This window comes from Pseudomonas sp. FA117, from assembly GCF_057370475.1.
This window is the reverse complement of record NZ_CM170675.1, coordinates 392,490-450,160: the sequence shown is the minus strand read 5'-3', so window position 1 is coordinate 450,160 and position 57,671 is coordinate 392,490. Positions and strand designations below refer to the sequence as shown.

Genomic DNA, 57,671 nt, shown 5'->3' with positions numbered 1-57,671 from the left:
CGGCCAGGTCGGCTTCGGCACCGGTGGCTGGGATTCGGACTTTCCCAATTCGATGCTGGAAATCTTCCGCGTGGTGATGACCAACTGCGACGACCATCAGCACCTGGTGGTCGGCGGAGTCGAGCAGGTGCCCCAGGGCATCTGGCGGCATGTTCCGAGCAGCGCCGTGCACTGGCCTTCGGGCACCAGCCTGCGTTCGCTGCATGGCGGTGCACCGCGGGCCGGGGTCAAGCGCATCGCCCGCGCCAGCGACGGGCGCCTGGCAGTGACCGACAACTACGGCGACACCCGCCACTACGCCGCCGTGCTGACCACCTGCCAGAGCTGGCTGCTGACCACTCAGATCGACTGCGAGGAGTCGCTGTTCTCGCAGAAGATGTGGATGGCCCTGGACCGCACCCGCTACATGCAGTCGTCCAAGACTTTCGTCATGGTCGACCGCCCATTCTGGAAGGACAAGGATCCGCAGACCGGCCGCGACCTGCTGAGCATGACCCTCACCGATCGCCTGACCCGCGGCACCTACCTGTTCGACAACGGCGACGACAAGCCGGGGGTGATCTGCCTGTCCTACGCCTGGATGAGCGACGCCCTGAAGATGCTCCCGCACCCGACCGAAAAACGCGTGCAGCTTGCCCTGGATGCGCTGAAGAAGATCTACCCGAAAACCGATATCGCCGGGCATATCATCGGTGACCCGATCACCATATCCTGGGAGGCCGACCCTTACTTCCTCGGCGCCTTCAAAGGTGCCCTGCCCGGCCACTATCGCTACAACCAGCGCATGTACGCACACTTCATGCAGCAGGACCTGCCCGACGAACAGCGGGGCATGTTCATCGCCGGAGACGACGTATCCTGGACCCCGGCCTGGGTGGAAGGCGCAGTACAGACTTCGCTGAATGCGGTGTGGGGTATCATGAATCACTTCGGCGGCAAGACCCACGCAGACAACCCCGGGCCCGGCGACGTGTTCCACGAGATCGGCCCGATCGCCCTGCCCGACTGAACCGAGGAGGCGCCCATGCGCATCGCCCTGTTCCAGGGCACGCCCAAACCACTGGACGTGCCCGGCAATCTCGAACGCCTGGCCCATCAGGCGCAGCTGGCCGCCGCGCGCGGCGCGCAACTGCTGGTGTGCCCGGAGATGTACCTGAGCGGCTACAACATCGGTGCCGATGCGGTGCAGCGCCTGGCCGAACCTGAAGATGGCCCCTCGGCCATGGCAGTGGTGGAAATCGCCCAGGCGCAGCGCATCGCCATCGTCTACGGCTACCCGGAGCTCGCCGAAGACGGCTCGATCCACAACAGCGTGCAACTGATCGATGCCCACGGCCGCAGCCTGTGCAACTACCGCAAGACCCACCTGTACGGCGAGCTGGACCGCTCGATGTTCAGCCCCGGTGCGGACCATTTCCCGGTGGTCGAGCTCGAGGGCTGGAAGCTGGGGTTGCTGATCTGCTACGACATCGAATTCCCCGAGAACGCCCGGCGCCTGGCACTGGCCGGCGCCGAGCTGATCCTGGTGCCGACGGCGAACATGACGCCCTATGACTTCGTCTGCCAGGTCACCGTGCGCTCGCGGGCACAGGAGAACCAGTGCTACCTGGTGTACGCCAACTACTGCGGATCGGAAGGCGAGATCCAGTATTGCGGACAGAGCAGCATCGTCGGCCCGGACGGCAGCCTGCTGGCGATGGCCGGGCGCGAGGAGTGCCAGTTGCTGGCGGAGCTCGAACGCGAGCGGGTGCTGAAAGGACGCGAGGCATTTCCCTATCTGGCCGACCTGCGGCGGGACCTTCACCGCATCCGCGATTAAGCCCGCGCCGATGCTTGAGGCCGTTCAGTGGCTTGCAGGAGCAACGGCGTTGCCCGCACAAATGCGCTAGCATCCGCCCATGACCGACGCTATCCGCACCCTCACCCTGGCCAACGGCCTGCAACTGACCCTGCGCCACGCACCGCGCCTGAAGCGCGCCGCCGCAGCGCTGCGGGTCCATGCCGGCAGCCATGACGCACCGGCCAGGTGGCCGGGCCTTGCGCACTTTCTCGAGCACCTGTTCTTCCTCGGCACTGCACGCTTCCCGCTGGAGGATGGCCTGATGCGCCATGTCCAGGCGCTGGGCGGCCAGGTCAATGCCACGACCCGCGAGCGCATCACCGACTTCTTCTTCGAAGTACCGCCCTCGGCCTTGGGCAGCGCACTGGAGCGCCTGTGCCAGATGCTCGCCGAGCCGGACCTGAGCCTTGAGCGCCAGCAGCGCGAGCGCGAGGTGATCCATGCCGAATTCATCGCCTGGTCACGCAACGCCGAAGCGCAGCGCCAGCATGCATTGCTGCAACAGGTGTCGCCACGTCATCCGTCCAGCGGGTTCCACGCAGGCAACCGCTACAGCCTGGCCCTGCAAGACCCAGCCTTCCAGCACGCACTGTGCGACTTCCATGCGCGCTTCTACCAAGGCGGCCAGGTGCGCCTGAGCCTGTGCGGCCCGCAACCGCTGGAGCAGCTCGAGGCTGTGGGCCGGCAGTTCGCCAACTTGCTCGCCTGCGGCCGGTTGCAGACGCAAACGCCGCCTCCAGTCCTGCTCGATCGCTCCCTGGAGAATCTCGACGTCATCCGAGGCCGCCTGGACCTGCTATTCGCCCATGAACACCTGCCGCCCGACGCCGACCAGGCGCTGGAACTGCTGCTTTCCTGCCTGGGCGACAGCCGTCCGGGCGGCTGGCTCGATGCCCTGCGGCAACGGGGCTGGTTGCACGACTTCCAAAGCGACACGCTATATACCTTCGCTGGCCAGCTGCTTTGGCATCTGCGCCTGCAGTTGCACGAGGACGCTCCTGCAGATGAGGTTCGCGCCTTGCTGCACGGTTGGCTGGGGGCGTTGCGCCAGCAGGACCTCACGGCACTGAACGAAGAATTCGCACGCTTGCAGTCGCGCCGTGAACAGGCAGCCAGTGCGCTGGAGCTGGCTCGCCGGGACAGCGCCGACAAACCGTTCCGACCGCTCGACCAGCCAGCGCTCGACGCCTTCGAGGTCTTGCTCGATGGGCTGCCATGCAACGCTCACGGTCACTGGCAGCAACCGCCTGCAGAACCGCTGCTGCTGGCCGTTGCACCAGGGGCAAGGGCGCCGTTGCCCGACGATCTCGACGTCGTGGACATACTCCCGGTCGAGCGCGGTTTCGCGACCCTGTACCTGCGCTGGCACATTGCATCACCACTGCGTGAGCGCTTCCACCAGGTGTTGTCGCAAGCCCTGCAGCCACTCATCGAACGCGCCCGCCGCGCCGCGTTGCAACTGGATTTCGCCCTGCACGGCGAGCACTGGCAACTGCGCTGTGCCGGAACACCAACCGCAGTGGCAAGCGCCGTTGGCCTGGCCCTGGAGCACATGCGCCATCCCCCCTCGCATCTACTTCGCGCCCCCGCTGGCGCCGAGCCCCCCTTGATTCCCATCAGGGCGCTGCTCAAGGCCTTGCCCGGCCACGTCCACAACGCCCTGGTTCAACCGCAACCAGCTTGCCTGCTGGAGCAATCGATGCTCGATCAGCTCTGGGCCAACGCCCCTCGACAAGGCCTCCTCATCGGCTTCGACGCCCAGACGCAAGCAGCGCTCGGCGCGGTGCTGGAGACTGCGCCGGGGCGCCCGGGCGGCCCACGAAAAGCGCCGCCAGGCACGCCTGGCCGTCGCTGGGTGCAACAGCGTACGGACGGCAGCGAACATGCCCTGCTGTTGTTCTGCCCGCTTCCAGCCCATGCCGAAGGCGCTGGCAGGCTGTTGGCGCAAGCCCTGCAAGGGCCCGTGTACCAGCGTCTGCGGGTCGAGCTGCAGTTGGGTTATGCGGTGTTCAGCGCCTATCGGCAGATGCAGGGCCAGGGCGGCATCTTGTTCGGCGTGCAGTCGCCGCAGGCGACACCCGCACAGATTCTCGAACACCTGCAGCACCTGCTGGGCGAAGGCGTCACGCTCGATACCTCGGCCCGGCAGGCCCTTGCAGCGCAGTTCGAGGAACCTGCGATGGGCAACGAAGAGGTCGCCGAGTGGGCCTGGCAGACATATCTGGCTACAGAGCCGACGGACCTTTCCCGTCTGCGCGGGTCTATTCTCAAGACGGATCAGCAAGCCTTGGATCACCTGCTGAAAAGTCTCCTGGATGCCGACCACGGCTGGCTGTGCCTTGCCAATGGCGAGGCGCCGGGCCAGGGATTGTTACCTGGGCTGCAATGGCGCTTTTCGAAGAATTAACCTTTCGGTACAAATTTTTCTTGTAAGATAGCGCAATCTCAGCCAATGGAACCTCCTGCCTCAGGCGGCACCAAAGTAGATAGCTGACATCAACCCAACCATCCGGAAGGAGCTCGACCATGACCACCTGGACCAAACCTGCCTACACCGACCTGCGCATCGGCTTCGAAGTCACCATGTACTTCGCCAACCGCTAAGCAGCACTGCACTGCAACGCCTCGGCCCGCCGGGGCGTTTTCGTTTCATGGACCAGGTCGTCCGGCAAGAGAGTAGCCATGTACATCCAGATTCTCGGTTCCGCCGCCGGTGGCGGCTTTCCCCAGTGGAACTGCAACTGTGCCAACTGCAAGGGTTTTCGTGACGGCAGCCTGCGTGCAACGGCGCGCACCCAGTCGTCCATCGCCCTGTCCGATGACGGCGAGCACTGGATCCTGTGCAACGCCTCACCCGACATCCGCGCCCAGCTCCAGGCCTTCGCGCCGATGCAGCCGGCCCGGGCCTTGCGTGATACCGGCATCGACGCGATCGTCCTGCTCGACAGCCAGATCGACCACACCACCGGCCTGCTCAGCCTGCGCGAAGGCTGCCCGCACCAGGTCTGGTGCACCGACATGGTCCACCAGGACCTGAGCACCGGCTTCCCGCTGTTCACCATGCTCAGCCACTGGAACGGTGGCCTGCAGTGGAACCGTATCGAACTGCAGGGCAGCTTCGTCATCCCCGCCTGCCCGAACCTGACGTTCACCCCCTTCCCCCTGCGCAGCGCCGCGCCGCCCTATTCGCCGCACCGGTTCGACCCGCACCCGGGGGACAACCTGGGCCTGCTGGTCGAAGACACCCGTACCGGCGGCAAGCTGTTCTACGCCCCGGGCCTGGGCCAGGTGGACGCCTCGCTGCTGCAGATGATGCACGGCGCCGACTGCCTGCTGGTCGACGGCACCCTGTGGGAAGACGATGAAATGCAGCGGCGTGGCGTCGGCACCCGCACCGGACGGGAAATGGGGCACCTGGCGCAGAACGGCCCAGGCGGCATGCTCGAGGTGCTCGACGGCTTCGCGCGCCAGCGCAAGGTGCTCATCCACATCAACAACACCAACCCGATCCTCGACGAAGACTCGCCGGAACGTGCCGAAGTCCAGCGCCGCGGCGTGGAAGTCGCCTACGATGGCATGAGCATCGAATTGTAAGGAGGCCCGATGAGCGACGCACTGCCGATGTCCCCTGCCGAATTCGAGCAGGCCCTGCGCGCCAAGGGCGCCTACTACCACATCCATCACCCCTATCACGTGGCGATGTATCAGGGCCGTGCCACCCGTGAGCAGATCCAGGGCTGGGTGGCCAACCGGTTCTACTACCAGGTGAACATCCCGATGAAGGATGCCGCGATCCTGGCCAACTGCCCGGACCGCGAAGTGCGCCGCGAGTGGATCCAGCGCCTGCTCGACCACGACGGCGCGCCCGACGAAGACGGCGGCATCGAGGCCTGGCTGCGCCTGGGCCAGGCCGTGGGCCTGGACCCGGACCAGTTGCGCTCGCAGGAACTGGTGCTGCCCGGCGTGCGCTTCGCCGTCGACGCCTACGTCAACTTCGCCCGCCGCGCATCCTGGCAGGAAGCGGCCAGCAGCTCGCTGACCGAACTGTTCGCCCCGCAGATCCACCAGTCGCGCCTGGACAGCTGGCCCCAGCACTACCCCTGGATCGACCCGGCCGGCTACGAATACTTCCGCACCCGCCTGGGCCAGGCCCGACGCGACGTGGAGCACGGCCTGGCGATCACCCTGCAGCACTACACCACGCGCGCCGGCCAGGAGCGTATGCTGGAAATCCTGCAGTTCAAGCTGGATATCCTCTGGAGCATGCTCGATGCCATGAGCATGGCCTATGAACTGAACCGCCCGCCCTACCACAGCGTCACAAGCGAACGGGTATGGCACAAGGGGATCGCACTATGAGTCTTGACCGCAACCTGGTGCCGAACTGGCGCCCAGGCTATCGCTTCCAGTACGAACCGGCCCAGAAGGGCCACGTGCTGCTGTACCCGGAAGGCATGATCAAGCTCAACGACAGCGCCGGCCTGATCGGCGGGCTGATCGACGGCCAGCGCGACGTCGCCGCGATCATTGCCGAGCTCGAGCAGCAGTTCCCCGGCATCGCCCAGGTAGCCGAGGATATCGAGCAATTCATGGAGGTGGCCCGTGCCGAACACTGGATCACCCTCGCCTGAGGTGCCGGTCGGCCTGCCGCTGTGGCTGCTGGCCGAGCTGACCTACCGCTGCCCGCTGCAGTGCCCCTACTGCTCCAATCCGCTCGACTTCGCCGAGCAAGGCAAGGAGCTGAGCACCGAACAGTGGTTCAAGGTGATGGCCGAAGCTCGTGAAATGGGTGCAGCGCAGATCGGCTTCTCCGGCGGCGAACCGCTGGTGCGCCAGGACCTCGCCGAGCTGATCGGCGAGGCCCGGCGCCTGGGCTACTACACCAACCTGATCACCTCCGGCATCGGCCTGACCGAGCAGAAGATCGCCGCGTTCAGGCAGGCCGGGCTGGACCATATCCAGATCAGCTTCCAGGCCAGCGACGAACAGGTGAACAACCTGCTGGCCGGCTCGAAGAAAGCCTTCGCGCAGAAGCTGGAGATGGCCCGCGCGGTCAAGGCCCACGGCTATCCGATGGTGCTGAACTTCGTCACCCACCGCCACAACATCGATCGCATCGACCGCATCATCGAGTTGTGCATCGCCCTGGAAGCCGACTTCGTCGAGCTCGCCACCTGCCAGTTCTACGGCTGGGCGCACCTCAACCGCCTGGGCCTGTTACCCACCCGCGAGCAGCTCGAACGCGCCGAGCGCATCACCAACGAATACCGCGACCGGCTCAAGGCCGCTGGCCACCCATGCAAGCTGATCTTCGTCACCCCCGACTACTATGAAGAGCGCCCCAAGGCCTGCATGAACGGCTGGGGCAGCCTGTTCCTCACCGTCACCCCCGATGGCACCGCCCTGCCCTGCCACGGCGCACGACAGTTGCCGGTGCAGTTCTCCAACGTGCGCGACCACGACCTGCGGCACATCTGGTACGACTCGTTCGGTTTCAACCGCTTTCGCGGCTACGACTGGATGCCCGAACCCTGCCGCTCGTGCGACGAGAAGGAAAAGGACTTCGGCGGCTGCCGCTGCCAGGCCTTCATGCTTACCGGCGATGCCAGCAAGGCCGACCCGGTGTGCGCCAAGTCGCCGGATCACGGCATCATCCTCAAGGCTCGCGAAGAGGCACAGAGCGCCCAGATGAACATCGAACAGATGACCTTCCGCAACGAGCGCAACTCCCGTGTCATCGCCCGCGGCTGAGTTCAGCGCCGCCCAGGCAGTGGCGGCCGGCACCGACTTCGCCGAACTCAAGGTCGGCGAACAGGGGCTGTTCTGGAACGAGTTCCGCCCCGCCGATGGCGCTTGCCGGATATGGCACTGGCACCATGCCCAGGCACGCTGCCTGACCCCGGACGGCTTCAGCGCGCGCAGCCGCGTGTACGAATACGGTGGCGGCAGTTTCTGCCTGGGCGCGGACGCCGTGTTCTTCGTCAACGAGAGTGACCAGCAGGTCTACCGGCAGGCGCTGGATGGCTCGCCGCCGCAGGCACTGAGCGCAGCCACCGATTGCCGCCATGGCGACCTGCAGTGGCATGACGGTCAGTTGCTGGCCGTGGAGGAGCGCCACGCCGAACAGGTCGAACACCGGCTGGTGGCGCTGACGCCCGGTTCGCGCCAGGTACTGGCCGCAGGCGCCGACTTCTACGCCGCACCGACCCTCAGCGCCGACGGCCAGCGCCTGGCCTGGATCGAATGGGACCGCCCGGCGCAGCCCTGGACCCTCACCCGCCTGATGTGCCGCGAGCGGCAGGCCGATGGCGACTGGGGCCCACCACGCTGCGTGGCGGGTCAGGACGAATCCCTGCAACAACCGCGCTTCGACGCTCGAGGCAGGTTGTACTGCCTGTCGGATCGCAACGGTTTCTGGCAACCCTGGGGCGAAATCGACGGCCGCTGGCAGGCCCTGCCCGCCGAGGCGGCGGACCACGCCGCAGCCCCCTGGCAACTGGGCGCCTGCACCTGGCTGCCCCTGGGCGGGCAGGACTACCTGGCAACCTGGTTCGACAACGGCTTCGGCAAGCTGGCAATGCGCAGCGCTGCCCAGGGGCTGCAGGCATTCGCCGAAGACTACACACGGTTTCGCAGCCTGGCGATGGACGCCGGCCACCTCTATGCCATCGCTGCCTCACCCACCCAGCCACCGGCGGTCCTGGCCATCGAACGTGATGGCAGGCGCTGCCAGGTCCTGGCCGGCGGTAGCCAGGTGCTCCCTGCCGGCCATATCAGTCGCCCGCAGGCCATCCACTACCCCAGCGGCGATGCCCTGGCCCATGGCTTCTTCTACCCGGCCAGGGGTGCCGACACCAACCCGCCCGTGGTGGTGTTCATCCACGGTGGCCCGACCTCGGCCTGTTACCCGGTGCTCGACCCGCGCATCCAGTACTGGACCCAGCGCGGCTTCGCCGTCGCCGACCTCAACTACCGCGGCAGCAGCGGCTACGGTCGCGCCTACCGCCAGGCCCTGCACCTGCGCTGGGGCGAGATCGACGTACAGGACGCCTGCGCCGCCGTCGCCTACCTCGCCGGCCAAGGCCTGGTCGACCCCGGCAAGGCGTTCATTCGCGGCGGCAGCGCCGGCGGCTACACCACCCTGTGCGCACTGGCCTTCCACGACGTGTTCCGCGCCGGCGCCAGCCTCTACGGTGTCAGCGACCCCGTTGCACTGGGCAAGGCCACCCACAAGTTCGAAGGCGACTACCTGGACTGGCTGATCGGTGACCCGCAGCAAGATGCCGAACGCTACCGGCAACGCACGCCGCTGCTGCACGCCCATCGGATCAAGGCCCCGGTGATCTTCTTCCAAGGCGAGCTGGATGCGGTGGTAGTACCGGAACAGACCCGTAGCATGCTGGAAGCGCTGAAGGCCAACGGCATCGAGGCCGTAGGGCATTTCTACGCGCAGGAGCGTCATGGTTTTCGCAAGGCGCAGAACCTTGCCCATGCGCTGGAAGCGGAGTGGCAGTTCTACTGCCGGGTACTGCAGGGTTGAAGGGGCCGCGTACGGCCCCCGCATGGCCTAGCGTTTGGCGATGATGTACACCGCGTGCACGATCCCGGGAATATAGCCCAGCAGGGTCAGCAGGATGTTCAGCCAGAACGCCCCGCCGAAGCCGACCTGGAGGAACACGCCCAGCGGCGGCAGGATGATGGCGATGATGATACGAATGAAGTCCATGTGAAGCTCTCCTGGGATGGTTCTCAACACAGACTAGTGCGCTTCGCGGGAGGTTCCACACTGACATCACGGTTGAAAAAAAACGCCCCGGGCCGAATGCAGCTGGCCAGGGGCGATGCGCAGGAACGCGAGACGGTTCGTTGAAATCCGATGAATCAGGCAGTCGCTTCGCGGCGGGCCTGCTGACGAGCATGCACGCAGGCAAATGCCCTGGAGAGCCGCAGCAGCATCTCGTCGATGTTGCCCCGGCTCACGGTCAGTGCCGGCGAGAAACGCAACACATCCGGTTGCGTGGCGTTGAGCAGCAGGCCTTCGTGCAACGCCGCATCCACCAGCTCATGGGCCAGCGCCTCACGTAGCTGCAACGCCCACAACAGCCCCTGGCCCCGCACCGCCACCTGGCCAAAGCGCCCCGCCAGACGACTGAGGCCATCGCGCAGGTGTCGGCCGCTGTCCTGAACCTGCTCGAGGAAACCCGGTGCCAGCACGGTATCCAGCACGGCCAGGCCCGCTGCGCTCATCAGCGCGTTGCCGTGGTGGCTGCCCTCCAGCTCACCTGGTGCGGCGCAACAGGCGCGGCCACGGGCCAGCAGCGCAGCCAGCGGCACACCGCCGCCCAGGCCCTTGCCCAGGGTGATGATGTCGGCGCGCACGCCGTAGGTCTGTTCGGCCAACAGCGCGCCACAGCGACCGATACCGGTCTGTACTTCATCGAGGATCAGCAGGATGCCCAGTTCACGGCAGAGCTTCTCGACACCCTGCAGGTATTCGCGTGTCGCCGGAATCACGCCGGCTTCGCCCTGGATCGGCTCAAGCATGATCGCCACGGTGCGCGAATCGACTTCGGCATGCAGCGCCGCCAGGTCGTTGAACGGTACCTTGCTGAAGCCTGGCAGCCCTGGTTCGCAGCGGTTGCAAGGCAGTGGGTCGGATGCCGACAGCGCGCCCAGGCTGCGGCCATGGCAGGCCTGGGTGGCGGTGATGATGTGGTGGGCGCCGCCACGGTGCAGTTGGCCCCACTTGCGCGCAAGCTTGATCGCGCCCTCGCAGGCCTCGGCGCCACTGTTGAGCAGGTAGGCCTGGTCGCTGCCGGTGCTCTGGCACAGGCGCGCGACCAGCGCCAGCAGCGGCGCACTGTGAAAGCCCGCACCCGGGTTGATCAGGGCCTGGGCCTGGCTGCCAAGCGCCTTGGCCAGCACCTCAGGGCTGTGCCCCAGGCTGTTGACCGCGCAGCCCTGGGTGAAGTCCAGGTAGGCATGCCCCTGGTCGTCCCACAACCATGACCCCTGACCCCGCACGAACACCTGCGCTGCGCGCTCGCGGCCCGGCATCAGCCATTGGCCAGACAACGGCGTGGCGCTCGGCAAGCTCTGCACGGGCTCGGCAACGGCGGCAGCCGGGCGACGCAGCTTGAACAGGTTCATGGTGGCTCCAGGGCAATCACGGGAACGGGCAAGGCGCCTCGGTCTGTGCCGCAGGTCGGTCATTCTGCCTTGCCTATCAAAAGTGTTTCTCATCCGGGGTAACAATGAACCGGGCTGATCGCTTCAGCCCACCGGAGTACGGCGATAGACTAGGCTTCCCGGCACCCTGCTGCCATTTCGATTTCCCAGCTTTTTCGATAAGTATTCCTTATGGATTTTCGCCAACTGCGCTATTTCGTCGCGGTCTATGAAGAAGGCCATGTAGGCCGCGCAGCCGAACGGCTGTCGCTGTCGCAGCCAGCGCTGTCGCAACAGATTCGCCAGCTCGAACACAGCCTCGACCTGAGCCTGTTCGAGCGCAGCAACAAGCGACTGCTGCCTACTCTCGCCGCCCACACCCTCTACAACCATGCCCTGCCTTTGCTCGATGGGCTGCAGCGTGCCCAGGAAGCCATGCTCGGCTTCAAGGGCCAGTCGCTGCGCACCTTGGCCATCGGCGTGTTGCAGACCGTGCGCCCGAGCCTGGTACCGCGGTTGCTGGAAAAGCTGCGCAAGGCCCAGCCGCACCTGGTGGTGCAGATTTACGAATTGTCAGGGCTGGAGATCGAACGGCGGCTGCTCAATGGCAGCCTGGATATTGGCATCAGCTACCTGCCACCGCGACAACCTGGGCTGCATGGCCTGCTGTTGTACGAAGATGAACTGCAGCTTGTCATCCCCAATACTCACCCGTTGAAGGACTTCAAGAAAGTCTCCATCAGACAAGCCGCCGAACTGCCGCTGTTGATGCTGGGCGAGGAGTTCCAGATCCGCCAGATCTGGAAGGCGCAACTGGCCAATCTCGGGCGCAGGCCACAGGTGCAGGCCGAGATGAACAACATGGGCGGCATTCTCGACAGCCTGGCCAACACCGCCCTGGCGACCATCCTGCCGGGGCGTGCCAAGGAGGCCGCCGAAGACGATCAGGAACTGCTCTGGAAGCCGCTCAGCGAGCCGCGGGTGCCTTTGAAGGTAGGCCTGGTGTTTCGCGACGCCCAGCGTCAGCAGGCGTCCGTGGAGTTGTTGCGTACGCTGCTCGAGGAAGAGAGCGATGCGCGCCAGATCGGCGTGGCAACCCGGGAAGGTCGCGGTTAAAAAACGCAGACAAAGAAAACCCCGCCTAAGCGGGGTTTTCCAGACTGTTTCCCTGACATCCCTATCGCCCCACCATCCTGGCAGGAAATCCTACGTGTCCCTGTTCTGTCCTTTGCGCTTCCTGCGCTCCGTCCATGTAAGAAAGATTAACCGTGGATCCAATCTTAGGAAAGAGGCGAAAAGTCACCACGATGCGTAGGAAAAAGCTTACAAGGCCGAGGTTTTCGAAACATCTCGTTCGATAGCGCCCGGCCCTGCGATCAGAACTGCTCCGCGTCCAGCAGGTACAGCGACTCGCTGCCGGCCTTGACCGAGGCCACCAGCGAGTCGAGGCGCGGCAGCAAGCGGGCGAAGTAGAAGCGCGCCGTGCCCAGCTTGGCGCCGTAGAAGGCTTCGTCGCCCTCGCCGGCCTGTGCTGCACGGGCCATCAATGCCCACATGTAGCCATAGGCTACGTAGCCGAACGCGTGCAGGTACTCGACCGAGGCGGCGCCAATTTCGTTGGGGTTGCCTTTGGCCTGCTCCAACACCCACTCGGTCAGGCCGTCGAGCTGATCCAGTGCAGCGCCCAGCGGTCGGCTGAACTCGTCGTCAGCATCGCCAATGAACTCACGGATCTCGTCAGCGAACAGGCGGTAGTACGCACCACCGCTGGCCACCACCTTGCGCCCCATCAGGTCCAGCGCCTGGATGCCGTTGGTGCCTTCGTAGATCTGGGTGATGCGCACATCGCGCACCAGCTGCTCCTGGCCCCATTCGCGAATGTAGCCATGACCGCCGAATACCTGCTGCCCGTGCACCGCGCACTCGAGACCCAGGTCGGTGAGGAACGCCTTGGCCACTGGCGTCAGCAGTGCCACCAGTTCTTCGCTGCGCTTGCGGGTGGTGGCGTCTTCGCTGTACTTGGCGCTGTCCAGTTGCATGGCCACGTAGGTGGAAAACGCCCGGCCACCCTCGATCAGGGCCTTCATGGTCAGCAGCATGCGGCGCACATCGGGGTGGACGATGATCGGGTCGGCGACCTTGTCCTTGGCCTGGGGGCCTGTGGGCGAGCGACTTTGCAGGCGGTCGCGGGCGTACTCGACGGCATTCTGGTAGGAGCGCTCGGCCGAGGCCAGGCCCTGGATACCGACGCCCAGGCGCTCGTAGTTCATCATGGTGAACATCGCCGCCAAGCCCTTGTTCGGCTCACCCACGATGTAGCCGACCGCCTCGTCGAAGTTCATCACGCAGGTGGCGGAGGCCTGGATGCCCATCTTGTGTTCGATCGAGCCGCAGTTCGCCGGGTTGCGCTCGCCCAGGCTGCCGTCGTCGTTGACCATGAACTTGGGCACCAGGAACAGCGAGATGCCTTTCGGGCCAGCCGGCGCATCGGGCAGCTTGGCCAGCACCAGGTGGATGATGTTCTCGGTCAGGTCGTGCTCGCCGCCGGTGATGAAGATCTTGGTGCCGCTGACCTTGTAGCTACCGTCGGCCTGCGGTTCGGCCTTGGTGCGGATGATCCCCAGGTCGGTGCCGGCATGGGGTTCGGTCAGGCACATGGAACCGGCCCACACCCCGGCGTACATGTTCGGCAGGTACTTTTTCTTCAGCGCCTCGCTGGCGTGGGCGTTGATCGACAGGCAGGCGCCAGCGGTGAGCATCGGGTACAGGCCGAAGGCCAGGCTCGAGGCGTTGACCATTTCCTCGACCTGCGCCGAAACCGCCTTTGGCATGCCCATGCCACCGAACAGCGGATCGCCGCCCACCCCTACCCAGCCGCCTTCGGCATAGGTTTTGTAGGCCTCGATGAAGCCTGCCGGGGTGCGCACCGCGCCGTTGTCCCAATGGCAGCCTTCTTCGTCGGCGGCGCGGCTCAGCGGCGCGATGCTCTTGCTGGTGACCTTGCCCGCCTCTTCCAGCACGGCCAGGGCAGTTTCGCCATCGACGACTTCAGCCAGACCCGGCAGCTGGGCCCAGAGATCGGCAACCTTGAAGACTTCATTAAGTACGAAGCGCATATCGCGCAGGGGCGCTTTATAGTCGGCCATGACAACCTCTCGCTAGCAGAGTCGGGGGCGGCCGCCACGGGCCGCACACTGGGTTGGAAGCAGTGTAACCGAACAACTTTTACGAGACATAGGGTCATCACGCGACCATATAGTCAACTATGGTCACGCCATGCGCACGGCCCCGCGCCGAGCAGTCTGCCCTTGCTGCATGACGCAGTTACGACCTGCGGCCTTGGCGCTGTAGAGCGCCTGGTCGGCGGATTTCAGCACCTCTTCGGGGTTGCGGTGCTCCGGCATGCGCTCGGCGACGCCGATGCTGATGGTCACCGACACCGTATTGCCAGCCGACCCCGCGCGCCGTTGGCGCCCGGTGGAATCATCCTGTGGCCGGCTGTTCTGATCACGCAGCTGAATGGCGTAGTTGGCGATCATCTCGCGCACGGCCTCCAGGTGCGGCAGGCACTCTTCGGCGGTCTGCCCGGCGAAGACCAGCGCGAACTCCTCGCCGCCGTAGCGGTAGGCACGTCCGCCCCCGGTGACCTTCGACAGGCGGCTGGCAACCAGGCGCAGCACCTGGTCGCCCACGTCATGACCATGGGTGTCGTTGAATTTCTTGAAATGGTCGACGTCGGTCATCGCGATCACGTAGCTGCGGCCCAGGCGCTGCATGCGTTCGTTCAGCGCGCGTCGGCCGGGAAGCCCGGTCAGTTCGTCGCGAAACGCCATCTGGTACGCCTCGTGGGAAACGGCAGCAGCGATCATCAGCATCACCTGGCTGCACATGATGTTCAGGGTGAACGGCAGGATGAACGTCTGCGGCAGCATCCAGAAGACGCCGATCAGGCCAACGACCTGCGCCGCATGCAACGGCCGCGGCTCGCGCAGGTATTGCACCACCAGCAGGATGAACACGCCCAGGAACAGCGGGTAGGCCAGCTGGATCAGGCTCATCCACTGGCCATGCAGCGAGGGCCAGCGGATTTCGGCCAGCCACGTCAGCAACGCCTGTGGGTAACTCTGCTCGAGCGCCAGGGCCACGCTGCCGACCGCGAACAGCACGGCGAAGCGGGCGAGCATGTCCTGGGCCAGGTGGGTACGCTCCTGCCAGGCGCCGAACAGGCCGAACAGCGCAGGCAGCAACAGGCACACCAGGTGGAAGACCACTGCCGCATCCTCGCGGACCCGGCCGTTGTCACGGTAATAGTCGGTCTGGGTATCGAGCAGGAAGTAGGCGATGTACACCGTGACCATCAGGAACAGTTCACGCTGACGGCGGTACACGGCGCAGTAGGCGCCGCCGAGCAGCAGCACCAGGGTGGGCAGGACGTTGAACAGGGACGTGAAGAACACGTTCAAGTCCCTGACGTAGGCCGCCGCAAGCCCCGACAGCAACAGCAGTATCGAAGGCAGGAAGTGACTCACGCGGACAGCGGATAGACGAAACAAGGGTAATCTCCGACCCGGCAGATCAATAATAGCATTGTGCCTTTAGTTCATCGGCAGCGCACATGAATAGATGAATACAACAGTAGGATTTAACGGCAGGCGGGCCGCGAGTCTTGAAATTTTCCGGTTACCGAATGCAACTGTGCCGGGCAAAAAAAAACCGCCTGCCGATAACGGCAGGCGGTTTTTCGTACAGCGTCAGGCTTTAGATCGACAGACCGAAGTCTTCTTCCTTCATCGCCATCAGGTTGTTGGCACCCGACAGGATTGCGGCCACGTGGGTACGGGTGCGCGGCAGGATACGCTGGAAGTAGAAGCGCGCAGTCTGCAGCTTGGCGGTGTAGAACGCTTGCTCCTCGGTGCCGGCCGCCAGCTTCTCGGCCGCCAGGCGGGCGATGTCGGCCCAGAAGTAGGCCAGGCACGCGTAGCCGGAATACATCAGGTAGTCGACCGACGCGGCGCCGACTTCCTCGCGGTCCTTCATCGCCGCCATGCCGATCTTCATGGTCAGCTCGCCCCATTCCTTGTTCAGGGCAGCCAGCGGCTCGACGAATTCCTTGGTGGCTTCGTTGCCTTCCTGGCCCTGGCAGAACTTGTGAACGATCTTGGTGAAGCCCTTGAGCGCTTCGCCCTGGGTCATCAGGACCTTGCGACCCAGCAGGTCGAGGGCTTGGATGCCGGTGGTGCCTTCGTACAGCATGGAGATGCGGCTGTCGCGCACGTTCTGCTCCATGCCCCACTCGGCGATGAAGCCGTGGCCACCGTAGATCTGTACGCCGTGGTTGGCGGCCTCGAAGCCGACTTCGGTCATGAACGCCTTGGCGATCGGAGTCAGGAAGGCCAGCAGGGCGTCGGCCTTCTTGCGCTCTTCCTCATCCTGGCTGTACTTGACGATGTCGACCTGCTTGGCGGTGAAGTAGACCATCGCGCGGTTGCCTTCGGCGAAGGCTTTCATGGTCAGCAGCATGCGACGCACGTCCGGGTGGACGATGATCGGGTCAGCGGCCTTGTCCGGGGCTTTCGGGCCGGTCAGCGAACGCATCTGCAGACGGTCGCGGGCGTACTTCAGGCCGCCCTGGAACGCCACTTCGGCGTGGGCCAGGCCTTGCAGCGCGGTGCCCAGGCGAGCGGTGTTCATGAAGGTGAACATGCAGTTCAGGCCTTTGTTGGCCGGGCCGATCAGGTAGCCGGTGGCAGCGTCGAAGTTCATCACGCAGGTGGCGTTGCCGTGGATGCCCATCTTGTGCTCGAGCGAGCCGCAGCTCACACCGTTGCGCTCACCCACGCCACCTTCGGCGTTCGGCAGGAACTTGGGCACGATGAACAGCGAGATACCCTTGGTGCCAGCCGGTGCATCGGGCAGGCGGGCCAGCACGATATGGACGATGTTGTCGGCCATGTCGTGTTCGCCGGCCGAGATGAAGATCTTGGTGCCGGAGACCTTGTAGCTGCCGTCGGCCTGTGGCTCGGCCTTGGTGCGCAGCATGCCCAGGTCGGTGCCGCAGTGCGGCTCGGTCAGGCACATGGTGCCGGTCCACTCGCCGGACACCAACTTGGTCAGGTAGGTCTCCTGCTGCTCGGGGGTGCCGTGCTCGGAGATGGTGTTCATCGCGCCGTGGGACAGACCTGGGTACATGCCCCAGGACCAGTTGGACTCACCGACCATTTCGCTCAGGGTCAGGCCCAGCGACTCGGGCAGGCCCTGGCCGCCGTGCTCGACGTCATGGGCCAGGCTCGGCCAGCCGCCTTCGACGAACTGCTTGTAGGCCTCCTTGAAACCGGTCGGGGTCTTCACGCCCGACTCACTCCAGGTGCAGCCTTCCAGGTCGCCAACGCGGTTCAGCGGGGCCAGGACCTGCTCGCAGAACTTGGCGCCTTCTTCGAGGATCGCATCGACCATGTCCGGGGTGGCGTCCTGGCAACCCGGCAGGCTCTGATAGTGCGCTTCGTAGCCCAGCAGCTCGTCACGGACGAAGCGAATATCACGCAAGGGGGCTTTGTATTCAGGCATGGCGATGAACCTCTGGGCTGAGTTCTTTGAGGGGACCGCGCACACCGTTCTACGCTTGGCGGCTTTCGGTCAAACAGTTGTTTGAAACTTACGTTTAGCTCGGATCAATGTCAAGAAGGGACGATAGTGCCAATTCGGTCACGAACGATGGCGTTCATGCCATCGCATCATTCATCGATCCAACGCGCCTGTGGGAGCGGGTTTACTCGCGAATCAATCCAGGCACGCCATGGCGTCTGGTTTCTTCGCGGGTAAACCCGCTCCCACAGGTGCTTGGCCGGAGATGGCCGAATCAGGCGTAGGTATCGATGAACCGACCGAGCATTTCGTCGGAGGCCTTGGCGACTTTGACGCCCAGTTCGACTTCATGCTTGCCCAGGGCAAGCTGCACGGTGCTGGTGGCCAGGTCTTGCTGCTGGCTGCGGTCGACACCACGCAGGCGCTCGGCCTGATAGCTGGTGGACTGGCTGGAGCCGGCACGATCGACACCATTGCTGGCGATCTGGCTGGCGGCCTGGTCGACGCGGTTCTGCCCGTTCTGGATGGCGCCGAGGCCTGCGTAGAAAGCAGAGCTGCCGGTGATTTCCATATCAGGACTCCACAAGACTGGATGAGGAAAGAGAACTCAATTAAAACAGCCCGAACGAAAAAATACCCGTTTAAATCCTTAATAGCCCAGTGCCAGCTAATAGAATCAGGGCATTTTTCGTAACTGGATGTTCATCAAGCCCTCAGTCGAGTAGTTCCAGATGCAGATACTCGGCCACAGCATCCGCCGCCGCTGGCTTGAGCCAGGGCACTCGCCCAAGGCAGGGCGCGGGCAGGCGCTCGGCCAGGCTTGCCAGGTTGTCTTCCAACCGCGAAGTCCGCGGGTCGACGACATTGGCCACCCACCCTGCCAGTTGCAGGCCGTCACGGGCGATGGCCTCGGCGCTGAGCAGCGCATGGTTGATGCAACCCAGGCAAACTCCCACCACCAGGATCACCGGCAGCTTCAATGCAACCGCCAGGTCGGACAGGTTGGCGTGATCGGACAACGGCACGCGCCAGCCGCCTGCGCCCTCGATCAAGGTGAAGTCGGCCTTGTGAGCAAGCACATCGTTCATGGCATCGCGCAGCGTCGGCACGCTCAGCGCCACGCCGGCCTCACGTGCGGCCACATGCGGGGCGATGGCCGGTTCGAAGGCGAAAGGATTGACCTCCTCATACGGCAGCTTGATCGTGCTTTGGTCGATCAGCGCCAGCGCATCGCTGTTGCGCAGCCCCTTGGCGCCGAGCGTGCAGCCGGACGCCACAGGCTTGGCCGCCAGGGTGCTGCGCCCAAGGTTGCGTGCAGCACGCAGCAGCCCGGCGGCGATGGTGGTCTTGCCGACATCGGTGTCGGTACCGGCGATGAAATAGGCCTTGCTCATGTCACACCCCTTCGCCCAACGGCTTGCGCAGCACCCCATAGACCACCTGGTAGGTGGCAGGCAGGCCTTCGGTGTCACGGAACTGCTCGTAGGCCTGCAGCAGCCCCTGCATGCGTGCCCGACCGGTCAGGCCCGAGGGCCTTCCGGGATTCAGGTTGTGCGCGCCGAGTGCCTTGAGTTCGTGGGTCAGGCTGCGCACGTCCGGGTAGTGCAATACATGGGCACGACGCTCCAGCCCGAGCAGCGCCAGGCCGCTGTCGGCACACAGACGCTGATAGTCCTCGAAGCGGCGGAAACGGTTGACGTGCACCAGCCCATCCACCGCCTGCCAGCTGGCACGCAACTCGTCCAGGGTACCGACGCACAGGCTGCTGAAGGCCAGCACGCCGCCCGGTCGCAGCACGCGCCGGGCCTCCGCCAGCACGCTGGCGAACTGCTCGCACCACTGCACCGCGAGGCTGGAGAACACCAGGTCGAAGGCATCGTCGCGCAGCGGCAGGCGCTCGGCGTCACCGGCCACATGATGATGCGCCCCGCCCTGCTGGCGGGCGTGTCCAAGCATACCCTCGGCGATGTCCACCGCGACGCCGTGGGCCGTGCCGAAACGCGCAGCCAGGTCCCGGCTGAAATGGCCAGTGCCGCTGCCCAGGTCGAGCCAGCGCGAAGGCTCCAGCGCGGCAGGCAAGCGGGCGAGCAAGGCATCGCCCACCGCGCGCTGCAGGGCGGCCACGCTGTCATAGCTGGCTGCGGCCCGGGAGAACGAAGCGGCCACCTGGCGCTTGTCCGGCAGGGCGCCGGGCAGGATCGGGCGGGAAAGGTCAGTCATCACCACTCTCATGCAGGAAACTCTTGATGCCCGCCGCCAGTTCCTGCGGGTATTCCAGCAGGAAGGCGTGGGAACTGTCTTCGACCAGGCCGACTTCAACGTCCGGCAACAACTCGCTGAGGGCCTTGGCCGCATCCGCCGGCACCAGCGCATCGCCGCCGGCGAACAGGTGAAGCTGGGGGCCGCCGTAGTGCTCGAGCGCAGCACGGGTATCGAGCCTGGCCAGCACTTGCAGACCGTTGGCCAGGTACAGCGGATCCGTGTCCGGCACACCCACTCCGAGCTGGCGCAGCAAGGTACGCGGCTGCTGGGCGCCGTCGCTGCACAGGCTGCGAAAGCGCTTGAGGGTCACTTGGGGGTGGCTGCGGCAACCGTCGAGAAAGGTGCCGAAGGTGTCTTGGGCCATACCGTGGGGCCAGTCGGACCGGGCCACGAAGCTGGGGTTGCTGGCCAGTGTCAGCAGGCCGCAGCAGTGGTCGCCGCGCTTGTGCGCCAGGGCGCTGGCGAGCATGCCGCCAAGTGACCAGCCGCCAAGCCAGACATCCGTCGGCAGCTTGCGGTCGAGGTGGTCGAGCCAGGCCTGGGGGTCGTCGCTGGCCAGCTCCGGCAGCGGCACGAGCTCGACCTGCAGGCGTGGGTCCTGGGCGCGCAGGCTGGCGGCCAGGGGTTCCAGTGAAGCGGTGCCCAGCCCCCAGCCGGGCAGGAGGATCAGTCGGTTACGCATCGGCGGACTCCAGCTGTGCATGACACTCGGCCAATGCATTCAACAATAGCTGGACCTGCGCCTCACTGTGCGCCGCGCTGAGGGTCACGCGCAGGCGGGCACCACCGACCGGCACCGTCGGAGGGCGGATCGCGGTGACCAGCAGCCCCCGCTCGCGCAGCCTCTTCGACAGTGTCAACGCCCGCGCCGAGTCGCCCACCAGAATCGGCTGGATCGCCGTGGGGCTGTCCATCAAGGCCAGGCCGATCCGCTGCGCGCCCTCGCGGAACTGACGGATCAGCGCGTTCAGGTGCTCGCGCCGCCAGTGCTCATCACGCAGCAGCTGCAGGCTCTTGAGCGTTGCGCAGGCCAAGGCCGGTGGCTGGCTGGTGGTGTAGATGTAGGGACGGGCGAACTGCACCAGTGCCTCGATCAACTCGTCGCTGCCAGCGACGAACGCGCCGGCCGTACCGCAGGCCTTGCCCAGCGTGCCGATCAATACCGGCACCGCATCCATGCCCAGCCCGAAGTGCTCGACGATACCGCCGCCCTTGGTGCCCAAGGTCCCGAAGCCATGGGCGTCGTCGACCATCAGCCATGCCCCCTTCGGGCGTGCCACTGCCGCCAGTGCCGGCAGATCGGCAAGGTCACCGTCCATGCTGAACACCCCGTCGGTGACCACCAGCGTGTCGCCGCTGGCTTTATCGAGGCGACTTGCCAGGCTGGACGGGTCGTTGTGCAGGTAGCGGCTGAAACGCGCACCGCTGAGCAACCCGCCATCGAGCAGGGAGGCATGGTTGAGGCGGTCTTGCAGGACGGTATCGCCCTGCCCCACCAACGCAGTGATGGCGCCGAGGTTGGCCATGTAGCCAGTGGTGAACAGCAGCGCACGCGGGCGCCCGGTCAGCTCGGCGATGGCTTCCTCGACCTCGTGGTGCGGCGTACTGTGCCCGACCACCAGGTGCGAAGCCCCGCCACCGACGCCCCAGCGCTCGGCACCGGCACGCCAGGCGGCGATCACTTCGGGGTGGTTGGCCAGCCCGAGGTAGTCGTTGCTGCAGAACGCCAGCAGGCGCTGCCCGTCGACCACCACCTCCGGGCCCTGCGGGCTTTGCAGCAGCGGGCGCCGCCGATACAGGTCCGCGGCACGCCGTTCGGCCAGGCGCGCCGCCAGATCGAAGGCCATGCTCAGGCCGAAGCGGCGTTGTAGAACATCTCGCTGCTGCGCTGCTCGACCAGCGCCTGCTCGATGGCCGCCTGGTGCACCTCGTCGGCATGCTCCTCGCGCGCCTCGGGCTGGATGCCAAGGCGTGCGAACAGCTGCATGTCCTTGTCGGCCTGCGGGTTGGCGGTGGTCAGCAGTTTTTCGCCGTAGAAGATCGAGTTGGCACCCGCCATGAAGGCCAGGGCCTGCATCTGCTCGTTCATCTGCTCCCGGCCCGCGGACAGACGCACGTGCGACTTGGGCATGAGGATCCGCGCCACTGCCAGCATGCGGATGAAATCGAACGGATCGACGTCTTCGGCGTTGGCCAGCGGCGTACCGGCAACCTTCACCAGCATGTTGATCGGCACCGATTCCGGGTGCTCTGGCAGGTTGGCCAACTGGATCAGCAGGCCTGCACGGTCGTCCAGCGACTCGCCCATGCCGAGGATGCCGCCGGAGCAGATCTTCATCCCGGCGTCGCGCACGTAGGCCAGGGTCTGCAGGCGCTCGCTGTAGGTGCGGGTGGTGATGATGCTGGTGTAGAAATCCGGGGAGGTATCGAGGTTGTGGTTGTAGTAGTCCAGCCCCGCCTGGGCGAGTGCCTGGGTCTGCTCCTGGTCGAGCTTGCCGAGGGTCATGCAGGTTTCCAGGCCCAGGGCCTTGACCCCTTTGACCATCTCCAGCACGTAGGGCATATCCTTGGCGGAGGGGTGTTTCCAGGCCGCGCCCATGCAGAAGCGGGTCGAACCGATGGCCTTGGCCCGGGCAGCCTCTTCCAGCACTTTCTGCACTTCCATCAGCTTCTGCTTTTCCAGCCCGGTGTTGTAGTGGCCGGACTGCGGACAATATTTGCAATCTTCCGGGCAGGCGCCGGTCTTGATCGACAGCAAGGTCGAAACCTGCACGCGGTTCGGGTCGAAATGCGCGCGGTGCACGGTCTGCGCCTGGAACAACAGGTCGTTGAACGGTTGCTGGAACAGCGCCCTGACCTCGGCCAGGGACCAGTCGTGACGTGTTGTTGCATTTGCGCTAGCGCTCATCGGCGTTTCCTTATCTAGGCTCTGACAGGCGCCGGGACAGGAAAGCCCGCCAGCGCATCACGGATAGCTCGCATAGTCACGGAAGGTCCATGCACTGTCAACCACGCCTGAAACAACTGGTTTACAACTGGTTAAATAGTAACCATGCCTGTTTATTCTGCGATGAACGGGGCGGGCAGCCTTATCCGCTGTGCCTGGCCTGCGAGCACGCCTTGCCATGGCTCGATGAGCAGTGCACCCGTTGCGCCCTGCCGATGCCCATGCATGGGTTGTGCTGCGCTCAATGCAGCCGCAGGCCTCCGCCTTTCGAGCAGGTAATTGCCCCCTGGCATTTCGGCTTTCCGCTGGACACCGCGATCAGCCGCTTCAAGCACCGTAGCCAGTGGCCGCTGGGCCGACTGTTGGCGCAGTTGCTGAGCCAGGCGTTGCAACATCGTTATGACGAGGGCCTGGCACGGCCTGACCAGTTGTTGCCTGTCCCCATGGCCAGGCGTCGACTGCGCCAGCGCGGTTTCAACCATGCGGCCATGCTTGCCCGCTGGCTGTCGCAGCCATTGCACATCCCCTGCAACGAGCAGGTGCTGCTGCGTCCGCGCGATACTGCAGCCCAGCAGACCCTCGATGCCAAGGCGCGCTGGCGCAACCTGCGCCAGGCTTTTGCCCTCGCACCGCAGGCCTGCGTGCAAGGGCGGCACATCGCCCTGGTCGACGACGTGCTGACCACCGGTGCCACCGCGCGTGCACTGGCCAACCTGCTGCGCAAGGCCGGCGCTGCCCGGGTCGATGTCTACTGCCTGGCTCGCACCCCCCGGCCAGGCAGGGTTGACTAGACTCGCCCTCGAAGGCAATTTCGCCGCATCACTCGCCCGGTAACCTGCCCCATGTCTTTGCCCGCCCTGCTTGCCCAGCACATCGTCCGCCGCCCGCAGCGCATCGCCCTGCTGCAGCACATCGCTGAACAAGGCTCGATCACCCGCGCCGCCAAGGCGGCCGGGATCAGCTACAAGAGCGCCTGGGATGCCATCGACGAGCTCAACAACCTCGCCACCCAGCCGCTGGTGGAGCGCAGTGCCGGTGGACGGGGCGGTGGCGGGGCCAGGCTGTCGGCCGAGGGCGAACGGGTGTTGCGCCTTTATCAGCGCATCCAGGCCTTGCAAAGCGAAATCCTCGAGTCCGCCGAACAACACAGCGACCTCGACCTGCTCGGCCGCCTGATGCTGCGCACCAGCGCGCGCAACCAGTTGCGCGGGCAGATCAGCGGGCTGCGTCGCGAAGGGCGCTACGACCGGGTCAGCCTGGAACTGGGGGGTGGATTGGAAATCGACGCGCTGATCACCCGCGACAGCACCGAGCGCCTCGATCTGGCGCTGGGCAGCACCGTCGTGGCGCTGCTCAAGGCCGGGTGGGTGAAACTGCTGGCTGACGGCGAGCAGCCGGACGCCGACAGCAATTGCCTGCAGGCGCGCGTGGACGAGGTGCTGGCCGACGAAGGCAGCGGCAGTGAAATGCGCCTTGAGCTGGGCAACGGCCAGACCCTGTGCGCCTTTGCCGAGCCACAATGGCTGCAACAGCAGGCCGTCGCTGCGGGCAGCAGGGTGCGGGTGCAGTTTCATCCTTCGTTCGTCTTGCTGGGAGTGCCGGTATAGCGGACAGGCATGAATGCGGGCTGCCACAGCAATGCGGCGAGCTTTGGCACCTGAAGCCGCCATGGAATGCGTTACCATGCCACGCCTGCATTCCCCCGCTGGAGCTCCCATGTCTCACCCCTTCGATAGCCTCACCCCCGACCTGGTCCTGGACGCCGTCGAAAGCCTGGGCTTTCTCAGCGATGCGCGGGTACTGGCGCTCAACAGCTACGAGAACCGCGTCTATCAGGTCGGTATCGAAGGTGAACAACCGCTGATCGCCAAGTTCTATCGTCCCGGGCGATGGAGCGATGCGGCGATTCTCGAAGAGCACAGCTTCAGCTTCGAGCTGGCCGAGCATGAAGTGCCGGTGGTGGCTCCCCTGCAGCATGAAGGCCAGAGCCTGTTCGAGCACCAGGGCTTTCGCTTCACCCTGTTCCCCCGTCGCGGCGGCCACGCGCCGGAGCCCGGCAACCTCGATCAGCTGTACCGCCTGGGGCAGTTGCTTGGACGCCTGCATGCCGTCGGCGCCACGCGCCCGTTTGCACATCGCGAGACGCTCGCTGTGGACAACTTCGGCCATGCCTCGCTCAAGACCCTGCTGGACGGCGACTTCGTGCCGCGCGAGCTGCTGCCGGCGTTCGAATCGGTAGCCCGCGACCTGCTCAAGCGGGTCGAGGATATCTACCAACGCACCCCCTTCGAGAAGATCCGCCTGCATGGCGACTGCCACGCCGGCAACCTGATGCACCGCGACGACATCTATCACGTCGTCGACCTCGACGACTGCCGCATGGGGCCTGCGGTGCAGGACCTATGGATGATGCTGGCCGGCAGCCGTGAAGAACGCCTGGCACAAGTGGCCGAACTGGTCGAAGGCTATAACGAGTTCCATGACTTCGACCCGCGCCAGCTGGCGCTGATCGAGCCGCTGCGCGCCTTGCGCCAGTTGCATCACAGCGCCTGGCTGGCGCGGCGCTGGGACGACCCGGCGTTCCCGCGCAGCTTCCCCTGGTTCGGCCAGCCGCGCTATTGGGGCGACCAGATCCTGGCCCTGCGCGAGCAGATGGCCGCGCTGGATGAAGCGCCCCTGAAATTGTTCTAGTTGCGTGGCGCCAGCTGTCTACAATAGGCGCCGCGATAGTCAGCTGCCAAAGCAAGGAATCTGCATGCACGCCGCAAACCCGCAGCGCGGGTACATCCTGGGCCTGAGCGCCTACATCATCTGGGGCCTGTTCCCCCTCTACTTCAAAGCCATCCAGAGCGTTCCTGCGGTCGAGATCATCGTCCACCGGGTGCTCTGGTCGGCGCTGTTCGGCTCGCTGCTGCTACTGGTGTGGAAACACCCGGGCTGGTGGCGGGAGTTGCGTGACAATCCCCGGCGCCTGGCCATCCTCGCGCTGAGCGGCGCACTGATCGCCGGCAACTGGCTGACCTACGTGTGGGCGGTGAACAACGGCCGCATGCTCGAAGCAAGCCTGGGCTACTACATCAACCCATTGGTGAACGTACTGCTGGGCATGCTCCTGCTCGGCGAGCGCCTGCGCCGCCTGCAATGGCTGGCGGTCGCCCTGGCGGCGGCGGGTGTGGCGCAGCAGGTGTGGCAGGTGGGCGGCCTGCCGTGGGTGTCGCTGGGGCTGGCGCTGTCGTTCGGCTTCTATGGCCTGATCCGCAAGCAGGCACCCGTGGCGGCGCTACCGGGGCTGGTGGTGGAAACCTGGATGCTGGTCCCCCTGGCGCTGGGCTGGTTGCTGCTGCATCCGGATGCCGGCAGCGCCAACCTCGAGTTCTTCGACAGCAGCGAAGCGCTGTGGCTGATCGCCGCCGGGCCGGTGACCCTGGTGCCGCTGGTGTGCTTCAACGCCGCCGCCCGCCACCTGCCCTACACCACCCTGGGCTTCCTGCAGTACCTGGCGCCCACCCTGGTGCTGCTGCAGGCCGTGCTGCTGTTCGGTGAACACCTGTCGCCCTCGACGCTGGTCGCGTTCATGTTCATCTGGGCGGGCCTGGCCATCTACAGCGTCGATGCCTGGTTGAGCTTGCGCAAGCGCGCCTGATCAAAAAACGCCCAACCTCCTGCAGGCCATGAAAGACATGGCCTGCAGAGAGATCTCCAAAGGTTATCCACAAGAGCGTCCCCGTAAAACCGGGATAACCCGTCAATCCTCGGGGCGCAGCTGCAACTCCACCATCAGGTCGTCGGCCAGGCTTTCCAGGCGCTCTTGCAAATCATCCAGCGACAAGGTCAGCGGCAACGCCAGCAGGGCATCGGCGTGGAACAACGGCTCGCTGCTCATCGGCGCCGGGCGCACTTCGGTGGTGAAACGCTCCAGGTTGACACCCAGTTCGGACAGCAGCCGGGTGATGTCACGAACGATGCCAGGGCGATCGTTACCCACCAGCTCCATGGCGATCGGCTTCCAGGTACAGGCAGGCTCGATACCGCTCTCGGCGATCAACACGCGAATGCCGTGGCTGCCCAGTCGCTGCAGCGACTCGACCAGTTCGTCGTAGTTTTCCGCCGGCACCGCCACCCGCAGGATCCCGGCGAACTGCCCGGCCATGCGCGACATGCGGCTTTCCAGCCAGTTGCCGCTGTGATCGGCGATGCACTGGGCGATGCGTTCGACCTGCCCGGCCTTGTCAGGGGCGATCACGGTGAGTACAAGATGATCCACGGGCCACTCCTCTAACTGCTCGTACAAGGGCATCGCATCAGTATAGGCAAGGCGCGGCAACCTGCCGCAGGGCGAGTCGCGCAACAAATCGTGTACTGTTTCAAGATTTATCTGGAACAATCCACTGGTTTTTTGCGAACATGAAGGCTCCCAGCGTGACCCCATGCGACCAACCGGTCGCACAACGACGCTTTTAGTCTGATGTTCACCCGCCTACTGCATCATGTAGTATGCCCCGGCGCGGACTACAAAGCGTCGTTTGGATGTCTGCCAAGGCGCCTGTGAAACTACGCGAATCGCCCGCCAGCCGGTCTGGCAGGCCGCACCCAGCCGCCCTCGGGCTATCGACGAGGGCATGTACTGGCCGCGTGTTTGGAGAAGCGCTACAGGCTTAATACAGAAGAGCGAAATAGCTGAGCAGAGTGAGGCAAGCAATGACTGGATACGTTCAAGTCGGTGGCCTTCAGGTCGCCAAGGTCCTGTACGACTTCGTCAACGACGAAGCCATCGCAGGGACCGGCATCGTCGCCGAGCAGTTCTGGGCCGGTGCAGAGAAGATCATCAACGACCTCGCTCCAAAGAACAAAGCCCTGCTCGCCAAGCGTGACGAGCTGCAAGCCAAGATCGATGCCTGGCACCAGGCACGCCAGGGTCAGGCCCACGACGCCGCGACCTACAAGGCATTTCTCCAGGAAATCGGCTACCTGCTGCCACAAGCCGACGATTTCCAGGCCACCACGCAAAACGTCGACGAAGAAATCGCCCACATGGCCGGCCCGCAGTTGGTCGTGCCGGTGATGAACGCGCGTTTCGCCCTGAACGCCGCCAACGCCCGCTGGGGTTCGCTGTATGACGCGCTGTATGGCACCGACGCCATCAGCGAAGAAGGCGGCGCCGAAAAAGGCCAGGGCTACAACAAGGTCCGTGGCGACAAGGTCATCGCCTTCGCCCGCGCCTTCCTCGATGAGGCCGCGCCCCTGGCTGCCGGCTCCCACGTCGACTCCACCGGCTACCGCATCGACGCCGGCAAGCTGGTCGTCGCCCTCAAGGGCGGCAGCAACAGCGGCCTGCGCGACGACGCCCAGCTGATCGGCTTCCATGGCGACGCCGCCGCGCCAACGGCCGTGCTGCTCAAGCACAACGGCCTGCACTTCGAGATCCAGGTCGACGCCAGCACCCCGGTCGGCAGCACCGACGCAGCCGGCGTGAAAGACATCCTGATGGAATCGGCACTGACCACCATCATGGACTGCGAAGACTCGGTCGCCGCCGTCGATGCCGACGACAAGGTCATCGTCTACCGCAACTGGCTGGGCCTGATGAAAGGCGACCTGGCCGAGAGCGTGACCAAGGGCGACAAGACCTTCACCCGCACCATGAACCCCGACCGCGAGTACGCAGCGCCCAACGGCGGCAGCGTCACCCTGCACGGCCGTTCGCTGCTGTTCGTGCGCAACGTCGGTCACCTGATGACCAACCCGGCGATCCTCGATGCCCAGGGCAACGAAGTCCCCGAAGGCATCCAGGACGGCCTGTTCACCAACCTGATCGCCCTGCACAACCTCAACGGCAACACCAGCCGCAAGAACACCCGCAGCGGCAGCGTGTACATCGTCAAGCCGAAGATGCACGGCCCCGAGGAAGTGGCGTTCGCCGCCGAGATCTTCAGCCGCGTCGAAGACTTGCTGGGCATGCCGCGCAACACCGTCAAGGTCGGCATCATGGACGAGGAGCGCCGTACCACGGTCAACCTCAAGGCCTGCATCAAGTCGGCGGCCGAGCGCGTGGTGTTCATCAACACCGGCTTCCTCGACCGCACCGGCGACGAGATCCACACCTCCATGGAAGCCGGCGCCATGGTGCGCAAAGGCGCCATGAAGAGCGAGAAGTGGATCGGCGCGTACGAGAACAACAACGTCGATATCGGCCTGGCCACCGGCCTGCAAGGCCGCGCGCAGATCGGCAAGGGCATGTGGGCCATGCCTGACCTGATGGCGGCGATGCTCGAGCAGAAGATCGCCCACCCGCTGTCCGGCGCCAACACCGCCTGGGTGCCTTCGCCAACCGCCGCGACCCTGCACGCCCTGCACTACCACAAGGTCGACGTACAGGCCCGGCAGCGCGAACTGGCGTCGCGCACCCCGGCCTCGGTGGACGACATCCTGACCATCCCGCTGGCAGCCGACACCAACTGGTCGGCCGACGAGATCCGCAACGAGCTGGACAACAACGCCCAGGGCATCCTCGGCTACGTGGTGCGCTGGATCGACCATGGCGTGGGTTGCTCGAAGGTGCCGGACATCAACAACGTCGGGCTGATGGAAGACCGCGCCACCCTGCGCATTTCCGCGCAGTTGCTGGCCAACTGGCTGCGTCATGGCATCGTCACCCAGGAGCAGGTGCTGGAAAGCCTCAAGCGCATGGCAGCGGTTGTCGACAAGCAGAACGCCAGCGACGCCCAGTACCGCCCGATGGCGCCGAACTTCGATGACAACATCGCGTTCCAGGCCGCGGTCGAGCTGGTCGTCGAAGGTGCCAGGCAACCGAACGGCTACACCGAGCCGGTGCTGCACCGCCGTCGTCGCGAGTTCAAGGCGCGTAACGGGCTGTAAGTTACCTCTGCGACAGGGGGCCGCCTCGCGGCCCAATCGCGGCACAAGGCCGCTCCCACAGGTACGGCGCAAGCTTCGAACCTTGCACTGTGCCTATGGGAGCGGCCTTGTGCCGCGATTGGGCTGCGAAGCAGCCCCAGTCCTGCACTACTCGATCTTCAATTCTTTTTTCACCAGCTCCAGCAGTTTCCCCAGATCCACCGGCTTGAGCAGAAAGTCCACCACTCCCAGGTGCATCACGTCCACCGCCTCCTTCACATCGGTGTCGCCCGACACCACGATGATCGACAACGCCGCCCGCTCCGACTCGCGAATCTGCCGGATAAGCTCCAGGCCGTCCTTGGGCGCCATGCGCAGGTCAGTGATCATCAGCGCGATGCGCGGTTCATAGTGCAGCTTGAACATCGCCTCCTGTGCGCCATCGGCCATCATGCAGTCGATGCCACGACTCTTCAGGTACAGGCACAGCGCCCCGCTGTTCACCGGGTTGTCGTCCACCACCAGTACCACGGGCCTTGGCGCCACTGGCGCGCTCACCACGGCCAACGCCTCGCGCTCGGCGTCACTCAGTATTTCGTCATGCTCAGCCATGGCCATCTCGTCAAAAAAATCCCGTACTGAGGTCTCAGACCTCGGAAAGCGTCGTAGCTGACCTGCCTTTCGTCGGATCCTTGACGGCAAACACCCACGACACAGGCCCCCTAGACTTACGTCCAATGGGCACCACAGAGCGGCCAGCCGACCATGGGGGCCGAGAACAACAAAGCCGACACCTATAGATAGATATATATAGTTCGGCGTAGCGATACGGTCAGCTTCATGAGCAAAAAGGACGCCTACACTCAGGCCGGCAGGACAGCGGTGCTGCAGAACATCCAGGGCACGTTGCAGTTCCTGCAGCGCTTCCCGCCGTTCAACCAGATGGAGCAAGGGCACCTTGCCTACCTAGTGGAACAGTGCCAGCTGCGCTTCTACGCCAGCGGCGAAAGCATCATCAAGCCCGCCGACGGGCCGGTGGAGCATTTCTATATCGTCAAACAGGGACGGGTGATGGGCGAACGCCAGCACGTTACCGGGCCTGGCGTGGAAACCACCTTCGAAATCACCAGCGGCGAATGCTTCCCCCTGGCTGCGCTGCTGGGCGAGCGGGCCACTCGTACCGAACACCTGGCCGGCGAAGACACCTTCTGCCTGCAACTGAACAAGGCCGCGTTCATCCGCGTGTTCTCGCTGTCCGGGGTGTTTCGCGACTTCGCCCTGCGCGGGGTGAGCAGCCTGCTCGACCAGGTCAACCAGCAAGTGCGCCAGCGTGCCGTGGAAACCCTGGGCACGCAGTATTCGCTCAATACGCCGCTGGGCGAGCTGGCCATGCGTCACCCCGTGGTCTGCCCGCCGGACATGCCGCTGCGTGAAGCCGTGCGGCTGATGCACGAACAGCAGGTCGGCAGCATCGTCATCGTCGACCAGCGGCGCTTCCCGGTCGGCATCTTCACCCTGCGCGACCTGCGCCAGGTGGTCGCCGATGCCAGCGCCGAGCTCAGTGCGCCGGTCGAACGGCACATGACCGCCGCACCCTTCTACCTGCCTCCGCAAGCCAGCGCCTTCGATGGCGCCATGGCAATGACCGAGCGGCATATCGCGCATGTCTGCCTGGTGGAAAACGGGCGGCTGTGCGGCGTGGTATCCGAGCGCGACCTGTTTTCCCTGCAGCGCGTCGACCTGGTGCACCTGGCGCGTACCATCCGCCACGCCCCGCGCCTGGAGGTGCTGGTGGCCTTGCGCGGCGAGATCGGCCAACTGGTCGAGCGCATGCTCGCCCATGGTGCTTCCTCGACGCAGATCACCCAGATCATCACCCTGCTCAACGACCACACCGTCTGCCGGGTGATCGAGCTGGCCCTGGCCGAACGCGGCGACCCCGGCGTGGCGTTCAGCTGGCTGTGCTTCGGCAGCGAGGGGCGCCGCGAACAGACCCTGCACACCGACCAGGACAATGGCATCCTCTTCGAGGCCCGCGACAGCGCCGAAGCCGACGCCATCCGCGCGCGCCTGCTGCCGCTGGCGCAGTACATCAACCACAACCTCGCCCAGTGCGGCTTCACCTTGTGCAAGGGCAACGTCATGGCCGGCAATCCCGAGCTGTGCCTGTCACGCGTGGAGTGGGCGCGACGTTTCGCAGGATTCATCCGCGAGGCGAGCCCGGAAAACCTGCTGGGCTCGAGCATCTATTTCGACCTGCGCGTGGTCTGGGGCGACGAGCAAGGCTGCGAGCAACTGCGCCAGGGCATCCTCGCCCAAGTCGCCGACAATCGCATCTTCCAGCGCATGATGGCCGATAACGCCCTGCGCCAGCGCCCACCGGTCGGGCGCCTGCGCGAGTTCGTCCTGACCCGCCAGGGCAACGACAAGGCCGCCACCCTCGACCTCAAGGTCCAGGGCCTGACGCCCTTCGTCGATGGCGCTCGCCTGCTGGCGCTGGCCAATGGCATCGCTGCCAACAACACCCTGGAACGCCTGCGTCAACTGGTGGCCAAGGGCGTCATCGACACCCTCGACGGCGCCGCCTTCGAGGAGGCGTACCACTTCATCCAGCAGACGCGCATGCAACAGCACCAGCGCCAGAGCCGCGACAACCTGGCCTATTCGAACCGCGTCGATCCGGACAGCCTCAACCATCTGGACCGGCGCATCCTGCGTGAATCGTTGCGCCAGGCCCAACGCCTGCAAAGCAACCTGGCGCAGCGGTACCAGCTGTGAAGCTGTTCGCCTGGCTGCGCCCCAGCGCTCCGGCGCTCGACGACGACCTGCGCCAGCGCCTGGCGCTGCTGCCAGGTCCGGCACCATGGGGTGTGCAATCGTTGCGCGAGCAGCGCTGGGTGGTGCTGGATCTTGAAACCAGCGGCCTCAACCTGAACCGCGACCAGGTGCTGTCGATCGGGGCCGTGGCCATCGAGGATGGCGGCATCGACCTGGGGCGCCAGTTCGAACGCACCTTGTACCGTCCCGCGCAGAAGACCAACCCCAGCGTGCTGATCCACGGCCTGGGGCCCAGTGCGCTGGCGGCGGGCAGCGATCCGGCCGAGGCGCTGGTCGACCTGCTGGAGTTCATCGGCGACAGCCCGGTGCTGGCGTTTCATGCGCCCTTCGACCAGGGCATGCTCGGGCGTGCGCTGAAGGATACGCTGGGCTATCGCCTGCAACACGCCTTCATCGACGTGGCGGAACTGGCACCGATGCTCAACCCCGACACCGTGCTGCGCGAAGCCGGCCTGGACGACTGGGTGGCGCGTTTCGGCCTTGAAGTCCAGGCACGTCATCATGCCAGTGCCGATGCACAGGTTACCGCCGAGCTGGCCCTGATCCTGTTCAGCCAGGCGCGGCGCCAGCAACTGGACAGCCCGCTGCAGCTGGAACAGCGGCTGAGGCAGTGGCGGCGGCGGGCGGTGCACAGTCATGGCATGTAGCTCGATGCTGGCACTTCGCAGGTGAACCCGCTCCCACAGGCATTCTGACCAGCGTCAATTGCATCCCCCACCTGTCCTCTGCCACAATCGCGAATCATTATCGTTACTTAACGCATTCTCCTGGGGATCGCCTTTGTCGTCTGCGCACAGCCCACATGCCGAGCTGGTCGGCAGCCTGTACCGCGACCACCGCAGCTGGCTGATGGCCTGGCTGCAGCGCAGTACTGCCTGCCGCCAGCGCGCCGAAGACCTGAGCCAGGACACTTTCGTCCGCCTGCTGGGCCGCGAACAGTTGATCGCGCCCCGCGAGCCCCGGGCGTTCCTCGTCGCCGTGGCCAAGGGCCTGCTGTTCGACCACTTCCGGCGCGCCGCCCTGGAACAGGCCTACCTCGCAGAGTTGTCGCTGCTGCCGGAAACCGAGCAGCCCTCGCCGGAAACCCAGCACCTGATCCTCGAAGACCTCAAGGCCATCGATCGCCTGCTGGGCAAACTGTCGAGCAAGGCGCGCACAGCGTTCCTGTACAACCGGCTCGACGGCATGGGCCACGCCGAGATCGCCGAACGTCTGGGAGTATCGGTGTCGCGGGTGCGCCAGTACATCGCCCAGGGCATGCGGCAGTGCTACGTGGCGTTGTACGGGCAGCCAACGTGAACGCGACACCCGTCTCGGCCAAGGTCCTGGAAGCGGCCATCGCCTGGAAACTGTGCCTGGAAGGCGGTGACGGCACTGCCGATGAGCGCAATGAATTCAAGCGCTGGCATGCGGCCAGCGAGGAGCATGCACGCGCCTGGTTCCAGCTCGGCATGCTCGACCAGCGCGTCGGCGCGGCCGCCGGCCCCGCCCGCCACGCTTTGCTGCAATCGCGGGCCGGCCTGCGGCGACGGGTCGGCAAGCTCGGCGGTGGGGTGCTCGGGATGCTCCTGCTCGGCGGCCTGCTGGCCTGGACCAGCGCGCCTTCGCTCGCGCCCAGCTACTGGCTGGCCGACCAGCGCACCGGCACCGGCGAGCTGCGTACCTTGCGCCTGGAAGACGGCACCCTGCTGAGCCTGGATACCCACACTGCGGTGGATATCGACTACCAGGGCGAGCAGCGGGTGATCGTGCTGCACCAGGGGGAAATCTCGGTAGAAACCGGTCACGACGATCCTCGCCCGCTGTGGGTGCGCACCGACGATGGCCGCCTGCGACCACTGGGCACCCGCTTCCTGGTCAGGCGCGAGAACGCCGGGACGCGCCTGGAGGTGCTGCAGGCGCAGGTCGCCGCCCTGCCGCGCAACAGTGGCAGCGAAGAAGTGCTGAACGAAGGCCAGCAGGTCCTGATGAATGCCGACGGCCTGGGGCTGGTCGGCCCGGTCAAGGCCGGCGCCGACGCCTGGACCCGCGGCATGCTGGTGGTGGACAACGTGCGCCTGGGCGACCTGGTAGCGGAGCTTGGCCGATATCGCAGTGGTCATCTGGCCGTGTCGAAAGAAGTTGCCGAGTTGCGCGTGAGCGGCAGCTTCCCGTTGACCGACACCGACCTGGCCTTGGCCTCGCTGGTGCCGGCGTTGCCGGTGAAGATCGAGCGGCGCACGGACTGGTGGGTGACGGTCAGCCCTCGCTGAATCGATTGCCAGAAAATTTTTCGCGAAAGCCCCTGTCACTTTTCCAGTCTCGCTCGGCAAGGAAGCAGTCAGCACTTATCCGTCGAGGAGCCACTGCATGTCCCGCGCTGTCGAGTCTTACCTGCGTCCCAGCCTGATGGCCCTGGCCATCGGCCTTGCCACCCCGCTGGCCAGCCCTGTGCTGTTCGCCGCCGAGCAATCGGCGGTGCGCAGCTACGACCTGCCCAGCGCACCGCTGGCCAGCACCCTGAACCGCATCGCCAGCGAGGCCGGCATCGCCCTGGCCCTGGACCCGAGCCTGGCCAGCGGCCGCACCTCGGCACCGGTACAGGGCTCCTTCAGCGGCGTGGGCGCGCTGCAAGCCGCACTGCGCGGCACCGGGCTGCAACTGCAGCAGGGCAGCGCCGGCAGCTACAGCCTGGTGGCCGTGCCGCAGGGCAGCCTGGCGCTGCCGGAAACCAGCGTGAACGCGTCCAGCGACAGCGAGAGCGCCTGGGGGCCGGTCGATGGCTACCTGGCCAAGCGCACCGCCGCCGGCACCAAGACCGACACCGCGCTGGTCGAGGCACCCCGCTCGATCTCCGTCGCCACCCGCCAGCAGATGAGCGACCGCGGCGTGCACAGCCTCGACGACGCCGTGAAGTACATGCCGGGCATCGTCTCGGCCAGTTTTGGCAGCGACACCCGCTACGACTGGATGCGCGTGCGCGGCTTCGAACCGACCCAGTTCCTCGACGGCCTGCCGCTGCCACGCGGCGTGTATGCCAACCCGAAGCCGGAAACCTGGAACCTGGACCGCCTCGCCCTGCTGCGCGGACCGGCCTCGTCGGTCTATGGCCAGACCCCGCCAGGCGGCCTGCTGGACATCGTCAGCCGCCGCCCGCAAGCCGAAGCTGCTCATGAAATCGAAGTGCAGTACGGCAGCGACAACCACCGCCAGATCAACTTCGCCAGCACCGGCAAGATCGACGAGCAAGGCCGCTTCCTCTACGGCGTCAGCGGCGTGATCCGCGACAGCGGCACGCAGATCGACCACATTCAGGACAAACGCTACAACATCGCCCCGAGCCTGACCTGGAACATCGACGAAGACACCAAGCTGACCTTCCTCAGCCAGTTCACCCGCGACGATACCGGTGTCACCAGCCAGTTCTACCCGATCCAGGGCACCAAGATCGACATGCCGTTCGGCAAGATCTCGCACCACAAGAACCTCGGCGACCCGGACTACGACTTCTACGACCGCACCTACTACGCGGTCGGCTACGCCTTCGAGCACCGCTTCAACGATGTCTGGCAGTTCCGTCAGAACCTGCGCTACACCAAGTCCGACCTGTCGTTCCAGACCGTTACCGTCAACAGCTACAACCCGACCTTCGGCATGATCGTCGACGACCAGGGCAACACCGGCCGTGGCACCACCAATGTCGACGAAGATATCAGCCAGTTCGCCGTCGACAACAACTTCCAGGGTGACTTCAGCACCGGCTCGATCAGCCATACCCTGCTGATCGGCCTGGATCACCAGCGCATGAACAACAACTACCTGGCCATCTTCGGCAGCGCGCCGCCGATCAACGTGAACAACCCGGCCTACGGCCTGCCCATCACCCGCCCGGACCGCTCCACGGCGTTCTACGACTACGACCAGAAAACCCGCCAGACCGGCCTCTACGTACAGGACCAGATGGCCCTCGACAACTGGCGCCTGACCCTGGGCGGGCGTGAAGACTGGGTGCACACCGGCACCAAGTTCTTCAACAAGGGCGATGCCACCAATACCCAGCGCGACAAGAAATTCAGCGGCAACGCGGCGATCAGCTACGTCTTCGATTCCGGCTTCGTGCCCTACCTGTCCTACGCCGAGTCGTTCCAGCCGAGCAGCAAGGCCGACATCGACCCGACCAACGGGCTCAAGCCGACCGAGGGCAAGCAATGGGAGCTGGGGATCAAGTACCAGCCGCCGGGCTCGAACACCCTGCTGACTGCAGCCGTGTATGACCTGACCCAGAAGAACGTCTCGGTCACCAACAACGTCGGCAACGTGACCGTCACCAGCCAGACGGGCGAGGTGAAGGTCCGTGGCCTGGAGCTCGAAGCCGTGGCCGATGTCACCGAGAACCTGAAGGTGATCGCGGCCTACACCCTGGCCAAGTCCGAAGTGCAGGATGGCCAGTTCAAGGGCAACCGCCTGCAGTTGATGCCCAACCAGCAGGCCTCGCTGTGGGCCGACTACACCTGGCACAGCGGTGTGCTCGACGGCTTCGGCATCGGTGGCGGTGCGCGCTATACCGGCAACACCTACGGCGACCAGGGCAACACCTACCTGGGCAAGGCCAAGGCCTACACCGTGTTCGACGCCTCGGTGCACTACGACCTGGGCCGCCTGGACAACAGCCTCAAAGGCGCGTCGGTGGCGGTCAACGCCACCAACCTGCTGAACAAGGACTACATTTCGACCTGCGACTCGTACTACTGCTATTACGGTGACCAGCGTAGCGTGGTGGTCAGCGCCAACTACAAGTTCTGAGTGACGCATTGCGGGGCAGGCCCGTTCCCACAGCGATGTGGGAGCGGGCCTGCCCCGCAATTGCGTCCTGAAAAACAGCACGAGCTGCAAAGGCTGCAACCCTGATGAAAAGCCAAACCATCCGCCGCTGGTCGGCGATCCACACCTGGACCAGCCTGATCTGCACGCTGTTCCTGCTGCTGCTGGCACTGACCGGCCTGCCGCTGATTTTCCACCACGAACTCGAACACCTGCTGGGCGACGCTCCCGAGCTGCGCGAGATGCCTGCCGATACGCCGCACCTGGACCTGCAGCAACTGGTGCTCAAGGCCGAGCAACACCGCCCGGGCGAGGTGATGCAGTACTTCGGCTTCGAGGACGACGAGCGCAACGGCGTGGTGGCGATCACCGCCGCCACCGCCGGCACCGAACCCAACTCGTCGCACACTTTCATGCTCGATGCCCGCACCGGTGAAGCCGTGGCCATGCCCGCGGCCAATGGCGGCTTCATGATGACCATGCTGCGCCTGCACGTGGACATGTTCGCCGGCCTGCCCGGCAAGCTGCTGCTGGCCTCGATGGGTGCCCTGTTCGTCGTCGCCATCGTCTCCGGCACGGTGCTCTATGCGCCGTTCATGCGCCGCCTGCAATTCGCCACGGTTCGCACCGACAAGTCGCGCCGCCTTCGCTGGCTCGACCTGCACAACCTGATCGGCATCGTCACCCTGACCTGGGCCCTGGTGGTCGGCGTCACCGGGGTGATCAGCGCGCTCTCCGACCTGGTCATCGCCGCCTGGCGCAACGACAGCCTGGCGGCCATGGTCGCGCCCTATCGCGACGCGCCTGCGCTCACCGAGCGCGCGCCGGCCACGCACCTGCTGCGCATCGCCGAGCAGGCGGCGCCCGGCATGCGTGCCGACTTCATCGCCTTTCCCGGCACGCGCTTTTCCAGCGAGCACCACTATGCGGTCTTCATGAAGGGCGCAACGCACCTGACCTCGCACCTGCTGACACCGGTGCTGATCGATGCACGCACACTCGAGGTCACGGCCATAGGCGAACGGCCTTGGTACATGGACGCCATGGGACTGTCGCAACCCCTGCACTTCGGCGACTACGGCGGGCGGCCGATGCAGATCCTCTGGGCGCTGCTCGACGTCCTGACCATCATCGTGCTCTGCAGCGGCCTCTACCTGTGGTGGGGCAAGCAGCGCAACAGCGCCAGGAGGCCGGCATGAGCCACAGGTCGCAGAGCACCCGGCGCATCTTCACCTGGCCACTGCTGACCGGGTTGCTGGGCGCGGCCGGGCTGTTCGCCGCCCTGCTCGGCGATGGCGCCTGGGATGCCCTGTCCTGGCTGGGATTGGGTATTCCGGCCGTGCTCGGGATTTACGGCCTTTGTCGCAGGTGAGGTAGACGGCTAACACGTCTGCCTGGGCAGTGGAGGCCAGACTCGGCAACCTAACCGTTGCGGAGTCGCCCCATGAGCCTTCAGCACTTCAAGTCCTTCGATGACCCACTGACAGCCCTGCTGGTCTCCTTGCCACAACCCGACAGCTCACAGCCTGGGCCGCTTGCACGCCAGCACTACTTCACCGCACTTGCCGAACACTGGTCCACCGGCACACCGCACAATCGCCAGACCCAACTGGTCGAGATCCTGCACGGCCAGCTGCTGGCGCAAATCGCATTGCGCACCGACGACCACACACTCGGTTCCAATCACGCAGCGTTGCTCGAGGTCTGTGTCAACAACCCCCTACCCTGGCAACGCCAGGACCTCGAGAACGACCAGCGGCCGCAAATCTACCGGCCGCTGCTGGACATCGGCTCACCGAATTGGCGGGCTTACCTGCCCGGCGCCTTCGTCATCGTCGAAGGCGGCCCTGAGGGCCGCATGCCTGACCCTCGGCAACCCAGCGATCATGCACTGCTGGTGACCTTGTCGCACGGCATCGAAGCCTTCGATGACCTTTGCGCGCTGCACACCGAATTGTGCGAGCGGCTGGACGACCCGCAGCAGAGCCGTGCCATGCTGCGCTACATGAGCACTGGCCAGGACCAGGACTACGCCCGCAACGCCGAACGCCTGCGTTACGAGTGGTTCAGCGAGGACCTGCTGCAAGCCCAGGCCCAGGCACTGATCGACGGTCAGCGCATCCGGCTGACGCAAGTCTGGGCACAAGCCACGCTATCCACCCCTATCGACTGGCCCGGGCTGGCAAAGAAGCTGGAAACGAGCGCCGACCTGCTGCCCTGGGCGGGCAGCCAGGTGGCTTTGCAGACCCGCTATGGAATGCTGCTGGAAAGAAACGCACCCGCCTGGCTCAGAAATGCTTCGGCGCAAGGCCTCACCCACATCATGCAGACCCTGCAGGAACTGGTGATTGCGGTCGACCGGGCGGCCGCTTCCGGCATCCTTGATCATGACCAGTTTCTCCAGGAACACAACCTGCGGGACTGGACCTGCGCGCAACTGCGTACGGCCATGCGCTATGACTACCAGTTCGACGCCGACCCGCTGGAGCTCTATGTCAGCGTGACCATGGCCCGCCAGAAGGGCCCTGTCTTGCATCCCGGCCTGACCAGTGGCTACATTCCTGCCGCCAGCCGCCCCCGGGTAGGCGACACGGTCGAACTGGTGCGCAAGACCTACCGTTTCGACGAGTTGGCCATGCTCAACATCGGCCTGCTCGATGTCGACTACTGGCTCACCGCACGGGTACACCGCCAGGATGGCCGCGCCGTCACCCAGATCACTCCGGCCCAGGTCAAGCAGATGGTCCGGGGCCTGAATGCAGGCGACAGCTACAGTCGCTATCTCAGGACCCACCTGCTCGAGTCACCGGCAGCGCAATGGCGCAAGGAGCGTCATGCACAGATCGGCAAGGCGCGCATGTTCGCCGAAGCCGCCAAGGCCCGCTATGCCGGTCACTATCTCGACGACCCGTTCGAGCGCGGCTACTTCAGGACCAAAGCGGTACTCGATCAACCCGACAGCGAACAGCGCCGCGCCAGCAACGACCCACGCCTGAGCGTACGGCAGTGGTTGATCGACGGCCATACCGTCCAGGGTGTAATCCTGATCACCCATGACCCCGCAGGCTCCGACCACCTGCTGGTGTACACCCCGGATGCTCCGGACCGGCGTGCCTGGCGTGAATACCGCAACGCCCGTCACCTGCTGAGGGTGCTGCGCGAAAAACCTGCGCTGCGTGACTATGTGAAAGATCGCGTCCCGCTCGCCAATCGCCAGGCAATCGAAAACTACCTTGTCGCAGGCGGGCTCGGGTCGCGGGTAGCGACGCCAGAGATCACCGGTGATTTCCTGCAGGCGCGCTACGACGCCGAGGTACAGGCCGCGCTCGCCGAGGTGGACGCCAGCACCAATACCAAACGGGAGTTGCTGGGAGAGTTCAGCCTTCATACGTTGTGGTTCATGCTCGATCTACTGAGCCTGGTCCTGCCGAACCGGGCACTGAGCGCCTTGTCGTTCGGTCGGGCACTGTTGTCGGTAATCGATACCGGCAAGGCCTATGACGAAAACGACCGCATCGGCACGCTCAAGCATCTGGTCGAGGCCTTCACCCACGTCAATGACGGCGCCAACAGCATCGGCGGCTCGACCGTGATGCGCCGAGCCATCCGCGGCCTGCCACCCGCCCCTCCGCTGGCATTGCCGCCAGCGACAAGGGCTCGCCCGGATATCAGCAGGCTGCACTACCGCGTCGATGGCATCCACAAGGAGGGCATCTATGAACAGCCTTCTGCGTATCCCGGACGCTCCCTCTACTTCATAAAGGACAGCGACGGCGAGAGCTACCAGGTGGCCTTCGACGGCTACCGCTGGCGGGCCGTCGACCCACGCAAGCCAGATGCCTATACCCAGGTGCCGGTCAAGCGTCGGGCCGACGGTCAATGGGTCGTCGACTCACCGGTGCTGTGGTATGACGGTCTGCCTGACCTGCAAGCGCTGTTCGACAGTTGTCGCCTGGCGCAGGCACCCACCGGAGTGGCGCAGGAGGATGCAGGCGTCTACCGCAGCGACCAGGGCCTGCACCTGCTGGCAGGCGGGCAGGCCTTGCCGCTGCGCGCGCACCTGCTCGAACACCACTACCACCTGCGCTTGAGCACAGCGTCGCAAGCCGGAGCAGGGGTCTGGGCCATCCTGCGTTGGCAGGACGGGCAATGGCGCATCCGCGTGCGCCAGGCCGGGCGCAGCAGCGACTGGCTGGCGTTGCCGCAGGCTTACTCGGTGAGCCTGGGCAGGCATTGATCCAGACGCTGGTGCAGAGCGCTGCCACTGGGCCAGTTGCGCAACAGCCGCGCACGATCGCGTGCATAGGCGGGGGCGAAACTGAGCTGGGTGGCATGCTGGGTCATGGCGTCGAGGTCGATCAGCGACCACTGGCCGTCCTGCCAGAACAGGTTGTGGCCTTTGAAGTCGCCATGGCTGATGCGTTCGGCAATCAGCTGCTGCATCAGCCCGACCAGCGCCTGCACCTGCTCCTGCGGCACCTCGCCGCTCTCGACATGAGGTGCGAAGCACGCCGTGAGGTCAGGGCCGTCGGCATACTCGGTGACCAGGTAGGCCGTGCTGCGCAGGCCCATGACCCGCTGCTCGAGCACCGCCAGCGGGCGCGGTGTGGCGATGTCGAGAAAGCCGAGACGGTGGCCTTCGATCCATGAGTGCCAGGCCCGACTCGGGCGCCAGAAGCGCTTGAACCAGTGGGCGGTGTTCTTGATGTTGTAGCGCTTGAGCACCAGCGTGCGACCACCGACCTCGATACGCGCGACGCTGGCGGCGCCGCCGGTCTTGTACAGGTGGCCCTGGTCGATCAGCGTATCGGCCTGCTCCAGCACCGGCAGCAGGGCCTCGACCTCCGTGCGGCGGATTGCACGCAAACCCGAAAGGCTGCGCTCGACGCTGAACAGCGTGCACTCTCGCCCGGCCTTGTCCAGGTAGTCTTTCAAGCGCCAGCTGCGCACCTTGTCGACCTGCTTCTGCAAGGCTTCGAGCGGCAAGGCATGCTCGCCGTTGGCCAGCAGGTAATGCACCAGAGCCTCTTCGATGAATGGCTCCAGGCGCTTGGGCAACTGGGCGAAGAACACCCCGAGGTTCTCCAGCACACGCTGGCGCGACAGTTGCTGGCCCGGGGTTTCAGCCTTGATCCCGGCACCGTCGATCAGGTACAGGCGACCGTCGTGGCGCAACAGGTTGTCCAGGTGCAGGTCTTCCTGCCACAGGCCCTTGGCGTGCATCTGCGCCACGGCGGTCAGTGCCTCGCCGAGCACCTGATGCTGCTCGTCGGCCAGCATCGGCAGGTGCTCGACCCTGGCCCAGGCATCCCCCAGGCCCTCGGCGTTTTCCAGGAATTCGAACAGCAGCCAGCCACCCTCGCCGTCCTTCAGGCCATCGGCCAGCAGGCGTGGCGTGGTCAGCCCCTGCGCCGCCATCAGGCGCACGCCTTCCAGTTCACGCTGGAAATGACGGGCCGCGTTATTGCCGACCAGCAGCTTGGCCAGCACCGGCGTGCCACGCCAGACACCGGCGCCCACGTAGCGTTGGCCAGGCAAGACGCGCAGCAGGCTGAGCAGTTGCAGTTCGGCACTGCCCGCGGCATCTTCGAGCGTCACGCTCAGCGGCAGGCTCGGGCTGCGCCCGGCGTTCTTGAGTTCGGACAGACGCATCAGCGGGCCTCTTTTTCACGACGGCGTTGCGTCAGGCGTTGCAACCAGGTGCCGACCCGCGCACTGTCGGCCGGCAGCGCCAGGTAGGCGGCGAGCAGGTTACGCACGTCGGCTTCGCTCCAGATCCGGGCGCGACGCAACAAGGGTTCGAGGTCCTTGAGTCGGTCGCGCATGCCGAACAGCAGCGGGCGGGTCTTTTCCAGGTCGATCAGCTGGGCCTGCCAGCCTTCGCGACGCTCGCGCAGGAAGATGTGCTTGGGATAGAAGCAGCCATGTACCTGGCCGGCGCCGTGCAGGGTACGCGCCAGCTCGCCACAGGCTGCCAGAATGCCCTGGCGTTGTGTCTCGGGCAGCTGCGGCCAGTGGCCGAGGAAGCTGTCCAGGTCGTTCCACTCGTCCAGCGCGCGGGTCATCAGGATCGCCCGGTGCTTGCCGCCCTGCTTGCGCTCGCCATAGAACACCGCCTGCAGCGCCGGGATGTTGAGCTTCTGGTAGCGGCTGATGTTGCGAAACTCGCGGGCGAAGGTCGGCTCGCCGAACGGCCGGTGCAGGGTGCGCGTGAGGTAGTCGCTCTGGCGCTTGAGGTAGTAACCCTTGCCCTCGAGCTCCAGGCGGAACACGCTGCTCCAGCCGCCACGCCCGGTATTCGGTTCGTCGACGGCGTCCAGTTGCAGCGCCCACAGCGCCTCGAAGTCGTTCAGGCCATGGCGTTGCAGCAGCGCCTGGTCGACGCTGGCCAGATAATCGGTCATTCCCTTCCCTCGAAGAAGCTCACCACCTGGCGAATCCGTCGCTTGTCGTGCGCATTGAGCCGCGCGTGCCCGCGATATTGCAGGTAGAAGCGCAGCCGCTGCGTGGCCGAGAGGTGATATTTGGCAACCTTGTCCAGGCACGCCAGGTCCTTGATGACACGGTGACGAAGCATGAAGCCACGCCAGAAATCGCCGGTCGGGCAGTCGATGAAGAAGACCGTCGCAGTGTCGTCCACCAGCAAGTTGCGCCATTTCAGGTCGTTGTGGGCGAAGTGATGATCGTGCATCACCCGCGTATGGCGCGCCAACTGACGGCTGACATGATCGACCCAGGCACGGTCGGCCAGGCGTGGGTCATTGCGTTCGGCCAGTGCCGAGAGGTCTTCGGTGCGCGGCAGTTCGCGGGTGATCATCGCCCCGCGCCCGAACGACAGGCCGTTACGCTCCAGCCCCCAGGCCACTACCTCGGCGGTGGGAATGTGCCACTTGGCGAACTGCTTGAGGTTCTGCCATTCGGCCTTGATCCGCGGCCGGCCGAGGAAGCGGCGCATGTGCTTGCCGGCACCGGTGTAGCGCTTGACGTAGTAGTTGACCCCGTCACGCTCGATGCGGATCACCTCGCTGAGCGGGTCACGGGTCAGGCGCTCGCCTTCGAGGGCGAACACCGCGTCGATACTGCCGAAATCCGCTGCCAGGCGCTGGTACTCCGGCGCCAGTGTCCAACCCGCCATCAGAGCGCATCCCCATAGCGTTGCTTGCGATCGTAGAGTTTCTGCGCCTTGCGTTCGAGCCAGGCGAGCAGTGCGGCTTCCTCGCCCAGTACCTGGCGCAGCGGGCGCTGGAAGTAGCCCTTGAGGAAGCGCAGCTTGTCGCGGCGCGTCAGGCCGATGTCCAGGGCCGAGAAGTACAGGGCTGCCAGGTCCTTGTCACGCCAGCGGCGGGTGATTTTCGCCCGGGTCTGCGCGCGGTGCAGGTCGATCACCGACAGTTTGAAGTCTTCCGGCGTCACTGGCCGGTCGGTGTGCAGCAGGAAGTGGCAGATGTAGCAATCGCGATGGTTGACCCCGGCGCGGTGCATGCCGCCGACCATCTTCGCCACCTCGGTGATCAGTGCACGCTTGAGGCGCGGCTCGGGCGGCTGCCTGGGCCAGTCGATGCTGAAGTCTTCCAGGCTGACGGTCGGCGCCAGTTCCTCGGTGACGATGAACGAATGCTGGGCCGCCGGGTTGCTGCCACGCTCGCCATAGGCAACGGCGGTCATGGTCGGCACGCCGACCTCCTGCAGGCGCTGAATGGCCTGCCATTCCTGACCGGCACCGAGCACCGGCAACTTGGCGCTGAACAGGTTCTTGAACACTTCGCCCCAGCCGATGCCGCGATGGATCTTGACGAAGTAGCCCTCGCCCTCGACCTCGGTGCGCAATGTGCGGCGCCCTTCGAGCTCGCGGTAAACCTCGCCCTGCAGGGATTCGACGGCGTCGAAGGGATCGCGCCCGGCCCACAGGCGCTTGAAAGGTTCGGCCAGCATCAGCTTCATGCGTGCTCCTGGCCGAGGATCACGTCGGCGGCGTGTTGCGGCATGCTGTAGAGGTCGGCGCTGTCGGCGAAGGCCAGGCCGTTGCGCGCCCAGTCGGCGCGGGCCTGCGGGTCTTCGAGCATGCGCTGCAGGTAGGTGTTGAGCTGGTCCTGCTCGAACGGGTCGTCGAGCACCAGGCCACTGTCCGCCTCGGCGATGTAATGGGCGTAGCCACAGACTTTCGACACCAGCACCGGCAAACCGGCGACCAACGCTTCGAGCAGCACGGTGCCGGTATTTTCGTTGTAGGCCGGGTGGATCAGCAGGTCGGCGCCGAGCAGGAAGCGCGGGATATCGCTGCGCCCCTTGAGGAATTGCACCTGCTCGCCCAGGCCGAGCGTGGCGCTCTGCAACTGGAACACTTTCGGGTCGTCCTGGCCGATGACCATCAGCCGGGTGCGCTTGCGCAGGCTCGAAGGCAACGCGGCAAGGGCCTTGAGGCTGCGGTCCACGCCCTTGGTCTTGAAGCCAGAGCCGATCTGCACCAGCAGCAGGTCGTCGTCGCCCAAGGCGAACTCCTGGCGAAACGCTGCACGGATCTCGGCCGCGTTGGACGGCGCCCGACGGTCCTGGGAGATGCCCGGCGGCAGCAGGTGAAAACGCTCGACAGGGGTATCGTAGTGCTTGATGAACAGCGGCTGCTGCACCTCGGAGATCATCAGGATCTCGGTGGCCGCATCACGGGCGAACACCGCGCGCTCGTACTCGGCAAAGTGCCGGTAGCGGCCCCAACGGCGGTACAGGCCACCGCGCAGGGTCTGGGCCTTGTCTTCGAAGCAGCCGTCGGCGGCATAGTAGACGTCCAGGCCAGGCATCTTGTTGAAGCCGATCAGGCGATCGACCGGGCGCTTGGCCAGGTCTGCGGCCATCCAGGCGCTGAGCTTTTCGTTGCGCCGGTGGTTGAACAACGCCTTGACCGGCGCCACCAGCACCTCGAAGCCCGGCGGAATGTCACCTTCCCAGATCAGCGTGTAGACACGGATCTGGTGTCCACGCTTCTGGCATTCGAGCGCAATGCGCATGAAATCGCGCTGCAGCCCGCCGAAGGGGAAATATTTGTAAAGCACGAAAGCCAGTTGCATCAACGAACATCCTCAGCCAGCAGCAGCGCGCTCAAGCGGCCCGCCACATGCTCGGGATTCAGGCGAGTGAAGCACAGCGGCCACTCGCGTTTGAGATCGAACCTGCGCAGATCCTCGGCGCTCGGTTTGTAGGTGCACTTCTTCTGCAGGCAGGGCGCACAGGGGAAGTTGCTGGCCTGGTGAATCTGGGCGCGTCCGTAGGCGCCGGTCAGGCCGGGGTTGGTCGGGCCGAACAGCGAGATGGTCGGCACGTCCAGCGCTGCGGCCAGGTGGCCGAGGCCGGTGTCCACCGCCACGCAGGCCTTGGCCGCCGCGAGTATGCGAGCGACCCCCGCGAGGTTCAACTTGGGGAGTACCTGGCAGTTTTCCAAGCCCTGGGCGATCCGCTCGGCGCGGGCCTTCTCCGCCGGGTTGCCCCAGGGCAGCACCACTTTCATCTTGCGTCGGCCCATGCGCTCGGCCAGTTCGCGCCAATAGGCCTCCGGCCAGTGCTTGGTGGCCCAGGTGGTGCCATGCAGGAACACTACGTAGGGCGCGGTCGGCGGCAGTTGCAGGCGGTTCAGGTCCAGGCCGTACTGGCCGATGCCCTCGGGCAGGTCATAGGCAAGGGACAGGGCGAACAACTGGCGCACCCGCTCCACCGCATGCTGGCCGACCGCCACCGACAGACGCCGGTCATAGAAGCGACTGGCCCAGCCTTCGCGCGCCGAATAACGGTCGAGCCCGGCCACCGGCGCCTTGACGTAGCGGGTCAGCCAGGCCGACTTGACCAGACCCTGGGCATCGATCACCAGGTCGTACTTGCGCTCGCGCAGACGTTGCTTGAACGCCTTCCACTCACCGCTCTTGAGCGTTTCCCAGAGATTCTTGCGCCAGCGGCGGATGGCCACCGGGATCACCTGGTCGACGGCAGGGTGCCAGCTTGGAATCTCGGCAAAGCCCTCCTCCACCACCCAGTCGAAGCGGATGCCAGGGATGGCGTGGGCGGCGTCGGTGAGCGCCGGCAGGGTGTGGATCACATCGCCCAGCGACGATGTCTTGATGATCAGTACCCGCACTTACTCGACCTCGGCCACGGTTTCGATCAGGCCCGGACCGCCCAGGCTGTGCAGGGCGGCGATGACTTTTCCGGGCTCGAGCAGGCGCAGGCAGTTATAGTGGCCGAAGCGGCAGGTGCGCTCGAAGCACGGGCTGCACTCGATCCCGGTGCGCACCACCTCGACCTGGTCGGCCAGCGGCGGGGTGAAGCCCGGCGAGGTCGAACCATAGACCGCCACCAGCGGACGGTTCAGCGCCGCAGCCACGTGCATCAGGCCGGAATCGTTGGACACCACGGCAGCGGCGCAGGACATCAGGTCGATGGCCTCGGCCAGCGAGGTTTCGCCGGCCAGGTTCACGGACTCTTCACGCAGGCCCGGAATCAGCCGCTCGCGGATCTGCTCACCGACCGGATGATCGTTCTTCGAGCCGAACAGCCATACCTGCCAGCCCTGGCGGATCATCGCATCGGCGACCTCGGCGTAATGCTCGGCCGGCCAGCGCTTGGCTTCGCCGAACTCGGCACCCGGGCACAGCGCCAGCACCGGACGGTCCAGCTCCAGGCCGAACTTGGCCAGGGCGGCCTCGCGGCTCTGGTCTTCGATGCGCAGGCTCGGGCGGGGATAGGGCTGCGGCAGCTCGGCGTCCGCTTCGAAGGCCAGGGCCATGAAGCGTTCGATCATCAGCGGGTAGCGCGCCTTGTCGAGCTTGCGCACGTCGTTGAGCAGCAGGTAGCGCATCTCGCCACGCCAGCCAGTGCGTTTTGGAATGCCTGCGAAATACGGCACCAGTGCCGACTTGAGCGAGTTGGGCAGCAGGATGGCCTGGTCGTACTGACCGGCCAGCGACTTGCCGATGCGTCGGCGCGTGGCCAGCTCCAGGGCGCCGTGGCCGAGCGGGAAGCTCAAGGCCTGGCGCACCTCGGGCATGCGCTCGAGGATCGGCCGGCTCCACTCGGGGGCCAGGACATCGATCACGCAGTCGGGGTGACGCTGCTTCAGGCACTGGAACAGGGTCTGCGCCATCACCATGTCGCCGACCCAGCTGGGTCCAATGATCAGTATTCTCATGCTTTATCCAGAAACATTCGGGGAGGCTGCAGGCTGCTCTACAACCTGGCCTCCCCTCTTTATATTCAGGCTATGTGGCGGACAGTGTACCACTGACATGCCTCATTCGCGGGCAAGCCCGCTCCTACAGCCGCCTACAGTACTCAAGATCTGTGGGGCCCGTGGGAGCGGACTTGCCCGCGAAGAAGCCAGTGCGGCAATCAGCTCAAACCCAGCTCGCCCCAGATCCGCCGCACCTCGCGGCGCTCATCGACAAGCTGCCCGGCATCGATCACCCCGGCCTGCTTCTGCAGTGCCTGGCGGTGCGAGGCGGAGCGGAAGGTCTTGTACACCTCGCGCAACAAAATCGCGTCTTCGGCGGGCATCAACCCGGCCTGCTCCAGCTCTTCGAGGATGCGAATGTTATCGGTCCAGCGCAGCAAGGCCGGATGGTCGTGGGACCAGGCCAAAGCGGCGTATTGCACCATAAATTCGATATCCACGATACCACCGGCATCCTGCTTGACATCGAACGGCTGGCCGGACTCGAAGGCGTTGTCGGCGGTACCGGCGGCGGTGCTCTTGCTGCCCAGGCTGGCGCGCATCTTGGCGCGCATCTCGCTCACTTCCTGGCGCAGCGCGTCGAGATCGCGGGCCTTGCCCAGCACGCCGGCGCGCACCGCTTCGAAGGCGCTGCCGACCTGCTTGCAGCCCACCAGCACACGGGCGCGCACCAGCGCCTGGTGCTCCCAGGTCCAGGCCTCGTTCTGCTGGTAGCGCTCGAACGCGCCGAGCGAGCTGACCAGCAGCCCCGACGCACCGGAGGGGCGCAGGCGCATGTCCACATCGTAGAGCTGGCCGGAGTTGGTCTGGGTGGTCAGCAGGTGGATGATGCGCTGGCCCAGGCGGGTGAAGAACTGCGCGCCGTCGATGGGCTTGGCGCCATCAGTCTCGGCGTTCGGGTCGCCGTCGTGGACGAACACCAGGTCCAGGTCAGAGCCGTGCCCCAGCTCGATGCCGCCAACCTTGCCATAGCCGACAATGATGAAGCTCGGATCGCACAGGCTGCCATCGCTGCGCCTGGGCTGGCCATGACGCGCGACGGTCTGGCGCCAGGCCAGGGCCAGCACCTGGTCGAGGATGGCTTCGGCCAGCCAGGTCAGGTAGTCGCTGACCTTCATCAGTGGCAGGTTGCCGCTGATTTCCGAGGCAGCCACCCGCAGGCTGTGCGCCAGCTTGAAGTGGCGCAAGGCCTCCATTTGCTGCTCGAGGTCGTCCTCGGGGATGCGCGTCAGCCGCTCGCGCAGCTCCGAAGCCAGCTCGGGCGCAAGCGGCGGGCTGAACAGACGGCCTTCGTTGAGCAGTTCGTCGAGCAGCAAGGGGAAGCGCGCGATCTGCTCGGCGATCCAGGGGCTGGCCGCGCACAGGGTCAGCAGACGACGCAGGGCTCCGGGGTTTTCGGTCAGCAGCACCAGGTAGGCCGAACGCCGCGCTACCGCCTCCACCAGTGGCAGCACGCGCTCGAGCACCAGATCCGGGTTGTCGTGCTCGACGGTCTGCGCCAGCAGGCGTGGAATGAAGGCGTCCAGGCGCTCGCGGCCGATGCGCTGCATCGAGCGCAGCGACGGGCTGGCACGCAAGGAGGCCAGGCGCCGCAGGGCCTCGCCGGACTGCTTGAACCCGGCTTCCTGCAGTTGCCTGCCTGCGGCCTCCTCGTCCTGGGCCTGTTCCCACAGCGGCGACCACTCGCCACCGACCACCAGTTCGCCCTCGGCTTCCTCTTCGTCAGGATCGGCGATCACCTGGCGGAAGTGCCAGTCGACCCGACCACGCCACTGCATCAGCTGGTCGTGGAACGTCTGCCAGTCGGCAAAGCCAAGGATGTAGGCGACCCGCTCGCGATCGAGTTCGACATCCGGCAGCATCTGGGTCTGGCGGTCGGCAATGGCCTGGATCGCATGCTCGGTGTAACGCAGGAACTGATAGCCCTCGCGCAACTCGCTCACCACCGCCGGCGGCAGGTAGCCCTGGCCTTCGAGCGTGGCCAGCACCTTGAGCAGCGGCCGCTGTTGCAGGCTGAGGTCGCGCCCGCCGTGGATCAGCTGGAAGGCCTGGGCGATGAACTCGACTTCGCGAATCCCCCCGGCGCCAAGCTTGATGTTGTCGGCCATGCCCTTGCGCCGCACCTCCTGCTGGATCAGCTGCTTCATGGTGCGCAGCGCCTCGATGGCAGAGAAGTCCAGGTAGCGGCGGTAGACGAACGGTCGCAACATTTCCTGCAATTGCGCCCCGGCCACCTGGTCGCCCGCCACCACGCGGGCCTTGATCATGGCGTAGCGCTCCCAGTCACGGCCCTGGTCCTGGTAGTACTGCTCCAGGGCATTGAACGACAGCACCAGGGCGCCCGCCGAGCCATAGGGGCGCAGGCGCATGTCGACGCGGAACACGAAGCCGTCGACAGTCACCGGGTCCAGCGCCTTGATCAGTCGCTGACCGAGGCGGGTGAAGAATTCCTGGTTGTCCAGCGAGCGCTTGACCCCTTCGGTCTCGCCGCCCTCGGGGAAGGCGAAGATCAGGTCGATGTCCGATGACAGGTTGAGCTCGATTGCACCCAGCTTGCCCATGCCCAGCACCACCATGTGCTGGGGCTGGCCGCTGCGGTTGCCGATCGGTGTGCCGAACTGCTGGCAGTGGCGCGGGTATAGCCACTGGTAGGCTTCGTCGATCGAGGCGTCGGCGAGCTCCGACAGGTCGCGGCAGGTCTCGCCGAGTTCGGCCTGGCGCGTGATGTCACGCCAGATGATGCGCAACTGCTGGCGGTTGCGCGCGCGGCGCAGGTTGCGCGCCAGTTCGTCCTCGCTCTGCGCAGCGTCGGCAGCCGCTTTTATATGTGCGCGCAGTTGACCGGGGCCATAGGCCGTATCCATCTCGCCGCTGGCAACCAGCTCGAGCAGCGTGGCCGGTTCACGCTGCACCTGTTCGAGCACGAAGTCGCTGGCTGCAGCCACCTGGTCGAACTGCAGGCGGTGCGCAGGGCTCAAGGTCTGCGGGTCGAGCTGCGGGTGCGCCGCCAGCGCCTCCTGAAGGAATTGTCGGTTACGGGCGACCAGCGGTTGCAGGGCGGCAGGCAGATCGAGCGGCAAAGGCAGGCGCATGGTCTATCCTTGATCGGCGTGAAAGAGAGGGGTGGGTACGGACAAAAGAAGGACGGACCGCGGTTGGACTGTCATACAAAAGTTGTAAATAGCTGAAAAACTCGAATCATTGGTACGAAACATCAAGAAACCTCTTGTGCCAGTGCGCTACCAACCAACAGGAACGTTTTTCTCCACAACCCGAAAGGCGGCCACAAGCCGTTTTTCTGTAGTATTACTACTCCCCCGACTGCTCAAAAGCATGAAATGCCGAAGCATTTGTAGTAAAACTACACGGCGCCGGATGACTCTCCGGCAAATCCAAGAATTCACGACGTCTGCCCAAAAGGCCAGTCGCAAACTCAGGCTTCCGATTCTGGTTGCCTTTCCGCCCTGGAGCAAGCCATGCAAGACCTCGATCCTATCGAAACCCAGGAATGGCTGGATGCCCTGGAGTCGGTCCTCGACAAAGAAGGCGAAGACCGCGCTCATTACCTGATGACCCGCATGGGCGAGCTGGCCACCCGCAGTGGTTCGCAGCTGCCGTATGCCATCACCACGCCATACCGCAACACCATCCCCGTCACCCACGAAGCACGCATGCCTGGCGACCTGTTCATGGAACGCCGCATTCGCTCGATGGTGCGTTGGAACGCCCTGGCCATGGTCATGCGTACCAACCTGAAGGATTCGGACCTGGGCGGACACATCTCGAGCTTCGCCTCCAGCGCCACCCTGTACGACATCGGCTTCAACTACTTCTTCCAGGCCCCGACCGAAGAACACGGCGGCGACCTGATCTTCTTCCAGGGCCACGCCTCCCCAGGCGTCTACGCCCGCGCCTTCATGGAAGGCCGCATCAACGAAGAGCAGATGAACAACTTCCGCCAGGAAGTGGACGGCAACGGTCTGTCTTCGTACCCGCACCCCTGGCTGATGCCTGACTTCTGGCAGTTCCCGACCGTTTCGATGGGTCTGGGTCCGATCCAGGCAATCTACCAGGCACGCTTCATGAAGTACCTGGAAGCGCGCGGCTTCATCCCGGCCGGCAAGCAGAAGGTCTGGTGCTTCATGGGCGACGGCGAGTGCGACGAGCCGGAATCCCTGGGCGCGATCGCCCTGGCCGGCCGCGAGAAGCTGGACAACCTGATCTTCGTCATCAACTGCAACCTGCAGCGCCTCGACGGCCCGGTTCGCGGCAACGGCAAGATCATCCAGGAACTCGAAGGCGTGTTCCGTGGCGGTGGCTGGAACGTCAACAAGGTCGTCTGGGGCCGCTTCTGGGACCCACTGCTGGCCAAGGACACCAACGGTGCCCTGCAGCGCCGCATGGACGAAGTCATCGACGGCGAGTACCAGAACTACAAGGCCAAGGACGGCGCGTACGTCCGTGAGAACTTCTTCAACACCCCGGAACTCAAGGCCATGGTCGAAGACCTGTCCGACGACGAGATCTGGAAGCTCAACCGTGGCGGCCACGACCCGTACAAGGTCTACGCGGCCTACCACCAGGCTGTGAACCACAAGGAACAGCCGACCGTCATCCTGGCCAAGACCATCAAGGGTTACGGTACCGGTGCCGGCGAAGCCAAGAACACCGCGCACAACACCAAGAAAGTCGACGTCGACAGCCTGCGTCACTTCCGTGACCGCTTCGACATCCCGGTCAAGGATGCCGACCTCGAGCACCTGCCGTTCTTCAAACCCGAAGAAGGTTCGGCCGAAGCCAAGTACCTGGCCGAGCGTCGCGCCGCACTGGGTGGCTTCGTGCCACAGCGCCGTGCCAAGAGCTTCAGCGTGCCGACCCCGCCACTGGAAACGCTCAAGGCGATCCTGGACGGCTCGGGCGACCGCGAAATCTCCACCACCATGGCCTTCGTGCGCATCCTGGCGCAACTGGTCAAGGACAAGGAAATCGGCCAGCGCATCGTCCCGATCATCCCGGACGAAGCCCGTACCTTCGGTATGGAAGGCATGTTCCGCCAGCTGGGCATCTACTCCTCGGTCGGTCAGCTCTACGAGCCTGTCGACAAGGACCAGGTGATGTTCTACCGCGAGGACAAGAAGGGCCAGATCCTGGAAGAAGGCATCAACGAAGCCGGCGCCATGTCGTCGTTCATCGCTGCCGGTACCTCGTACAGCTGCCACAACCAGCCGATGCTGCCGTTCTACATCTTCTACTCGATGTTCGGCTTCCAGCGTATCGGCGACCTGGCCTGGGCCGCTGGCGACAGCCGCACCCGTGGCTTCCTGATCGGCGGTACCGCCGGCCGTACCACGCTGAACGGCGAAGGCCTGCAGCACGAAGACGGTCACAGCCACATGATGGCGGGCACCATCCCGAACTGCCGCACCTATGATCCGACCTACGGCTACGAGCTGGCGGTGATCATCCAGGACGGCATGAAGAAGATGACCGAAGAGCAACAGGACATCTTCTACTACATCACCGTGATGAACGAATCCTACCAGCAGCCTGCCATCCCGGCCGGTGCCGAGGAAGGCATCATCAAGGGCATGTACCTGCTGGAAGAAGACACCCGCGAAGCCGCGCACCACGTCCAGCTGATGGGCTCCGGCACCATCCTGCGCGAAGTCCGCGAAGCGGCGAAGATCCTGCGTGAAGAGTTCAACGTCGGTGCCGACGTGTGGAGCGTCACCAGCTTCAACGAACTGCGTCGCGACGGCCTGGCCGTGGAACGCGCCAACCGCCTCAAGCCTGGCCAGAAGCCACAGCAGACCTACGTCGAGCAGTGCCTGAACGGTCGCAAGGGTCCGGTCATCGCTTCCACCGACTACATGAAGCTGTTCGCCGAGCAGATTCGTCAGTGGGTGCCGAGCAAAGAGTTCAAGGTCCTGGGTACCGATGGCTACGGTCGCAGCGACAGCCGCAAGAAGCTGCGTCACTTCTTCGAAGTCGACCGCCACTTCGTGGTGCTGGCTGCCCTGGAAGCCCTGGCTGACCGTGGCGAGATCGAACCGAAGGTTGTCGCTGACGCCATCGTCAAGTTCGGCATCGACCCGGACAAGCGCAACCCACTGGACTGCTGAGGAGTAACTTAAGTGAGCGAACTCATTCGCGTACCTGACATCGGCAGCGGTGAAGGTGAAATCATCGAGCTGTTCGTCAAGGTCGGCGACCGCATCGAGGCGGACCAGAGCCTGCTGACCCTGGAGTCGGACAAGGCCTCCATGGAGATCCCGGCCCCCAAGGCCGGTGTCATCAAGGAGCTGAAGGTCAAGCTGGGCGATCGCCTGAAAGAAGGCGACGAACTGCTGGTCCTGGAAGCCGAGGGTGGCGCTGCTGCCCCCGAGGCTCCGGCCGCCGCGGCCCCTGCTGCTGCTGCGCCAGCCGCCGCCGAAAAGCCGGCTGCCGAAGCTGCGCCTGCTCCGGCTGCTGCTCCTGCAGCCGCCAGCGTGCAGGACATCCACGTGCCGGACATCGGCTCGTCGGGCAAGGCCAAGATCATCGAAGTGCTGGTCAAGGCCGGCGACACCGTCGAAGCCGACCAGTCGCTTATCACCCTGGAGTCGGACAAGGCCTCCATGGAGATCCCCTCGCCCGCCGCTGGCGTGGTCAAGGAAGTGATCTGCAAGCTGGACGACGAAGTCGGCACCGGTGACCTGATCCTCAAGCTGGAAGTCGCGGGCGCCGCCCCGGCTGCCGCTGCCGCGCCTGCCGCTGCCGCACCTGCACCGGCCAAGGCCGAAGCAGCGCCTGCTGCTGCACCTGCCGCGGCCCCGGCTGCAGCACCTGCACCTGCCGCCACCGCTCCGGCTGCTGGCAGCAACGCCAAGGTTCACGCCGGCCCCGCCGTGCGTCAGCTGGCCCGTGAATTCGGTGTCGACCTGGGCGCGGTTGCCGCGACCGGTCCGCATGGCCGCATCCTGAAGGAAGACGTGCAGGTCTACGTCAAGGCCATGATGCAGAAGGCCAAGGAAGCCCCGGCAGCCGGTGCGACCGGCGGTGCCGGCATCCCGCCGATCCCGGCCGTCGACTTCAGCAAGTTCGGTGAAGTCGAGGAAGTCGCCCTGACCCGCCTGATGCAGGTCGGTGCTGCCAACCTGCACCGCAGCTGGCTGAACGTGCCGCACGTGACCCAGTTCGACTCCGCCGACATCACCGAGCTGGAAGCCTTCCGCGTTTCGCAGAAGGCCGTTGCGGAAAAGGCTGGCGTCAAGCTGACCGTCCTGCCGCTGCTGCTCAAGGCGTGTGCCCACCTGCTCAAGGAACTGCCGGACTTCAACAGTTCGCTGGCACCAAGCGGCAAGGCCATCATCCGCAAGAAGTACGTCAACGTCGGCTTCGCCGTGGACACTCCGGACGGCCTGCTGGTCCCGGTAATCAAGAACGTCGACCAGAAGAGCCTGCTGCAACTGGCTGGCGAAGCGGCTGCGCTGGCTGAAAAAGCCCGTACCAAGAAGCTGTCGGCCGACGACATGCAGGGTGCCTGCTTCACCATCTCCAGCCTCGGCCACATTGGCGGCACCGGCTTCACGCCGATCGTCAACGCGCCGGAAGTGGCGATCCTTGGTGTTTCCAAGGCCACCATCCAGCCTGTCTGGGACGGCAAGGCCTTCCAGCCGAAGCTGATGCTGCCACTGTCGCTGTCCTACGATCACCGCGTGATCAATGGTGCGGCCGCTGCACGCTTCACCAAGCGCCTGAGCGACCTGCTGGCGGACATCCGCACGCTGCTGCTGTAATGCTGCACCCCGCCCCCGTTCACGGGGGCGGGCACCGATTTCGAGCTGCCACGCTCGTACCTCAACCCCGTCATGATCTGGCGGGGCTTTTTTTTGCCGAAAACAAGCCTGGTGGCGGGCCACGCGCTGCTTCAGGACGGCGCATGACCTTCAGATTCCCCTGCTCCAGCCGACAACCTGCATGAAGCTTCCCATATGGCCGCTTGCCAGCCCACGGGACATGATGCACCCTTGCTCAACGCGCCGCCGCTCATCTGCGGCATACCGCGCCAACCGCCTTGTTCAAGCGAGCCTTCGATGAAAAGCCAACCCGATGCCGCCAGCCGTGTGGCGGCCGAGGTCGTGACGCAGTTACCCGTGCCCTCGCGGCTCGGGATGCTGCGTTTCGAGCGGCTGAACGAAGCCAGTTGGGCGATGCTCTACCTCGATCCGGCCTGCGAGCGTCAGTTCGGCCTGCCCGCCGCCGACCTCTGCGCCCTGATCGGCTCGCCCTACGCCAGCCTCATGGAACCCGAGGCGCGCTACAAGCTGCACGACGAAATCCAGCTGCAACTGGCTCGGCGCAACCACTATCGCGTGCGCTACACCCTGCACGGTGCCTCCGGCGCCCTGCGCCTGCTGGAAGCCGGCGAGGCGTACAAGCAGCACAACCGCCAACTGCTGCGCGGCTATCTCACGGTATTGGACGACCAGGGCGAGGATAGCGCGAGCCAGGACGCAAACGATCTCGAGTCGCGCAACAGCCGCCTGCAACTGGCCCTGCAGCTCAACCAGCGCGCCCAGCAGGAACAGCTCGAGCACCTTGAGCGGGTACGTGCCCAGCAGGACCTGATCCTGCGCCTGGCACGCCAGCGCTACAGCGCCAGCAACTCGCTGCTCGAAGCCGCCGAGCTGATCACCCGCAGCGCCTGCGAAATCTACAAGCTCGACTGCGCCAGCATCTGGTATCTCAACGAGCAGCGCCTGGAGCCGATCACCGCGTGGTTCCAGCACGAACAGGCCCATCGCCTGCCGCAACCGATCGATGCCAGCCTGTATCCCGACTACCTCGACGCACTGCATGCCAGCCGCGCCATCGATGCCCACAACGCCAGCCACGACCCGCGCACCCGCGACATGGTCCAGGGCCTGCTCAACACCGCCGACAACGCCATGCTCGATGCCAGCATCCGCGTCGACGGCCAGGTGGTCGGCGTGCTGTGCCTGGAGCAGACCGGCCAGCCACGGGCCTGGCAGTCCGACGAAATCGCCTTCGCCGGCGAGCTGGCCGATCAGTTCGCCCAGGTCATCACCAACCACAACCGGCGTACCGCCACCAGCGCCCTGCACCTGTTCCAGCGCGCGGTGGAGCAAAGCGCCAGCGCCTTCCTGCTGGTCAATCGCGACGGC

General features: G+C 65.2%; 47 protein-coding genes (2 of these 47 cut by a window edge). 26 read left to right on the top strand and 21 right to left on the bottom strand.

Translation table 11 applies throughout. The features are described from left to right. The 9 genes from AC1TXO_RS02100 to AC1TXO_RS02060 all read left to right on the top strand — a co-directional run. Positions 1 to 1,009 carry the 3' portion of a flavin monoamine oxidase family protein gene (locus AC1TXO_RS02100; protein WP_486404853.1) on the top strand. Its footprint begins 674 nt before the window's first position, so 1,009 of the gene's 1,683 nt are visible here — the last part of the coding sequence; its start codon lies beyond the left edge, outside the window; its stop codon occupies positions 1,007 to 1,009. Between the two features lie 15 nt (positions 1,010 to 1,024). Next, positions 1,025 to 1,819, top strand: a complete 795-nt coding sequence (locus tag AC1TXO_RS02095; RefSeq protein ID WP_486404852.1) for a carbon-nitrogen hydrolase family protein — start codon at positions 1,025 to 1,027, stop codon at positions 1,817 to 1,819. Positions 1,820 to 1,898: 79 nt separating this feature from the next. Next, positions 1,899 to 4,247 carry a pyrroloquinoline quinone biosynthesis protein PqqF gene (gene pqqF / locus AC1TXO_RS02090; protein WP_486404851.1) on the top strand — a complete coding sequence of 783 codons (2,349 nt, stop codon included), beginning with the start codon at positions 1,899 to 1,901 and terminating at the stop codon, positions 4,245 to 4,247. Between the two features lie 119 nt (positions 4,248 to 4,366). After that, positions 4,367 to 4,444 (top strand): pyrroloquinoline quinone precursor peptide PqqA, encoded by a 78-nt coding sequence (gene pqqA / locus AC1TXO_RS02085; RefSeq protein ID WP_080754815.1) that lies wholly within the window; start codon positions 4,367 to 4,369, stop codon positions 4,442 to 4,444. Positions 4,445 to 4,522: 78 nt separating this feature from the next. After that, positions 4,523 to 5,434: a pyrroloquinoline quinone biosynthesis protein PqqB gene (gene pqqB, locus AC1TXO_RS02080; RefSeq protein WP_486404850.1), complete on the top strand. Its 912-nt coding sequence runs from the start codon at positions 4,523 to 4,525 to the stop codon at positions 5,432 to 5,434. Positions 5,435 to 5,443: 9 nt separating this feature from the next. Further along, the gene (pqqC, locus tag AC1TXO_RS02075; protein ID WP_486404849.1) at positions 5,444 to 6,199 is read left to right on the top strand and encodes a pyrroloquinoline-quinone synthase PqqC; all 756 of its coding nucleotides are present in this window, start codon (positions 5,444 to 5,446) and stop codon (positions 6,197 to 6,199) included. After that, positions 6,196 to 6,471, top strand: a complete 276-nt coding sequence (pqqD, locus tag AC1TXO_RS02070; RefSeq protein WP_486404848.1) for a pyrroloquinoline quinone biosynthesis peptide chaperone PqqD — start codon at positions 6,196 to 6,198, stop codon at positions 6,469 to 6,471. Before pqqC ends, pqqD begins: the two co-directional genes overlap by 4 nt. Continuing rightward, entirely contained in the window at positions 6,443 to 7,591 is a 1,149-nt protein-coding gene (gene pqqE, locus AC1TXO_RS02065) for a pyrroloquinoline quinone biosynthesis protein PqqE (protein ID WP_486404847.1), read from the top strand. Before pqqD ends, pqqE begins: the two co-directional genes overlap by 29 nt. Continuing rightward, positions 7,572 to 9,380 carry a S9 family peptidase gene (locus AC1TXO_RS02060; RefSeq protein WP_486404846.1) on the top strand — a complete coding sequence of 603 codons (1,809 nt, stop codon included), beginning with the start codon at positions 7,572 to 7,574 and terminating at the stop codon, positions 9,378 to 9,380. The genes pqqE and AC1TXO_RS02060 overlap by 20 nt, the downstream gene beginning before the upstream one ends. Before the next feature lie 27 nt (positions 9,381 to 9,407). Here AC1TXO_RS02060 and AC1TXO_RS02055 read toward each other — a convergent pair whose 3' ends face one another. Next, positions 9,408 to 9,566: a YqaE/Pmp3 family membrane protein gene (locus AC1TXO_RS02055; protein ID WP_009681539.1), complete on the bottom strand. Its 159-nt coding sequence runs from the start codon at positions 9,564 to 9,566 to the stop codon at positions 9,408 to 9,410. Between the two features lie 155 nt (positions 9,567 to 9,721). Beyond that, a complete protein-coding gene (locus AC1TXO_RS02050; RefSeq protein ID WP_486404845.1) occupies positions 9,722 to 10,990 on the bottom strand; it encodes an aspartate aminotransferase family protein in 1,269 nt (422 codons plus the stop codon). A gap of 210 nt (positions 10,991 to 11,200) precedes the next feature. On the opposite strand from AC1TXO_RS02050, the gene AC1TXO_RS02045 reads away from it, so the two are divergent. After that, positions 11,201 to 12,124: a LysR family transcriptional regulator gene (locus tag AC1TXO_RS02045; protein ID WP_486404844.1), complete on the top strand. Its 924-nt coding sequence runs from the start codon at positions 11,201 to 11,203 to the stop codon at positions 12,122 to 12,124. Between the two features lie 260 nt (positions 12,125 to 12,384). Here AC1TXO_RS02045 and AC1TXO_RS02040 read toward each other — a convergent pair whose 3' ends face one another. The 9 genes from AC1TXO_RS02040 to bioB form a co-directional block, all read right to left on the bottom strand. Beyond that, positions 12,385 to 14,154: an acyl-CoA dehydrogenase C-terminal domain-containing protein gene (locus AC1TXO_RS02040; protein ID WP_486404843.1), complete on the bottom strand. Its 1,770-nt coding sequence runs from the start codon at positions 14,152 to 14,154 to the stop codon at positions 12,385 to 12,387. Positions 14,155 to 14,277: 123 nt separating this feature from the next. Continuing rightward, positions 14,278 to 15,561 (bottom strand): GGDEF domain-containing protein, encoded by a 1,284-nt coding sequence (locus AC1TXO_RS02035; RefSeq protein ID WP_486404842.1) that lies wholly within the window; start codon positions 15,559 to 15,561, stop codon positions 14,278 to 14,280. A gap of 205 nt (positions 15,562 to 15,766) precedes the next feature. Then, entirely contained in the window at positions 15,767 to 17,572 is a 1,806-nt protein-coding gene (locus AC1TXO_RS02030; protein ID WP_486404841.1) for a phenylacyl-CoA dehydrogenase, read from the bottom strand. Between the two features lie 292 nt (positions 17,573 to 17,864). Beyond that, positions 17,865 to 18,161 carry a pyrroloquinoline quinone biosynthesis protein PqqE gene (locus tag AC1TXO_RS02025; protein ID WP_486404840.1) on the bottom strand — a complete coding sequence of 99 codons (297 nt, stop codon included), beginning with the start codon at positions 18,159 to 18,161 and terminating at the stop codon, positions 17,865 to 17,867. A gap of 142 nt (positions 18,162 to 18,303) precedes the next feature. After that, the gene (gene bioD, locus AC1TXO_RS02020) at positions 18,304 to 18,984 is read right to left on the bottom strand and encodes a dethiobiotin synthase (RefSeq protein ID WP_486404839.1); all 681 of its coding nucleotides are present in this window, start codon (positions 18,982 to 18,984) and stop codon (positions 18,304 to 18,306) included. A gap of 1 nt (position 18,985) precedes the next feature. Beyond that, entirely contained in the window at positions 18,986 to 19,810 is an 825-nt protein-coding gene (bioC, locus tag AC1TXO_RS02015; protein ID WP_486404838.1) for a malonyl-ACP O-methyltransferase BioC, read from the bottom strand. Beyond that, entirely contained in the window at positions 19,803 to 20,534 is a 732-nt protein-coding gene (locus AC1TXO_RS02010) for an alpha/beta fold hydrolase (RefSeq protein WP_486404837.1), read from the bottom strand. Before AC1TXO_RS02010 ends, bioC begins: the two co-directional genes overlap by 8 nt. Then, complete coding sequence (bioF, locus tag AC1TXO_RS02005) at positions 20,527 to 21,699, bottom strand: 8-amino-7-oxononanoate synthase (RefSeq protein WP_486404836.1); 1,173 nt, start codon at positions 21,697 to 21,699, stop codon at positions 20,527 to 20,529. The genes AC1TXO_RS02010 and bioF overlap by 8 nt, the downstream gene beginning before the upstream one ends. Before the next feature lie 2 nt (positions 21,700 to 21,701). Further along, positions 21,702 to 22,760, bottom strand: coding sequence for a biotin synthase BioB (gene bioB, locus AC1TXO_RS02000; RefSeq protein WP_486404835.1), 1,059 nt, complete (start codon positions 22,758 to 22,760; stop codon positions 21,702 to 21,704). 89 nt (positions 22,761 to 22,849) lie between these two features. On the opposite strand from bioB, the gene AC1TXO_RS01995 reads away from it, so the two are divergent. From AC1TXO_RS01995 to rarD, 4 genes are all read left to right on the top strand, one after another. Continuing rightward, positions 22,850 to 23,590 (top strand): ComFC family protein, encoded by a 741-nt coding sequence (locus tag AC1TXO_RS01995; RefSeq protein ID WP_486404834.1) that lies wholly within the window; start codon positions 22,850 to 22,852, stop codon positions 23,588 to 23,590. Between the two features lie 51 nt (positions 23,591 to 23,641). Next, on the top strand, positions 23,642 to 24,406 hold the full coding sequence (locus AC1TXO_RS01990) for a TOBE domain-containing protein (protein ID WP_486404833.1): 765 nt from the start codon (positions 23,642 to 23,644) through the stop codon (positions 24,404 to 24,406). 109 nt (positions 24,407 to 24,515) lie between these two features. After that, positions 24,516 to 25,490 carry a serine/threonine protein kinase gene (locus tag AC1TXO_RS01985; protein ID WP_486404832.1) on the top strand — a complete coding sequence of 325 codons (975 nt, stop codon included), beginning with the start codon at positions 24,516 to 24,518 and terminating at the stop codon, positions 25,488 to 25,490. A 64-nt stretch (positions 25,491 to 25,554) separates the two neighbouring features. Then, complete coding sequence (rarD, locus tag AC1TXO_RS01980) at positions 25,555 to 26,442, top strand: EamA family transporter RarD (RefSeq protein WP_486404831.1); 888 nt, start codon at positions 25,555 to 25,557, stop codon at positions 26,440 to 26,442. 102 nt (positions 26,443 to 26,544) lie between these two features. On the opposite strand, the gene AC1TXO_RS01975 is transcribed toward rarD, so the two are convergent. Further along, a complete protein-coding gene (locus AC1TXO_RS01975) occupies positions 26,545 to 27,063 on the bottom strand; it encodes a glycine cleavage system transcriptional repressor (protein WP_486404830.1) in 519 nt (172 codons plus the stop codon). Positions 27,064 to 27,497: 434 nt separating this feature from the next. Between AC1TXO_RS01975 and AC1TXO_RS01970 the strand changes: the two genes are divergently transcribed. Next, positions 27,498 to 29,675: a malate synthase G gene (locus tag AC1TXO_RS01970; protein WP_486404829.1), complete on the top strand. Its 2,178-nt coding sequence runs from the start codon at positions 27,498 to 27,500 to the stop codon at positions 29,673 to 29,675. 147 nt (positions 29,676 to 29,822) lie between these two features. Here the strand turns inward: AC1TXO_RS01970 and AC1TXO_RS01965 are convergent, their stop codons facing one another. After that, a complete protein-coding gene (locus tag AC1TXO_RS01965) occupies positions 29,823 to 30,266 on the bottom strand; it encodes a response regulator (protein ID WP_486404828.1) in 444 nt (147 codons plus the stop codon). Positions 30,267 to 30,494: 228 nt separating this feature from the next. Here AC1TXO_RS01965 and AC1TXO_RS01960 point away from each other — a divergent pair, with 228 nt between their 5' ends. From AC1TXO_RS01960 to AC1TXO_RS01925, 8 genes are all read left to right on the top strand, one after another. Further along, positions 30,495 to 32,432, top strand: a complete 1,938-nt coding sequence (locus AC1TXO_RS01960) for a putative nucleotidyltransferase substrate binding domain-containing protein (protein ID WP_486404827.1) — start codon at positions 30,495 to 30,497, stop codon at positions 32,430 to 32,432. Next, positions 32,429 to 33,139, top strand: a complete 711-nt coding sequence (locus AC1TXO_RS01955) for a 3'-5' exonuclease (protein WP_486404826.1) — start codon at positions 32,429 to 32,431, stop codon at positions 33,137 to 33,139. The genes AC1TXO_RS01960 and AC1TXO_RS01955 overlap by 4 nt, the downstream gene beginning before the upstream one ends. 133 nt (positions 33,140 to 33,272) lie before the next feature. Continuing rightward, the gene (locus AC1TXO_RS01950; protein ID WP_486404825.1) at positions 33,273 to 33,791 is read left to right on the top strand and encodes an RNA polymerase sigma factor; all 519 of its coding nucleotides are present in this window, start codon (positions 33,273 to 33,275) and stop codon (positions 33,789 to 33,791) included. Beyond that, positions 33,788 to 34,744, top strand: a complete 957-nt coding sequence (locus AC1TXO_RS01945) for a FecR domain-containing protein (protein WP_486404824.1) — start codon at positions 33,788 to 33,790, stop codon at positions 34,742 to 34,744. Before AC1TXO_RS01950 ends, AC1TXO_RS01945 begins: the two co-directional genes overlap by 4 nt. A 97-nt stretch (positions 34,745 to 34,841) precedes the next feature. Then, positions 34,842 to 37,274: a TonB-dependent siderophore receptor gene (locus tag AC1TXO_RS01940; protein WP_486404823.1), complete on the top strand. Its 2,433-nt coding sequence runs from the start codon at positions 34,842 to 34,844 to the stop codon at positions 37,272 to 37,274. A 104-nt stretch (positions 37,275 to 37,378) separates the two neighbouring features. Beyond that, the gene (locus AC1TXO_RS01935) at positions 37,379 to 38,491 is read left to right on the top strand and encodes a PepSY-associated TM helix domain-containing protein (RefSeq protein ID WP_486404822.1); all 1,113 of its coding nucleotides are present in this window, start codon (positions 37,379 to 37,381) and stop codon (positions 38,489 to 38,491) included. Then, positions 38,488 to 38,664, top strand: a complete 177-nt coding sequence (locus AC1TXO_RS01930) for a hypothetical protein (protein ID WP_486404821.1) — start codon at positions 38,488 to 38,490, stop codon at positions 38,662 to 38,664. Before AC1TXO_RS01935 ends, AC1TXO_RS01930 begins: the two co-directional genes overlap by 4 nt. A gap of 72 nt (positions 38,665 to 38,736) precedes the next feature. Then, positions 38,737 to 41,529 (top strand): dermonecrotic toxin domain-containing protein, encoded by a 2,793-nt coding sequence (locus AC1TXO_RS01925; RefSeq protein ID WP_486404820.1) that lies wholly within the window; start codon positions 38,737 to 38,739, stop codon positions 41,527 to 41,529. Here AC1TXO_RS01925 and AC1TXO_RS01920 read toward each other — a convergent pair. From AC1TXO_RS01920 to glnE, 8 genes are all read right to left on the bottom strand, one after another. Continuing rightward, on the bottom strand, positions 41,502 to 42,944 hold the full coding sequence (locus tag AC1TXO_RS01920) for a lipopolysaccharide kinase InaA family protein (RefSeq protein ID WP_486404819.1): 1,443 nt from the start codon (positions 42,942 to 42,944) through the stop codon (positions 41,502 to 41,504). The genes AC1TXO_RS01925 and AC1TXO_RS01920 overlap by 28 nt on opposite strands. Further along, a complete protein-coding gene (locus tag AC1TXO_RS01915) occupies positions 42,944 to 43,696 on the bottom strand; it encodes a lipopolysaccharide kinase InaA family protein (protein ID WP_486404818.1) in 753 nt (250 codons plus the stop codon). The genes AC1TXO_RS01920 and AC1TXO_RS01915 overlap by 1 nt, the downstream gene beginning before the upstream one ends. Further along, the gene (locus tag AC1TXO_RS01910) at positions 43,693 to 44,427 is read right to left on the bottom strand and encodes a lipopolysaccharide kinase InaA family protein (protein WP_486404817.1); all 735 of its coding nucleotides are present in this window, start codon (positions 44,425 to 44,427) and stop codon (positions 43,693 to 43,695) included. Before AC1TXO_RS01910 ends, AC1TXO_RS01915 begins: the two co-directional genes overlap by 4 nt. After that, entirely contained in the window at positions 44,427 to 45,233 is an 807-nt protein-coding gene (gene rfaP / locus AC1TXO_RS01905; protein ID WP_486404816.1) for a lipopolysaccharide core heptose(I) kinase RfaP, read from the bottom strand. The genes AC1TXO_RS01910 and rfaP overlap by 1 nt, the downstream gene beginning before the upstream one ends. Next, positions 45,230 to 46,354 (bottom strand): glycosyltransferase family 4 protein, encoded by a 1,125-nt coding sequence (locus AC1TXO_RS01900; RefSeq protein WP_486404815.1) that lies wholly within the window; start codon positions 46,352 to 46,354, stop codon positions 45,230 to 45,232. The genes rfaP and AC1TXO_RS01900 overlap by 4 nt, the downstream gene beginning before the upstream one ends. Continuing rightward, positions 46,354 to 47,412, bottom strand: a complete 1,059-nt coding sequence (gene waaC / locus AC1TXO_RS01895; protein ID WP_486404814.1) for a lipopolysaccharide heptosyltransferase I — start codon at positions 47,410 to 47,412, stop codon at positions 46,354 to 46,356. Before waaC ends, AC1TXO_RS01900 begins: the two co-directional genes overlap by 1 nt. Beyond that, a complete protein-coding gene (gene waaF / locus AC1TXO_RS01890) occupies positions 47,413 to 48,462 on the bottom strand; it encodes a lipopolysaccharide heptosyltransferase II (protein ID WP_486404813.1) in 1,050 nt (349 codons plus the stop codon). Between the two features lie 200 nt (positions 48,463 to 48,662). Beyond that, positions 48,663 to 51,596, bottom strand: a complete 2,934-nt coding sequence (gene glnE / locus AC1TXO_RS01885; RefSeq protein WP_486404812.1) for a bifunctional [glutamate--ammonia ligase]-adenylyl-L-tyrosine phosphorylase/[glutamate--ammonia-ligase] adenylyltransferase — start codon at positions 51,594 to 51,596, stop codon at positions 48,663 to 48,665. 384 nt (positions 51,597 to 51,980) lie between these two features. Between glnE and aceE the strand changes: the two genes are divergently transcribed. The 3 genes from aceE to AC1TXO_RS01870 form a co-directional block, all read left to right on the top strand. Further along, complete coding sequence (gene aceE / locus AC1TXO_RS01880) at positions 51,981 to 54,626, top strand: pyruvate dehydrogenase (acetyl-transferring), homodimeric type (RefSeq protein ID WP_486404811.1); 2,646 nt, start codon at positions 51,981 to 51,983, stop codon at positions 54,624 to 54,626. A 12-nt stretch (positions 54,627 to 54,638) separates the two neighbouring features. Continuing rightward, positions 54,639 to 56,282, top strand: coding sequence for a dihydrolipoyllysine-residue acetyltransferase (gene aceF, locus AC1TXO_RS01875; protein ID WP_486404810.1), 1,644 nt, complete (start codon positions 54,639 to 54,641; stop codon positions 56,280 to 56,282). Between the two features lie 297 nt (positions 56,283 to 56,579). Continuing rightward, a protein-coding gene (locus AC1TXO_RS01870) for a putative bifunctional diguanylate cyclase/phosphodiesterase (protein WP_486404809.1) crosses the window boundary here: on the top strand, positions 56,580 to 57,671 show its 5' portion. It continues 1,602 nt past the right edge of the window; only the first 1,092 of its 2,694 coding nucleotides appear in the window; its start codon is at positions 56,580 to 56,582; its stop codon lies beyond the right edge, outside the window.

Bases quoted from the DNA above. Each gene is read 5' to 3' on its own strand.
- pqqA (WP_080754815.1), top strand. From the start codon at position 4,367: ATGACCACCTGGACCAAACCTGCCTACACCGACCTGCGCATCGGCTTC.
- AC1TXO_RS01925 (WP_486404820.1), top strand. From the start codon at position 38,737: ATGAGCCTTCAGCACTTCAAGTCCTTCGATGACCCACTGACAGCCCTG.
- AC1TXO_RS02055 (WP_009681539.1), bottom strand. From the start codon at position 9,566: ATGGACTTCATTCGTATCATCATCGCCATCATCCTGCCGCCGCTGGGC.
- AC1TXO_RS02095 (WP_486404852.1), top strand. From the start codon at position 1,025: ATGCGCATCGCCCTGTTCCAGGGCACGCCCAAACCACTGGACGTGCCC.
- AC1TXO_RS01935 (WP_486404822.1), top strand. From the start codon at position 37,379: ATGAAAAGCCAAACCATCCGCCGCTGGTCGGCGATCCACACCTGGACC.
- rarD (WP_486404831.1), top strand. From the start codon at position 25,555: ATGCACGCCGCAAACCCGCAGCGCGGGTACATCCTGGGCCTGAGCGCC.
- AC1TXO_RS02050 (WP_486404845.1), bottom strand. From the start codon at position 10,990: ATGAACCTGTTCAAGCTGCGTCGCCCGGCTGCCGCCGTTGCCGAGCCC.
- AC1TXO_RS02010 (WP_486404837.1), bottom strand. From the start codon at position 20,534: ATGCGTAACCGACTGATCCTCCTGCCCGGCTGGGGGCTGGGCACCGCT.
- bioD (WP_486404839.1), bottom strand. From the start codon at position 18,984: ATGAGCAAGGCCTATTTCATCGCCGGTACCGACACCGATGTCGGCAAG.
- aceE (WP_486404811.1), top strand. From the start codon at position 51,981: ATGCAAGACCTCGATCCTATCGAAACCCAGGAATGGCTGGATGCCCTG.
- bioB (WP_486404835.1), bottom strand. From the start codon at position 22,760: ATGAGCGCTAGCGCAAATGCAACAACACGTCACGACTGGTCCCTGGCC.
- AC1TXO_RS02030 (WP_486404841.1), bottom strand. From the start codon at position 17,572: ATGCCTGAATACAAAGCCCCCTTGCGTGATATTCGCTTCGTCCGTGAC.
- AC1TXO_RS02040 (WP_486404843.1), bottom strand. From the start codon at position 14,154: ATGGCCGACTATAAAGCGCCCCTGCGCGATATGCGCTTCGTACTTAAT.
- AC1TXO_RS01965 (WP_486404828.1), bottom strand. From the start codon at position 30,266: ATGGCTGAGCATGACGAAATACTGAGTGACGCCGAGCGCGAGGCGTTG.
- bioF (WP_486404836.1), bottom strand. From the start codon at position 21,699: ATGGCCTTCGATCTGGCGGCGCGCCTGGCCGAACGGCGTGCCGCGGAC.
- AC1TXO_RS02025 (WP_486404840.1), bottom strand. From the start codon at position 18,161: ATGGAAATCACCGGCAGCTCTGCTTTCTACGCAGGCCTCGGCGCCATC.
- bioC (WP_486404838.1), bottom strand. From the start codon at position 19,810: ATGACTGACCTTTCCCGCCCGATCCTGCCCGGCGCCCTGCCGGACAAG.
- AC1TXO_RS01940 (WP_486404823.1), top strand. From the start codon at position 34,842: ATGTCCCGCGCTGTCGAGTCTTACCTGCGTCCCAGCCTGATGGCCCTG.
- AC1TXO_RS01990 (WP_486404833.1), top strand. From the start codon at position 23,642: ATGTCTTTGCCCGCCCTGCTTGCCCAGCACATCGTCCGCCGCCCGCAG.
- pqqF (WP_486404851.1), top strand. From the start codon at position 1,899: ATGACCGACGCTATCCGCACCCTCACCCTGGCCAACGGCCTGCAACTG.
- waaF (WP_486404813.1), bottom strand. From the start codon at position 48,462: ATGAGAATACTGATCATTGGACCCAGCTGGGTCGGCGACATGGTGATG.
- AC1TXO_RS01995 (WP_486404834.1), top strand. From the start codon at position 22,850: ATGCACTGTCAACCACGCCTGAAACAACTGGTTTACAACTGGTTAAAT.
- AC1TXO_RS01960 (WP_486404827.1), top strand. From the start codon at position 30,495: ATGAGCAAAAAGGACGCCTACACTCAGGCCGGCAGGACAGCGGTGCTG.
- pqqB (WP_486404850.1), top strand. From the start codon at position 4,523: ATGTACATCCAGATTCTCGGTTCCGCCGCCGGTGGCGGCTTTCCCCAG.
- AC1TXO_RS01915 (WP_486404818.1), bottom strand. From the start codon at position 43,696: ATGACCGATTATCTGGCCAGCGTCGACCAGGCGCTGCTGCAACGCCAT.
- glnE (WP_486404812.1), bottom strand. From the start codon at position 51,596: ATGCGCCTGCCTTTGCCGCTCGATCTGCCTGCCGCCCTGCAACCGCTG.
- rfaP (WP_486404816.1), bottom strand. From the start codon at position 45,233: ATGAAGCTGATGCTGGCCGAACCTTTCAAGCGCCTGTGGGCCGGGCGC.
- AC1TXO_RS01920 (WP_486404819.1), bottom strand. From the start codon at position 42,944: ATGCGTCTGTCCGAACTCAAGAACGCCGGGCGCAGCCCGAGCCTGCCG.
- AC1TXO_RS01985 (WP_486404832.1), top strand. From the start codon at position 24,516: ATGTCTCACCCCTTCGATAGCCTCACCCCCGACCTGGTCCTGGACGCC.
- AC1TXO_RS01910 (WP_486404817.1), bottom strand. From the start codon at position 44,427: ATGGCGGGTTGGACACTGGCGCCGGAGTACCAGCGCCTGGCAGCGGAT.
- AC1TXO_RS01930 (WP_486404821.1), top strand. From the start codon at position 38,488: ATGAGCCACAGGTCGCAGAGCACCCGGCGCATCTTCACCTGGCCACTG.
- AC1TXO_RS02045 (WP_486404844.1), top strand. From the start codon at position 11,201: ATGGATTTTCGCCAACTGCGCTATTTCGTCGCGGTCTATGAAGAAGGC.
- pqqD (WP_486404848.1), top strand. From the start codon at position 6,196: ATGAGTCTTGACCGCAACCTGGTGCCGAACTGGCGCCCAGGCTATCGC.
- pqqC (WP_486404849.1), top strand. From the start codon at position 5,444: ATGAGCGACGCACTGCCGATGTCCCCTGCCGAATTCGAGCAGGCCCTG.
- AC1TXO_RS01970 (WP_486404829.1), top strand. From the start codon at position 27,498: ATGACTGGATACGTTCAAGTCGGTGGCCTTCAGGTCGCCAAGGTCCTG.
- AC1TXO_RS01900 (WP_486404815.1), bottom strand. From the start codon at position 46,354: ATGCAACTGGCTTTCGTGCTTTACAAATATTTCCCCTTCGGCGGGCTG.